Genomic DNA, 56036 nt, shown 5'->3' on the forward strand with positions numbered 1-56036 from the left:
GTTCCTCTGCCGCCAGTGTACCGGGTTTTGGTTTGGGTGTCATACGTCCAGTAAGGAATGTACACACCTTGCATTTTGCGCCCTTTACGTGCGTAAGCGGCAAGCCCGTTTGGAGCGAACCAAAGCCTGCCAAGCCATTTTTCCATATGATCGTGCGCTTCTCGCTCAGGAATAGCAAAAGGGAGAACCGCTTTCGGCTTTATCACGCGATGCAAGCCGGTATCAGTCACGACCGGTGTGGCACAAAATGGGCATTCGTCCGCGTGGACCTGCTCATCGAAGGTGATTTGAGCGCCGCAATTTGTACAATTGGTTACCCTTCGCTCTTCTAACTGTTCTTCGGACAGCGAATTACTTAACGCGTCTTGAAAATCCATCTCTAGAATTTCAGGGGACGTGGGGTTCTCAGGTGTTTCGGTATACCCGCAATGATCGCAAGTTAAGACGCCGGTTTCGGGCGAAAACCTAAGATCCGCACCACATTGCTCACAGGGGAAACGGTGTTCCTCGTGGGGGCTGTTCATATCTGAATGTCCTCAAATCCCATACCCAAAAGGCTCGTTCTTAAGGTAGCGGGGGCGGTGGAGGTAGCACCGTAAACAAGGTTGCGAGGTCTGAAACGTCTTCTGCTTTCTTCCACCCATCGAGCCCAGCGGTCCAAACTAAGCTTTCGCGCGTCAGGCGCCCGTCGGTCGCCATTTGCCCCATAGTTGCCCTGGAGAATGGGCCTGTTGTTTTACCATTTTTTGCGATGTGCCATACTTTTTCGACCGGTGGCGGCGGAGGTGCGCTGGAAGGGGAGGCGGGTCTTGGTCCCCACGGTCCAGCGAGTTGGCCCGCCATGGCAAGCCCCATTCCGGCGCCTATGCCCGCCGCCATTCCGCCGCCTGCTGGGTTTTGTGCAGCTGCTGTCATGGCTTCAGCAGCGGAGAACTGGGTGTAGGTTGCCATGTCGCCAACAATTCCGACCGATGTCCTTTTGTCGAGGGCTGCTTCTACTGCTGGGGGTAGGCTTATATTTTCGATGTATAATTCAGGTAAAACCAGTCCATACTCTGCGACTTGGGCGCTGATCTGACTGGCTATGAGTTTACTCAAGTCAGCGGTGTTTGCCGCCATGTCCAAGACTGGAATGCCGCTTCCGGCAATCGAACGGCTAAACTCTTGAACGATGATATTTCGTATCTGGAAGCTTATCTCATCCATCGTGAATTCACCATCGGTCCCGACAATCTCGCGCAGGAAAACCGCCGGGTCGGACACACGCACACTATAGGTGCCATAAGCCCGTAAGCGCACCGGACCAAACTCAGGATCGCGGCAAATGATCGGATTCTTCGTCCCCCACTTAAGGTCGTTGAACCGAGTGGTGTTCACAAAATAAATTTCGGATTTGAAGGGGCTTTTGAAGCCATGGTCCCAGTGCTGCAGCGTTGTCAGTACGGGCATATTGTTGGTTTCAAGAAGGTAGAGTCCGGGCGTGAAGACATCCGCCAGTTGCCCCTCGTGGATGAAAACTGCGGCCTGCCCTTCACGGACAGTCAGCTTTGCACCGTATTTAATCTCGTGTCCTTCACGCTCAAATCGCCAAACCATGGTATCGCGCGTGTCGTCGGTCCAATGAATGACATCAATGAACTCACCGGTAAGAAAATCAAAAATTCCCATTTCTACCTCCCTGATTGGGCTATCTTTTCGCCACCCATCAATTCTGTGGCAATTTCATTGACGATCGGGCGGGCCGTACTCGCATCCATTCCAGCGGAAAGCCGAGAGTCATATAAAATTCGAAGCAGTTGCTCGTCATGTGTCGTTAGCAAAGCGAACTCCTCGTCATCGTTGAAAATCGATGGTCGCGCGGCATCGCTGTCGTTTGATAGTCCTAGGCTTTGCGCAATTTCTTCGTGAATGCAGCTTTGGCGAAGCAAGTCTGGATGCTCTTCTCGAATGATAACAACCGCGCTTCCTATGACGTTGGGGTTGCCGCTTTCGCTGTGGGATTGAGTGATGCACAGGTCATTTTTCGTGATGTTTATCAGTGCGTTGACTTCTCTTTGAGCAATGCCGGGTACGTACTCTTGCAAGAGAGGTGCTATTTCGCGCCGTTCATCCTCGTTCAAAATCAGTACGTGAAGATTAGCGTTTCTAGCCGATCCAGTTGAAACAGGATGCTTTGTTGCCGATGCCAGCCTGCGCGCAAATCTCTCGACTTCGGATGTATCTTTGCGGCGGCTTTCCGGTGAAACAGACTCTCCGAACTCGACGCTGATAACAACGGGTCTTTCCCAACGACGTAGGGGCGTTGCCATTTCCTGCGCGATGAGGCGGTCGTTAAGCGGCGAAAACTCCGCAAAGAATGCGATTTTCATAAAATTCTGCGTGAGGTCGTTTGCGTCAAATGGAACGTCAACGCCGCCTCCATCCGTGCGCAGCAAACCGCGAACAAGATAGTCTTCTTGGAGGCTAGCGAAATGCTGAATATAGAACTCACTCAGTTCCGAGCGCGTCGGCGCAGGGACTTCTGGGCGCGGTTTCGGCATCGGCATTGGTGGCGGCGCGCTCTGACAGGCAGCGAGCAAAAGAATGCTCGCCGCTCCAACAGTTTTTAATGCGCGCCGGAATGTGCTCATTAGTTCACGGACGTCCCGATTTCACTTCCGGTCTTGTCTCCGCGCGCCTTTGCTGATGCGAGAGTTTCTTTAAGCTCGTGCTCGAGACGGACAAGCTCTTCTTCTGCTTCGGCGCGTCGGCGTTTGCCTTCGTCAGCGATGGCAAGGCTATCGTTGATTGTACCGATCAGAGTTTCATTCGCTGCTTTCACGGCCTCAATATCGAATACACCACGCTCCATTTCTTCTCTGACAACTTTGTTGGCTTGGCGAAGGTTATCGGCGTTGGCCGTTAGCAATTCGTTTGTCAAATCATTTGCATCTCTGACGGCATGTGCTGCTTCGGAGCTGCGTTGAATTGTGACGGCTTGGGCCAATTGGGTTTCCCAAAGCGGAACGGTGTTGACCAAAGTAGAGTTGATTTTCGTAACGAGAGATTTGTCGTTCTCTTGTACGAGACGAATGGACGGCAAGCTCTGCATTGTAACTTGCCGTGTAAGCTTTAGGTCGTGAACGCGACGCTCAAGATCATCACGTGCTGCGCGAATGTCACGAAGCTCTTGGGCCGCCATCACAGCGTCGTTCTCGGCGGCTTTGTTAACTGCAGCCTCTTTCTCCGGAATGGTCTTTGTGTCGAGTTCTTCGATTTTTTCTTCGCCCGCTGTGATGTACAGCCCGAGTTCATCATAGAAGCTCAGGGTCTTGTCATACAGGTTATCAAGCGACTTAATATCCTTCAGCAGCTTGTGCTCATGTGTGAGGAGGCTGTCAGTAATCTTGTCGATTTGCCCCTGAACGTCCTCGAACTTTGCAAGAAATTTTGCAAAAGGAGCGGCGCGTCCGGTGAGGCGTTCCCACCAACTGCGCTTCCGCCGAACGTCTAGCTCAGAAACACTAAAGCCGCGTATCGTCGAAACAATGCTTCTCAGGCTGTCACCAGCAGGGCCGACATCCTTATTCTTCACATCGCTCAGCATAGCTTGCGAAATGGTTTGCAACTCTGCTTGTGCGGATGAGCCGAAGTTCACAATTGATCCTGTATCAGTCAGATCTAACTCATCCATACGTTTTTGGATTTCTTCCGCGATGGGCGGTTCGGCTTCCTTGAGTGTGACAAGGCTGTTTGTGGGCTCTGCAAGCTCTACTTTTGCGACCTCTTCAACCAATTCGGTTGCTTTCTCGGCTTGTTTGCGAATGTTTTCGTCCATAATTCCCCCTATACACCTTCGCGCGCTAAGCGCTCTCGAAGGACTTCGATTTCAACATCAAGATCGCCTTTGTCCGCCTCAAGAAGTGAACGCGTGCGGGCTGCGAAATTTGTTTCAAGGTCAGTAAGTAAATTCTCGTAATCTAGTCTGGCTTGCTGGTTCTGGGTGCGGCTGTAAATGTCGGCAAATTTGGTTGTCGCGTCTCGAGCACCCATTAGGTAGACGCCCATGTAGCGACGCGCGGCGGAAAGGTCGCGCGGATCTTCCTCAACGGTCCGAAAGAGATCGCGCGCAACAGTCTGGAATTGTTCCACGCGAGCGATAAGCTGTCGGTCTTCCGCACGCCGGATCGCCTTTGACATGTACTCAAGGTGCTTTTCCGCTTCTGCAACCGCGCGGGCAACCCGATCTTGTTGAAATTCGTCAGCGCCTTCGGTCCCTTTGGATTTCAAAGGATCGGGGCCGAACGAAATCAAATGAAGTGCGGACCCCAAAACAAAATAGAGGCCCGCTTCAAAAGCTCCGCCGCCGCCAGCAAGTCCGGCAACACTAAGCCCACAACCAGTTAGAACTGAGCCGAATATCTTGCGTGGAAACGCGGGTTTTCGGGCAACGCGCCTTGCATCATAGGCTTCGTGAGCAAGCACACCTTCACGGGTAAGCCACGCTGCTGCCAACAGCAGCGCAACTGCGAGGAGAGAGAGAGCCATTTGAGCGGGCTCGCGAAAGAATGCGAGCAGGGCAAGTGGCAGCGGAGTAAAGAAAAGGATGTTCAGTCGCGCGGCCGCGCGCGCCGGTTTCTTGCCGCGAAACGGGTGCGAAGGGGGCTGCGATTGCCCCTCTGTTGTGCCATTCGGGCTGTATTTCCCTCCGAAACGCTGGGCCATTATGCCCCTCCGGAGATTGAAACATATAGCGTCAATACCACCAAAAGAATGAACGCAAGTTTTTGAATACCTGTCCCAGCCATGAATTCCCCCATGCGGGTGCTTTAAAATTACTTTAAGATATAGGGCAGTACACCGATTCATGCTAGCGCATGGCCCGAATTTTTAAGGGGGAAATTTCGGATGAGCGAAGCACGACTGGATGCGCCGCCGCATCCGAAGCTGGCGCGAATAAAATTTTTGCCTCTCGTTCAAGAAGCTAACAGTCGCGAAATCGCCTAGGATTTATTGCGCTTATGCGGTGGCCGGGCGTTTGTTGTCTTGCGTGGTTTCTTCGCCGATCTTGCGCCGGAAGCGCCTGATTTCGCCGCTCCCTTGAAACCTGCTGCCTTGCCTTTTGCTGCGGGTTCTTTGCGTTTTCGCACTGGCATCGGCTTTGAAGGTTTCCCTTCATCCTGCGCGAGGCCGAGTTGGTCGCGTAGGACGCGCTGCTTCACTTCTTCGACTTCACCTGGCTTAAGTTCGCCAAGCCTGAAAGGACCATAAGATACACGCAACAAGCGGTTCACAGTTAGCCCAATCGCCGCCATTGCGCGCCGGATCTCGCGGTTCTTGCCTTCGCGGATAGAGACCGTCAGCCACGCGTTTGCGCCTTGTTGGCGATCCAAGGATACGATCATGGGCTGGAATGTCTCGCCATCCACGCTGATCCCTTTGCGCAACGGTTCGAGGGTTGTTTCATCGGGGCGGCCATTCACACGAACGCGATAGCGGCGCAGCCATCCGGTAGAAGGCAACTCAAGCTTGCGTTTAATGCCGCCGTCATTCGTTAGAAGCAGGAGCCCCTCCGAATTGATGTCCAGCCGGCCAACGCTCAAAACGCGCCCCAACTCTTCTGGCAGGGCGTCAAATACTGTCTCTCGGCCTTTTTCGTCGCTTTCTGTCGTCACGAGACCGAGCGGCTTATAGTAAAGCCACATACGTGCGTGCTCTGGTTCGGCAAGCGGCTTCCCGTCGACTTCGATCTTGTCCTTTTCAGTAACGTTCAAAGCGGGGCTGTCTATCACCTTGCCATTGACCGATACCCGACCGGCTTCAATCATCCGCTCGGCCTCGCGGCGCGACGCAACGCCCGCTCGGGCTAGAACTTTGGCGATCCGGTCGCCTGATTTTGTGGTCGGTGTATTGGCTGATTTTTCCATAGGCTCGCTCTATAGCAGTTCTTGGAGAATAGAAAGCAGCTTGGCATAGAACCCAGAACGAGGCAAAACGATGCCATGACACGCTTCAACAGCTATATGAAACATGCGCTTATCCAAGCAAAGGACGCCGCAGAGCGTGGGGAAGTGCCTGTCGGCGCGGTGCTGGTCTCTGGAGCTGGGGAAATGCTTGCGGAGAATGGCAATCGGACACGTGAACTTAATGACCCCACCGCGCACGCAGAGGTTCTTGTCATAAGAGAAGCATGTTCAAAGCTTCAGACCGAGCGACTTACCGATTGCGATCTTTACGTCACGCTAGAGCCTTGTCCGATGTGTGCAATGGCCATTTCAGCGGCGCGTATCCGGCGTGTTTATTATGGGGCGGCCGATCCGAAGTCCGGCGGTATTGCGCAGGGGCCGCGAATTTTCGCACACCCGCAGGCACATCATGTTCCTGAAGTATATGATGGCATTTCGGCGCAAGAGTCAGAAGAACTGCTAAAAAGCTTCTTCAAATCTCGCCGCTAAACGGCTTTGCCCCAAAGGTCGTATTCACTTGCCTCATCTACTTTAACCGTAAGCATATCGCCCGGTTTCAGGGTCTCAAACCCTTCGTCGATAAACAGGTTCCCGTCGATTTCGGGCGCATCGGCTTTGGTACGGCATGTGGCGGCTTCGTCGTCCACCTCGTCAACAATGACGTCCTGAAGCGTTCCGACCTTGCGCTCAAGTTTCGCGGCCGAGATGGATTGTGAAACTTCCATAAATCGGTGCCAACGCTCTTCTTTTACTTCGGCAGGAACGTGATCGGGGAGGGCATTGCTTCGCGCGCCTTCGACGTTTTCGTATTGGAAGCAGCCCACGCGATCGAGTTGCGCCTCTTGCAGCCAGTCGAGCAGATGCTGAAACTCTTCTTCGGTTTCACCAGGATAGCCGACGATAAAAGTGCTGCGCAGCGTTATATCGGGGCAAATCTCGCGCCACGCATTGATTTCGTCCAGCGTTTTGGCGCCAGCCGCGGGGCGTGCCATACGACGCAGAACATCTGGGTGGCTGTGTTGAAACGGGATGTCGAGATAAGGGAGAATGTGTCCGTCCGCCATCAACGGAATGAGATCACGTACATGGGGATAAGGATAAACATAGTGCAGCCGAACCCAAGCGCCCAAACTCCCCAGTTCGCGAGCGAGATCAGTGATATGGCTCCGCACTTCGCCATCTTTCCAAGGGTTTACATCATACTTGCGGTCAAGGCCGTAGGCGCTGGTGTCTTGGGAAATGACCAAGAGTTCCTTTACGCCCGCATCAACAAGCTTTTCAGCCTCGCGCAAAACTGCGTGTGCAGGGCGCGACTGAAGTTTGCCGCGCATGTCGGGGATAATGCAGAACTTGCATTTGTGGTTACAGCCCTCGGAAATTTTGAGATAGCTGAAGTGGCGCGGCGTAAGCGAAACTCCACGGGCGGGAAGAAGGTCAACAAACGGATCGGGGCTTGGCGGCACAGCTTGGTGAACCGCATCAAGCACTTGTTCGTATTGGTGTGGGCCAGTTACAGCCAAAACGCTTGGATGAGCGCCGGTAATGTATTCAGGTTCTGCGCCCAAACATCCCGTTACAATGACGCGGCCGTTTTCGTTGATCGCTTCGCCAATCGCCTCAAGGCTCTCTGCCTTCGCACTATCCAGAAAACCGCAGGTATTGACGATCACAGCCTCTGCTCCGCCATAGTCCGGAGAGATAGCATACCCTTCGGCGCGCAGACGTGTAAGGATGCGCTCGCTATCCACCAATGCTTTCGGGCACCCAAGGCTCACCATACCGATTTTCGGCTGGCCCTCTCGAATGGGGTCAGAGATTTGCGCGCGTGGTGCAAGGTCGGGGCGGAGTTCTGGCGGATTCTGGCTCATGGCGTGGCTATACACTGGCGTTTGATGCGGAGCAAAGACAAACATAAGCGAAGTCACACTGAGGTGAGGGCCATTGTGGGCAGTTGAAATGGCGCTTACACAGGAAAGAAAATAATTGAGGTGAGCTATGCGTTGGATTTATCGGGGTGTCGCATTCCTATTTACCCTCGGCTTTCTTGCACTTGTCGCACTCGCGCTTATTCCTGGTCAAAAGCTCGCGGACCTCGCGAGCGAGCGGTTGAAAATTGTAACCGGACGAGATGTTCAGATAGAAGGCGATGTAACAACAAGCTTGTTTCCGCATCTGTCGATTACAACCGGACCTGTTAAGCTGGCAAATGCAGATTGGTCAGAATCTGGCCCGATGATCACTGCTGAAGGTTTGAAGGTTGGTGTCTCCTTCTTTTCGTTGCTGAGCGGCGATGTCGTGATCAAGACGGTTGAGTTTAATCAACCAAAAATTCTGCTCGAAATTACTGAGGATGGCCGCGAAAACTGGTCATTTGACGAGAAGACCATTCAAGTCGTGAAGGCACCATCCTCAAATGAAGGGGGCAGCGAAAAAGTTGCAACCTCAAGGTCCTACAGCGTTGACGAGGCTGCGGTGAAGGGGGCGGACATCCGTTTCATTGACCATCAGAATGGACGGCAGGAGCGGTTTCAAAATGTGGACTTCACGCTTCGGATGCCAGATGCAGATGGTGCGATTAAGGTTGTCGGATCGGGTGAGTATTCCGGCGCTGTCGTGAAAATGGGAGCGACCGTTACCAACGCTCGAAACTTCATTGATGGGCTCGTGACACCGCTTGAAATTTCGGCCGAATATGGCGGTGTTAAAGCGAGCTTCGATGGTAAGCTGGGCCTCGGCAATTTCGAGTTTGACGGGCAACTATCAGCACATGCCAATGACCTGCCGGCTTTCTCGGCGCGTTTTGGTGGCGCAGGGGGCGTATTCGACGGTGCGTTCGCGCTTTCAGGAAAAGCAACACGTACAGACGACGGCGCGCTCTTTTTACGCTCTGGGCGCATCGCGATTGGTGAAAATGAAGTGCGCGGGGATGTCGACCTCCTTCCGGGAAAGGATCGGCCGAAATTGAAAGCAGCGTTGACGGCGGACGTCTTGGACTTTTCCGAAACTTCAAAATCGCGAAATTCACAAGGCAAGCCGCAGTCCGCTCGGCCAAAGAAACCCAAAACACAAACGGGTTGGCCCAAAGATCAAATCAGCACTGATTTTCTATTTCTGACCGATGCTGAAGTTTCCCTTCGGGCAAACAAGCTTGTTCTTGGCGGTTTGAAGCTTGGCAAAAGTCAGATTCTAACGCGGGTCGAAGCGGGTAGGGCTGTGTTCGCGCTTGAACAAACCGCTGCCTATGACGGTGCGCTTTCGGGGCAGTTTGTTATGAATGGGCGAGGTGGGCTTTCTGTTGGCGGAAATCTTGCAGCAGCAAACGTTGATGTGGAGCCGCTTCTCATCGACCTTGTTGATCTAGAACGTTTTTCCGGAAAGGGAGATTTTTCGATCGAGTTCCTTGGCGTCGGAGAATCCGTTGATGAAATCATGCATAACTTCTCTGGTTCTGCTCAACTTGCTATGCGCAAAGGCGCGCTTAAGGGTGTCGATCTGAAGCGGATGATTGCGAATACAGACCCGGATCAGCAAGGTGATGGCAAGCGGACGATTTTTGACAGCCTGACGGCATCTTTCGATATCGAGAATGGAATTGCGCGTACGGATGATCTTGATGTTCGGGCAAATGGGCTGACCGCTGTTGGTACAGGTGAAGTCGACCTCGGCGAGCAGATGCTTGACTTCCGCGTCGTCCCGACCGCGCTTGTAAAAGAAGACGGTACTGGCGGCGTAAAGGTTCCTGTTCGGATCAAAGGCCCGTGGGCGGGGCCGCGCTATTTCCTCGATGTTGAGGCGCTAAACGCCAAGGATTTGGATATTGATCAAGAAGATCTTGAAAAGAAGGTGAAAAAGGCGAGGAAGAAAGTAAAGAACGACATCGCCAAGAAGCTTGGGATCAAACAGAAAAAGGGCGAGAGCTTGGAAGATGCCGCGCGCCGAACGATTGAGGAGACCGCGACCAAGGAGCTTATGAAGATTCTGGGCGGTGGCAACTAGACGGAAATAAAAAGGGCGCCCGATGAGGCGCCCTTAATGTTTGAATGTTTCGAAGCCTTAGCGGCGACGGTCCCGGCGGCTACTCATTGGCTGGAATGCAACGCCGACATGCGCTTCGCAGTAAGGTTTTCCAGTCTGAACATTGAGGCCGCAAAACCAGAATTCGTCTGTGGCGGGGTCACCAATAGGCCATTTGCATGTGCGCTCGGTCAACTCCATCAGTGAAAGCTTCTTGGCCGTCTTTTCAACTTCACGAACCGATGCCAGCGCTTCAGGGCTGATTTCATTGGCCGAGGGTTGTGGAGGCAATGGCTGTCCCGCAGGAATGATCGCTTTGCGCGCAGGTGTCGCTGGGCGTGCTGGGGCTTCCGCAGGGGCGGCAGCTTTTTCCGCTGCCGGAGCGGCCTTTGGTGTGGCCGGCTTAGCGCGCGCGGCTGGCTTTGCCGCTGCGGGCTTTTCTTTGGCTTTTGGCTTGGCGCTGCTGGTCGTGCGGTTGGAAAGGCCAAGACGGTGCACCTTGCCGATAACGGCGTTTCTGGTAACGCCGCCAAGTTCCTTGGCAATCTGGCTCGCGGACTGGCCTTCGCCCCACATTTTTTTCAGGGTTTCGACGCGCTCATCTGTCCAGGACATATAACTTCCTTTGGTTCGGTTCGCGGGATAAAGACCGCACAAAACAGTCTCGCAGGCCGCAACCTGAAAGAATTCAACTGACCCCCTATTTTAATCACCCCGCAACGGGATACAAGGCACAGGAGTCGATTCAGGTTGAATCCGGGAAATTAGTTGAGGAAGTATGAGCATGCAGGCGGAATATTCGGAGCAGAAACGCAAGTTTGGCCGGATCAACTGGCTTGGAACCTATACGCTCGCCCAACGCGAGATACGCCGTTTCGTCGTCGTCTGGACGCAAACGCTTCTGGCTCCGTTGGTTACTGCTGCATTGTTCCTTGCAATATTCACCGTTGCAATCGGGCCGACCCGTGGCGACGTAAACGGGGTGCCGTTCCTGCATTTCATCGCGCCGGGTATTCTAATGATGACCGTTATTCAGAACGCGTTTGCGAATACTTCATCTTCCATCACCGTTGCGAAGGTTCAGGGCAATATCGTCGATACATTGATGCCGCCGCTTTCCCCTATTGAACTCGTCGCCGGATACCTAGCGGGTGCGATAGGGCGCGGGATGCTTGTTGCCGTTGTTATCGGCCTTGGTATGAGCTTGATCTTGGGCATCGAGATTCATCATCCGATCTGGGCTCTGGTCTTTGCGTTTCTTGGCAGCGCGATGCTTGGGGGGCTTGGAATTCTTGCTGGCGTCTATTCCAATAAGTTCGATCAGGTTGCGGCGATCACCAACTTCATCGTGACCCCTTTGGCGTTCTTGTCCGGAACCTTTTACTCCATAGATGCGCTGCCGCCACTTATCCAAACTCTCACACGTGCCAATCCGATTTACTACCTGATTGATGGTGTGCGCTATGGAGTGCTTGGAGGAGCGGAGACAGGCCCATGGCTTGGGTTGCTGATCTGTGTCGCGACGACCGGTTGCATTATTGCAATATGTTGGGCGTGGTTCCGCAAGGGCTATCGGCTCAAACCATAAAAAGCTTGTCAGCTCCGGCCGCTCCCGTCTATACGAGCCGCATGATCAACGCTGCGAACATATCTTTCCGACGCCGACGCTAAGTATAGCTGCGGCCAATTCGCTATTGATTTCGCGCAATATTGCGCAACACTCCTCAAAATCTTGACACACGGCTGCCCTTACGGCACCAAAGCCCCTTCTTATAAGGACAATACCCATGATTTCTACCGTTCTGCCGACGTACAACCGCGCTCCACTTTCCTTTGAAAAAGGTGAAGGTGCTTGGCTTGTAGAGGCAGACGGCCGCCGATTTTTGGATCTTGGTGCTGGGATAGCCGTTTCGGCACTCGGGCATGCGCATCCGGCATTGGTAAAGGCGCTGACAGAACAGGCAGAGAAACTCTGGCATGTCTCCAACCTCTATCAAATTCCACAGCAACAAAAACTTGCGGATCAACTCGTCGATGCGACATTCGCGGACACGGTATTCTTTACCAATTCCGGTACAGAGGCCTGTGAACTTGCCGTTAAGATGGCGCGGAAATACTGGTTTGAAAAAGGCCAGCCCGAACGTGTTGAAATCTTGACGTTTGAAGGTTCATTCCACGGGCGTTCTGCGGCAGGTATTGCGGCGGCGGGTAGCGAAAAGATGGTCAAAGGGTTTGGCCCGATTGTCGGTGGGTTCACACACTTGCCATTCAACGACCTCGACGCAGTGAAGGCCGCCGCGAGCGAAAAGACAGCCGCGATCATGATTGAGCCAATTCAGGGTGAGGGCGGTATTCGCGCACTTCCTGACAGCACACTCAAAGCCCTTCGTGAAATATGCGACGACTGCGGCGCTCTGCTCATTCTGGACGAAGTGCAGTGTGGCATGGGCCGAACAGGTAAATTGTTTGCATATGAATTCGCAGGTATCGAGCCAGATATTATGATGGTTGCCAAAGGTATCGGCGGTGGCTTCCCGCTCGGTGCGGTGCTTGCCAAAGAAGAGGCCGCAAGCGGAATGACTGCGGGCACGCATGGCTCTACGTATGGCGGTAACCCACTGGCCTGTGCTGTAGGCTCCGCGGTGATGTCTGAAGTCTCTACCCCTGAGTTTCTGGCTGAAGTTTCGCGCAAATCTGCGCTGCTGCGCCAAGGTCTAGAAGGATTGGTTGCAACATATCCGAATGTATTCGCCGAGGTGCGTGGAAGCGGCCTGATGTTGGGGCTGAAATGCGTTCCGGCCTGTGCGGATATCGTTGCAAAGGGCTATGACGAATGCCTGATCACTGTGCCCGCTGCTGATAACGTTATCCGTTTGCTACCGCCACTAAACCTCACGGACGATGACATTGCCGAAGGGCTGGCGCGGCTCGAGGCTGTTGCGAAAAAGGCGAGCGGGTGATGCCACAAACGTATCAATTCAAACGTGCAACACGGGAGGATTTCCCGTTGTTGTACGGATGGCTTTCGCAAGCCGCGGTGCGCGAGTTTTGGGGAGATCCGGATCGCGAACTGGCCTTAATCGAAGAAGAAGTCGATGGCGGCGACTGCAATATGCATATCGTTTGGGGCATTGCCGATGGGCGCGAGGCGGCCCAGCCCTTCGCGTTCATTCAGGATTGGGGTCCAGAAACGGTCGATATTCCGCATATGGATGATGTGCCAACAGGGACGCGCGCTATTGACGTGTTTCTGGGGGACGCGGCGTTTCTGGGGCAGGGCCATGCAAAAGCATTTGTTCGGCAGTATGCCGAGCTGCTGTTGGCAAATGGCGCCGCACGCGTTGTATCAGACCCAGAATGCCGAAACGCACGAAGCATCGCCATGTTCAAGGGCGCCGGGTTCGAGCAAGGCCCGAGGCGCATCTGTGAAACGGGCGACCCAGTATACATCATGACATTCAAGGGCGGCGATAGCATTGCCAAGCCCCAACAAACACCCGAAACGGATAAAACATGAACCATTTCCTAGATATCAACAAAACCGCGCCTGATGATCTGCGGGCAATGATTGAACTCTCGAAGTCAATGAAAACTGCGCGGAATGATCGGCCGAAAGGTATGAAGGACGACGATCAGCCTCTCGCTGGGCGGATGGTTGCGCTGATCTTTGAGAAACCCTCAACCCGGACGCGCGTTTCCTTTGACGTTGGTGTGCGCCAGATGGGCGGGGAAACGATGGTTCTTTCTGGCAGCGACATGCAGCTTGGTCACGGTGAAAGCATTGCCGATACCGCTCGGGTGCTGAGCCGGTACGTTGATCTCATCATGATCCGCACATTCGAAGAGTCGACTCTATTGGAGATGGCAGAATATGCCTCCGTTCCCGTAATTAACGGTCTGACCAATAGAACGCATCCGTGCCAAATCATGGCGGACATTCAGACATTCGAAGAGCACAACGGACCAATTGCGGGCAAGAAAGTCGTGTGGACCGGTGATGGTAACAATGTTGCAGCGTCATTTGTACATGCTGCTGGTCAATTTGGCTTTGATTTCACCTTCGCTGGCCCAGAGGAGTTTGATCCTGAGCATGTCTTCATGGACGAAGCCCGCGCCAAAGGCGTGAAAGTCGAAGTAGAACGCGATGCCGCCAAGGCGGTACAGGGCGCGGACCTTGTAGTTGCTGATACATGGGTGTCGATGCACGACCCGCAATCGGCGCGTCAACGGCGGCACAATCTGCTCTATCCATATCAGGTTAATCAAGCCTTGATGGAGCAGGCAAACTCCGACGCATTGTTCATGCATTGTCTCCCCGCGCATCGCGAAGAAGAGGTGACCAATCAGGTAATGGACGGGCCGCAGTCGGTTGTGTTTGACGAGGCTGAAAATCGCCTTCACGCACAAAAAGCGATCATGCGCTGGTGTCTCGGCCTATAAGGTCGTATTTGTCGCGAAGTTTTACGCTAACGGACCAAGGATGGGATGAATATGAGTGACAGTGGGAATAAGGCCGCAATTGGCTTGATTGGCCTTGGAACGATGGGGAGCGCACTGGCGCTGAACATTGCAGACAATGGCTACAAGATCGCTGTGACCAACCGAACTGTTTCGCGTGTGAGCGAGTTTATAAATGATGCGGGCGAGTTGTCTGAATATCTGATCGGTTGCGATGATATCGAAAGCTTTGTCGCTTCACTGCAAACTCCGCGCGCTATTATTGTGATGGTTCCCGCAGGGAAGCCGTTTGACGACCAGATCGAAGCGCTAAAGCCTTATCTTGATGAGGGTGACACGCTCATCGACGCGGGAAACACGAATTTCCACGATACCCGACGCCGTGATGCAGAGCTCGCGGCGGATGGTTTCCGGTTTGTTGGCATGGGCGTATCTGGTGGTGAAGAAGGCGCGCGTTTCGGTCCGTCCATCATGGTTGGGGGCCCCGAAGAAAGCTTCATGCCGATTGAGCCAATCATCAATGCGATTGCTGCTAAGTATGAAGGCGATCCTTGCGCTGCTCATCTTGGCCCTGATGGCGCTGGGCATTTCGTTAAGACGGTTCACAACGGCATTGAATATGCCGATATGCAATTGATTGCCGAGGTCTGGGGCATCCTTCGTGACGGGCAGGGGAAATCCGCCGCAGAAGTGGGCGCTCTATTCGACCGTTGGAACGAAGGCGAGCTTAAGAGCTATCTGGTTGAGATAACCGGTAAAGCGCTTGGCGCGATGGATGAAGCGACTGGCAAACCGGTTGTAGACATTATCCTTGATCGCGCTGGCCAAAAAGGCACAGGCCGCTGGACTGTGATTGAAGCGCTTGGCCTTGGTCAATCTGCATCAACTATTGAAGCAGCGGTCGGTGCACGAAGCTGGTCTGCAGCTAAGGACGTTCGCGAAGCGGGCGCTGAGATATTGGCAGTTCAGCCAGAGGGTGGCCCTCAGGTATCCGAAGAAGACCTTGCCGATGCGTTGCTTGCAGCCCGTATCCTTGCCTATGCACAGGGCTTTGACATCCTGACCGCGGCATCAGAGACCTATGGTTGGGATTTGGATATGGCCCGCGTTGCCGAGATTTGGCGTGCCGGTTGTATTATTCGGTCTGCACTTCTTGATGATATTTCGGCCGCGTTCCGTGGCGAGTTGCCAAAAGGCCGCCTAATATTGGCGCCTGCGTTCGCGAAGCGGCTTGTGAACGGCTCTGCGGCTTTGCGCCGCGTTGTTGCCTCCGCAGCAATGAACGGTCAAGCGACACCAGCATTCTCTGCCGCACTCGCCTATTTTGACACAATGCGTACTGCGCGCGGAACAACGGACCTTGTGCAAGCGCAACGTGATTTCTTTGGAGCGCATGGATTTGAGCGTGTTGATCAAGAGGGTGGTGGCTTCCACGGTCCATGGGCGCTAAGCGCAGAAGACATGAACGTATCGCGTTAACTTACGTGAGCACGAAAATAAAAGGGCCGCTGATTGAGCGGCCCTTTTTTGTTGGGATTAGCCAACCAATAGGTTCAGGATCATAAAGATCACAGCTGACATAATCGCTGCAGCGGGGACTGTGATCACCCATGCTGCGATGATGGTCATAAAGTGCGAGCGACGCACAAGCTTTCTGCGGCGGCGCTCTTCGGGTGCTATCCGAAGCTCGGGCGGGCGTTTTGCGCGGCTTTGCTTCAGGCGCTTTTCAGTATGCCATTCGCGGTAAAATCCAACGCCGAACACACCGCCCACAGCGATATGAGTCGAGCTTACAGGTAGGCCGAGCCAGCTTGCCACGATGACCGTAATCGCTGCAGAAAGCGAAACACAGTAGGCACGCATCGGGTTGAGTTTTGTAATCTGGCTTCCGACCATGCGGATAAGCTTTGGCCCGAATAGTACGAGACCGAACGAGATGCCCAAAGCGCCAATCACCATGACCCACGACGGAATAGAAACTTTCGCAGCAAAATCACCAAACTCTGCGGCGTGCACAATCGCAGCCAATGGTCCTACGGCATTGGCAACGTCGTTCGCACCATGTGCGAACGAGAGAAGCGCAGCAGAAATGACCAGCGGAGCGGCAAACAGGATCTTTAGCGATTTGTTGCGGTTCTCTAGGCCTTCTGCCTTCTTGTTGATCAGCGGCGCAGAGACGACGTAGCAGACTGCGCCGATTACGAGACCGATCAGAAGCGCAGTTCCGATATCGATCTTCATAATTCTCTTGAGGCCCTTCATCGCGAGGTAAGTCGCGAATACGCCAGCCATGATGCCGATCAGCACAGGGACCCACTTCTTCGCGGCGGCAATCTTGTCGTCTTGATAGATGATTTTGGCCTTGATGAAGGCAAGGAACAAGGCGGCGATCACACCACCCAAAACCGGCGATATCACCCAACTTGCGGCGATAGCGCCCATTGTTGGCCAATTTACAGCGGTCAGGCCAGCGGCGGCGATGCCAGCGCCCATAACACCACCAACAACAGAGTGCGTCGTAGAAACAGGTGCACCGACAAAAGTGGCAAGGTTCACCCAAAGCGCCGAACTAATTAGCGCGGCCATCATAGCCCAGATAAAGACACGGGTTTCGGTGAACCCGGCAGGATCAACAATACCCTTCGAGATGGTCGAAACCACATCGCCCCCCGCGATGAGCGCTCCGGCGCTTTCGAACAAGGCGGCAATGACAATCGCCGCGCCCATCGTAAGCGCATTCGCCCCGACGGCGGGCCCCATGTTGTTCGCAACGTCGTTTGCACCGATGTTGATCGCCATATACGCGCCGAAACCGGCTGCGGCGATAACAACAAAATTGGTAGGCGTCGCGTCAAAAAAGATCGCAGCCATCAAAACTGTCAGCACTATGAAGGCGAGCGCAATGCCCGGCGCAATCAGCGGCCGAGAGATATACGCGGTCGCTGATTCAATTTGGCTGATTTTGTTGAGGTCTTTGTCCAGTGTCTGCCACTGGTTGCTCTTGGGTTTGTCTGACATTTCATCCCCCGGAATCGGCTTTGGTGATCGCTAACGGGCGAGGCCCTTTCGATCAAGGAAAATGTCGCACTTCCTTTACAATTCTTCGAGAATTGCCTGCAACTCTGGTTCTTGAACCATGTTTGCAGCTTCGGTCGGAGTCACCCATTTGCGTTCCCGTTCCGCAGCTTCGGGAAATGAATCCTCGAGCTTTTTCACGTTGACCGCAAAGATAGATGTTTCGCAAATTTCAATGCCGCCTGTGTCCATCTTCTTTTCATAGGAAAACTGGCCGATGGCTTTACGGGAGACTTCACCCTCGGAGACTCCGGCTTCTTCCCATGCTTCCTGCATGGCTGCACTCGGAGCATCTTTGCCGTCAATCGGCCAACCCTTGGGTAGAATCCAACGGCCCGTGTCCCGACTGGTCACCAGCAGAACTTTTTTATCGCTTCCGTTACCTTTGTAACAAAGCGCTGCAACCTGCACGCGAGCAGGGCGCTTTATCAGGGGCGATACGTAATCTTCCCATGCTTTCTTAAGAGCATTGCCCATTGTTTTGCCTCATCGTTTCTTTGTTTTGTATAATATAGGCTATTTTTTAATAGTTTACAAATAGTTGACTATTGGCGCCGCTTTGCACGCAGAGTTGGCGCCTCTTTGGTCGGGTCTTCGGGCCATGGATGCTTTGGATACTGCCCGCGCATATCTTTGCGAACATCAGCATATGAATTGGCCCAGAAGCCGGGAAGGTCGGCGGTTGTTTGCAAGGGCCGACGAGCAGGTGACAGCAATGTTATGCGCAGCGGAGTCCTGTTTTTTCCAACTGTTGGGTGCTCTGTAACCCCGAACATCTCCTGTAGCCTTACGGAAATTTCGGGAGCTTCTCCGCTATAATCAATCGGCGTTTTATGACCAAGTGGCGTAACAAAACTTGCCGGTGCGAGTTGGTCCAATAGTTTGGTTTGCTCCCAGTTAAGACGTTGCTTCAGAGCAGGGAGTGGATCAAAGGCGCGCAATTGGTTTTCAGTTTTGAGGCCCGCGATATGAGGAAGTAACCACTCCTCTGCATCGTCGAGTATCTTATCAATGCTCATATCAGGCAGGTCGTCTGGGAACAGTGCGACGCGCGACAGAAAGCGCGCCGTTGCTGCAGACACTGGCAAGCCAATGTCGCGGAAGCCGTCAAGCGCTGCATTGGCAATGGATTCATCTGGCGCATCTTTCCAGTTTGTATCGCTTAGAGTAAGCGCGCCAAGTTTCTGCTGTTTGCGCGCCAGAACTTTGCGCTCTCGGCGTGACCATTCACAGGACTCTACCCAAATGAGTTGATCGGAAAACAAGCGTTCTACACTGCTTTGGTCAATTTGAACCGCTTGACGAATTCGCGCTTCCTTCGCGTCTCCGTCGAGATCGCTGACCACAAGCATGCGCGCGCCAGCAAGGGGATCATCGTCGGCCAAAAAGGCGCCTTTTCCGCCGGATAGAATATACCTTGGCTGCCCGCCCGGACGTCGCATTGCAATCCTGTCTGGATAGGCAAGTGCAATCATTTCAGCCTCAGAATAGTCAACTTCGGGGGGCCTGATCCCTTTCAGTGATTTTGTGAGCGACTTCATTTCATCTTTTATTGAGTGAAATGCCGCGTGGTTAAGCTCTGCGCCAAAGTTTTTTGGAGAAGGCGCGCGGATTAATTCGAGCCGCTTGCGTATGTCGCATCCTTGGTCGCGAATTGGATCGCGACCGTTAATTAGCGCGGCGAGGGGAATAGCATTGTCACCAGCCTGTAGCAGCATATGCGCCAATCTAGGATGCAGCGGAAGGCGCGCGATTTGTTTGCCATGGGAGGAAATGCGCCCTTCATCGTCGAGCGCACCGAGAGACTGCAATAGCCGACGGGCCTCGATCATTGCACCATTGCTTGGTGGAGTGAGAAAGGCGAGTTCATCTGCGCTTACTGCGCCCCAAAGCGCGAGCTCCAGAACAAGAGATGCCAGATCAGTTGATTCAATTTCAGCAGGAGGAAAGGCCGAAAGTGCGCCTTCCTCTCCTTTTGTCCACATTCGATAACACGTGCCTTCGGCAACGCGGCCCGCGCGACCGCGGCGCTGCTCTGCCTCTGCTCGGGACACCGGTTCGGTCACGAGCCGCGACATGCCTGATGATGGATCAAAACGTGCGCGTCGCGCTCGTCCGCAATCCACAACAACGCGCACGTCCTCAATTGTCAGAGAAGTTTCTGCGATTGCGGTGGCGAGTACGATCTTGCGGCCAGACTTGGCGGGGGCAATCGCTGCGCGCTGACTTTTGAAGTTCATAGCGCCGAAAAGTGTGTGGATATGACAATCCGAGGGAACGCGGCCTTTTAGTCGCGTTTCCACGCGCCGGATTTCACCCTCTCCAGGCAGAAACACCAAAACGCCGCCCTCTGTTTCGTTCACGGCTGTTTCGATCAAGCTTGCGGCGGCGTCTTCAAACCACCCGCGTTTCTTGGCGGTTCTTGCGATTGGTTTTGGCAGGTGTCGGGTCTCTACCGGAAAGCTGCGGCCTTCTGATGTTATAATTGGGCAATCATCAAGCAAGGCTGCAACTGGAGCAGCATCAAGTGTTGCCGACATTACGACAATCTGGAGATCGTCACGCAGCGCACTCTTGATCTCCCAACAGAGAGCCAAGCCCAAATCGGCATTGAGGCTTCGCTCGTGGAATTCGTCAAATATGATCGTGTCGACGCCCGATAGTTCGGGGTCGGATTGGATCATTCGCGTCAAGATACCTTCGGTTACAACCTCAATACGTGTATTCTTGCCTGATTTGACTTCGCCCTTAATTCGATAGCCAACTGTTTCGCCGACGTTTTCGCCAAGCGTTCTGGCCATTCGCTCCGCGGCGGCGCGCGCCGCGAGCCGTCTTGGTTCAAGCATGAGAATGCGGCCAGTGGTCTTGCTGCTCTCTCTTATCGCTAGAGGGATACGTGTTGTTTTGCCTGCGCCTGGAGGCGCTTGCAATACGACGCGGCCATGCCGGTGCAGCGCGTCACAGAACGTGCCGACAACTTCGTCAATAGGAAGAGAAAACTGGTTTGGGTTCACTGTCGTATCAGGCTGGCGCGTCCGAAAAGGGTGTCGGTGAAGATTTTGGTTACATGAAACTGCCCCGTAGGCAATTTCGAGTAAACGACCTTGAACTCGAAATTAACGCGCTCGCGCATCTCACGAGGCGAAAAACCTTCGATACGCCGGTAAACGCCATTACAAGTGATTTCGTTTCCGTTCACGATTGGCTTTGACAGGCGCGTTTCGCTTCGCCTGCGGCCATCAAATGTTTGAACATTGAGTGTACATACGTCCTTCTGATCAACCTTGCGCAGCAGCGTGTACATCGATGTGAGAGTATCCAATGTGCCCTTTTGTTTTGATGGGTCGGCATCGTATTTCTTGGGTTTGCGTTTTGGCTTAACTTCCAAGACTTGCGGTACGCCATTCTTGTAATTGAGCGAGCTACTTTGTTTGCGCCGGCCGGTGTTTGCCTGTTCGGAGTATCGCGTTGGGATCAGCTTGTCGCCGCGCACAAGTCCTGCGGATTGCGCGTCATAGCTAACTTTAACCACTGAACCAACGAGGCCTGTGCTCGCAAGCTTCCCGCCGATGCGGTAAGTATTCCCGTCGTTCACAGCATTGAACGCAAGTACGCCCGCGGGTATCCCGCTTAGATACAGTTTGTATTGCCCTTGATCTTTGAGTGTTTCGGCCAACAGCGGCGTCGAAATTACGAGACAAAGTGTTGCGGCCATGCTGGTGATAGCGACGCGCAGAATGGATATGAACATATAGACAGGATTCCTGTGTGGATTCGGCTCTTGGTATGGCAAATACTTGGTGGAAATGGCAATGTTATCCAATATCACGCGCAAAGTCGTGACACTATCAGGCGAAAGGCTGCCCATTGAGCGCACCAGAAAAACCAATATCTGAGGTCGCCGATCTTGCTGAGGGATTGGTTGGCGGGCAGCGACGCGCCCTGGCGCGGGCGATCACACTTATCGAAAGTGTTAAGCCAAGCCATCGCAAAGATGCGCTCGAGCTTTTGTCGCGGGTCCGGCTGGAGACTGGTGGCAACTCTAAACAAGCGCTTCGGATTGGATTGTCCGGCACGCCGGGAGTCGGGAAATCAACATTTATCGAGTCATTCGGTATGATGCTCGTCAATAAGGGCTTACGCGTTGCGGTTCTTGCGGTTGATCCAAGTTCTGCGCGGTCAGGCGGCTCTATCCTTGGTGATAAAACGCGCATGAGCTTACTGTCGCGCGCGCCCAACGCGTTCATTCGTCCGTCGCCAAGCTCCAACACCCTTGGTGGCGTTGCACGGCGAACGCGCGAGGCGGTTACCCTGTGTGAAGCGGCTGGATATGATGTAATCCTGATCGAGACCGTGGGAGTCGGGCAGAGCGAAACCATGGTAGCTGGTGTTTCCGACATCTTTCTATTGCTTATGGCTCCAGCCGGAGGCGACGAGCTTCAGGGTGTAAAACGCGGCATTATGGAAATTGCCGATATCATCGTTGTGAACAAAGCGGATGGGGACCTCAAGCAGGCGGCCACGCGAACCTGTGCAGATTATGCTGGTGCGCTTCGACTGCTTCGAAAGCGCGCGCGCGATCCGGAAGGGTTTCCAAAGGCGATGCTTGCCTCTGCACTAGAGGAGGAGGGGATTGCCGATGTTTGGGCAGAAATTGAAACTCTTGCCAATTGGCGTAAAGAGAGCGGGGTTTGGGATAAGGCCCGCGCAAATCAGGCAGCGGACTGGTTTCAACAAGAGGTCGAAGCGGGGCTGCTCGCGCGGCTCACGGAAAGCGAAACGATTCGGAATTTAATGCAAAACTACCGCTCCAACGTGAGTGATGGCACAGTGAGCCCCTCGGTTGCCGCGGAAAACTTGCTGAAAGCGTTAAAAACCACCGGATGAATCGCTTGACGTCCCCTCATATCGGACGTAATAACCGCGAACGGAATTCAGGGCGTCACTGTGTTGGCGCCCATTTATGTTATCGAGTTGTGTGAGGGATCCGCTCTTGCATGGCCACGACAAAGGAAGATCATCATGGCACGTCGTTGCGAATTGACCGGAAAAGGCCCTATGGTTGGCAACAATGTCAGCCATGCGAAAAACCGTACACGTCGTCGGTTCCTCCCGAACCTGAATGACGTTTCCCTGCAGTCCGAAACACTGGGCCGCACATTCAAGCTCAAAATCTCTGCTGCTGCTCTACGCTCTGTAGATCACCGTGGTGGTCTGGACGCGTATCTTGCAAAAGCAAAAGACGCTGAGCTTTCGGAAAACGCGCTTAAAATCAAAAAAGACATCCTGAAAGCCCAAGCAACCGCTTAATCGGCATTCAGATTTCTTAAAGGCCTCGCCCTAACCGGCGGGGCTTTTCTCGTTTACGTCGGTTGGTTCGAAGCGCGCAAGTGAAGCTACAATTTGTCACTGGCGGAGCATTTCAGGCGGCCATATAGTCGCGCCATGAACCGCCGGATTTTTCCAGAAATGAGCAAGTTGCTCGCCTTCGCGTTGGTTGCCTTGATTGGGCTGACCAATGTTGCAATGGCTGTAGGACAGATGCGCGCCGATGCTTCGGGCGAGATGGTTCTATGTGTCGGCAATGGCCATATCACCGTTCAGGTCGATGCCGACGGCCAGCCGGTTCAGCAGAAGACAGTTTGCCCCGAATGTATGGCGACGGTTGCTTTGGGCGCGCCGCAGCAAACACATGCGGCCCCAAGTTCGATCGTTTATTCGGATGCAATATTCCAAAGCGAGGGTGAAATCCGCCGCGCTGTTAATAGTGCGGTTGCGCCGCCATCACGTGCGCCCCCTGCAGTTGCCTAAGCAACCTATGGCGGATTCCGCCAACTCTTAACTAACAATCAATGACCATAAGAAAGGACTCGAAATGTCTTTTGTAAAATCCCTTGCCGTTTCCGTATTCATGGGCGCTCTTGCTGCGCCTGCTTTTGCCGCAGATATCGAAATCCACGATGCATATGCCCGTACATCCACACCAACCGCAAAAGCGGGTGGTGCGTTCTTCCACATCATGAATAAGTCTGATCAGGACGATCGTCTTGTGGCGGTTTCTTCCGACGTTTCGCCTCGTACCGAGCTGCATACTCATAAAGACATGGGTGACGGCGTAATGAAGATGATGGAAGTCGAAGAGGGCTTTGTCATTCCTGCGGGTGGTATGCACGCGCTTGAGCGCGGTGGCGATCACGTCATGTTCATGGGCCTGAGCGAAGGCTTCAAAGAGGGCGAGACAGTTTCTGTGACCCTGACATTTGAAAACGCCGGTGACATTACCGTCGACATTCCTGTCGATCTTGAACGTGGCGCAGATCACAAGATGGATCACGGCGACATGGATCATTCCAAAATGGACCATGGCGACATGAAGCATGACGATAAATCGAACTAAATCGTTATCGTACTAAATAGGAAAGGCCGGAGAATTCTCCGGCCTTTTTGCGTTTTAGCTAGAGCAGAATGTTTCTGCTGTTTGGCCAAACTCTTTGTAACGAAGCCAGAAGCGTTCATCACTTGCCTTGCTGGATTGGCGAATAACTTGTGCTTGATGCGGATCTTTAAAGAACTTCGCTGCTTTGCGTTGGTCGCTGCGCGTCAGGATCATATCTGCTGCATCTTGAATGCACCCGCAAAGCGCACGGTTTGCGGCTTTGCGACCCGAGCTGTTGCAGGCGTTTTCGATCGCGCTTGCATTAAGAGGTTGAGGGGCTGTTAGAGAAAGGCTGGCCGCCATCGCCAGCATAAGGATGCCTGTCGTTTTCATATGTCTACCTATTCTACCGATGTTCGCACGCGCTCTTTGCGAGTCTCTGTGCGAATTGCCTGAGCGGAGAATGACTCAAATCAGGGAAAAAATCAATTTGTTGATAAAAATTCCTCTTTTCCTGATGCGAAAAGGCAATTCAAATACACCCCGAGCGCCACTGGCGATGGGTTGCGCCATTTTTATTGCAAAAACCCGCAATTGAGACGATGCCAAGCGTCAACCCCGCTTGACCAGCACGCGAATCCACCTCATATCCAATTCCATGACAGATCTCGCCAAAATTCGTAACTTCTCCATCGTGGCGCATATTGACCACGGTAAATCCACGCTCGCTGACCGTCTCATCCAAGAGACCGGCACCGTTGAGACGCGGGAGATGAAAGATCAATTGCTCGACTCGATGGATATCGAGCGAGAGCGCGGTATTACGATCAAGGCCAACACGGTGCGTATTGATTACCTTGCCGATGATGGCGAGCAGTATGTGCTGAACCTGATCGACACGCCGGGCCACGTCGACTTTGCCTATGAGGTGAGTCGCAGTATGCGTGCGGTCGAGGGAAGCTTGCTTGTCGTGGACTCCTCGCAAGGCGTAGAGGCCCAGACGCTGGCAAACGTTTACCACGCGATTGAGGCGAACCACGAGATCGTGCCCGTTCTCAACAAGATTGATTTGCCTGCATCGGATTGCGATCGCGTCGCAGAGCAGATCGAGGACGTGATCGGAATTGACGCCACCGGTGCAATTCAAGTGTCGGCCAAAACAGGGCAGGGCATCCACGAAACGCTTGAAGCGATTGTGAAGGAGCTTCCCGCGCCCGAAGGCAATCGTGATGCGCCGCTCAAGGCAATGCTTGTTGACAGCTGGTATGACGCCTACCTCGGTGTGATTGTTCTTGTGCGTGTGATTGACGGAGTTCTTCGCAAGGGTGACCGCATTAAGATGATGCAGAACGGTTCTGTTCATCCGGTTGATCGTATTGGCGTGTTTAAGCCAGAGATGACCATGATTGATGAGCTTGGGCCGGGCGAGATCGGCTTTCTGACAGCGTCGATCAAACAAGTGCGAGACACCCGTGTTGGTGACACGATCACTCACGAGAAGAAAGGTTGCGCGGAGCCACTGCCGGGCTTCAAACCAGCACAGCCAGTTGTGTTCTGTGGGCTCTTCCCCGTTGATAATGCCGAGTTCGAAGACCTGCGCGATTCAATTGAGAAGCTCGCTCTGAACGACGCCAGCTTCTCTTACGAAATGGAAACCTCGGCAGCGCTTGGTTTTGGCTTTCGCTGTGGCTTCCTCGGGCTGTTGCACCTTGAGGTGATCCGCGATCGGATTGAGCGTGAATACAACATCGAGCTGATCACAACTGCGCCGTCGGTGATTTATCATGTGCATATGCGTGACGGCACAATGCTGGAGCTTCACAACCCCGCTGACATGCCTGATCTGACCCATGTGGACCACATCGAAGAGCCGCGGATTAAAGCGACAATCCTTGTGCCGGATGAATACCTCGGTGACGTGCTTAAGCTTTGCCAAGACCGCCGCGGCATCCAGCTTGACCTGACTTATGCGGGTTCGCGGGCGATGGTGGTTTATGATTTGCCGCTCAACGAGGTCGTCTTTGACTTTTATGATCGCCTTAAGTCGGTGACTAAGGGCTATGCCTCGTTTGACTATCAACTTACTGGTTATCGCGAGGATTTCTTGGTCAAAATGACCGTTCTCGTGAACGAAGACCCTGTCGACGCGCTTTCGACTATGGTGCACCGTGACCGCGCAGAGCAACGCGGGCGCGCGCTCGTTGAAAAGCTCAAGGAGCTTATTCCGCGTCATATGTTCAAGATTCCAATTCAGGCAGCTATTGGTGGCCGTGTGGTGGCGCGCGAAACGCTTTCGGCCATGCGCAAAGACGTAACTGCCAAATGTTACGGCGGCGATGTTTCTCGTAAGAAAAAACTCTTGGAGAAACAAAAGGCCGGTAAGAAAAAGATGCGCCAATTCGGCAAGGTGGAAATCCCACAGCAGGCCTTTATCAACGCGCTCAAGATGGACGACTAGGCGCGACCATCTGCGCGGGTTGGCATCGTTTCGGTGCGGGAGTAGACTTCGTGTATGCGAAGCTCAACATAAAGGTCCGCCATGCCTCTTTCCGCACTGTCCGCCCGCTCAAACGATCAATGCGAGCTTTGCGGCTCAAGCGACCATCTTGCGCAATATGATGTCGGGCCAAACGCCGACAATACGGTGCATATGTCTGCGTTTCTTTGCCAGAAGTGCATCGAGCAGATCGATGGCGAGCTTGATCCACACCATTGGCGCTGTCTCACATCTTCCATGTGGAGTGAACATGCGCCCGTAAAGGTTTTGGTCTGGCGTTTACTTGATCGTCTGAAAGACGAGGCATGGGCCCATGATCTATTTGATATGCTCTATCTTGAAGCGGATGAACTGGAGTGGGCCAAGGCCGGCGCCGCAGTGCCCAAACTCGAGCACAAAGACGCAAACGGAACTGTTCTGGTTGCTGGCGATGCTGTGACGCTTGTGAAGGACCTGCCAGTAAAAGGTGCGGGCTTTACCGCGAAGCGCGGGACTGCTGTTCGTAACATTTCCCTCGTCGAAGACAACGCGGGCCAGATTGAAGGCCGTGTAGAAGGGCAGAGGATCGTGATCTTAACAGAGTTCGTTAAGAAACGATGAAACGCATTTAATTGAAGAATGTCTGTAGTGCGGCTTCAAATTCACGCGGTTTTTCTGCATGAAGCCAATGGGCCGCTCCTGGAATTTTCGCAAATTTTGCATTCGGGAACAGCGATTTAATTTTTGGGCGATGCTCTGGCTGAACATAATCAGAGTTCGCGCCCGAGAGGAAAAGAGTCGGCTTGTCATACTGACCTGTCACATCGGGAAAGCCGACAATCTTTTCCATTTCGGCCTCCAGAACATCCAAATTCAAACGCCAGCGCTTTTCCTTTACATCGAGAGACTGAAGCAGGAACGCTCGAACACCCGCATCCTCGATTTGCGATACAAGCTGCCTATCGGCTTCGCTACGCCGCTCAATGGCTGACAAGTCGAGCGACTTCATTGCGTGAACCAGCGGTGTTTGCGTGTGTGAATAGCCAACTGGCGCGATGTCAGCGACAAGTAAGCGATTGACCAAATCAGGCTGCTGCAATGCCAGAACCATCGCGGCTTTCCCGCCCATGGAGTGACCGACGACGTCGACATTGCCTTGAATGCTTTGCAACACTTCCGCGAGGTCATCCGCCATATCTGCATAGCTTTGGGTTTCCGCGCGTGGGCTTTCTCCGTGATTGCGCATATCAACCGTATAAACCATACGTGTAGCCGACATGCGCTTTGCTACAACATTCCAGTTACGAGCAGAGCCAAACAAGCCATGAACAATTAGCAACGACGGGAGGTTCGTCTGAGAACCTTGGGAAACAACTCTAAGCATGTTGCTCATGTAACCTGTATAGAGTTTGTGTTCCACCCGCTTGAGCCGAATCTGTTTGCGACGTATCTTGGCGCGCGGAGTATTTTATGAAAATCGTTTCAGTAGATAGCTATGCCGACGACGTCGCGGCACTGCTTACCAAACAGTTTTCTGTTAAGGGTAAGTCACTTGAGAAAAGGATTAAGCGTAGCGGGCGGTTGCTTCCGGGCTATGTCCGCAAGGACGCGCAGTACATCGCTGAATCCCAGAAGCTCTCACAGCATCCGAAACTTGCGCGCATGCTTGATGAGAAGAAGCTGGCAAAGTCCCACAAGACCTGCGTGAGCTATCTTAAATCGGTCGATCCGAACGAGCGCCGCAAAGGGCTGTTCATGTCGATCTTGGGTAGTGTTGCCTTTGCTATCTTTGTGAGTGGCGCGCTTTTTATCGCGTTTCTTGTCTGGCGCGATCTGGTTTAGCAACGAAAAAGGGGCCCGCAACGCGGAGCCCCATGAAACTTTGTCCTAAACTTAAAGATTCGGATAGATCGGGAACTTGGCACAGAGGTCAGCGACCTTTGCCTTGACTGTTTCCTCAACTTCCGCGTTGCCTTCAGGGCCATTGGTTGCAAGACCGTCAACGACCTCAACAATCATATCGGCAATTTGGCGGAACTCTTCTTCGCCAAATCCACGTGTGGTGCCCGCAGGGGTACCAAGGCGGATACCGGATGTCACAAACGGCTTTTCGGGGTCAAACGGAATACCGTTTTTGTTCGTCGTGATGTTTGCGCGTCCGAGCGCTTTTTCAGTCGCGTTGCCCTTCACGCCTTTGGGGCGCAAATCAACGAGCATCACGTGTGTGTCCGTACCGCCAGTTACGATATCAAGGCCACCTTTCATCAGCTGATCAGCCAGAGCCACTGCATTGGCTCGAACCTGCTTTTGATAGGCTTTGAACTCTGGACGCAGTGCTTCGCCAAATGCAACGGCCTTGCCGGCGATCACATGCATGAGCGGGCCGCCCTGAATACCAGGGAAGATCGCAGAGTTGACCTTTTTGGCGATATCTTCGTTGTTGGTGAGGATCATGCCGCCGCGCGGTCCGCGCAGAGTTTTGTGGGTTGTTGTTGTCACAACATCGGCGTGCGGGAAGGGCGATGGGTGTTCACCAGCGGCAACAAGACCAGCAAAATGCGCCATATCGACCATGAGGTAAGCGCCCACGGAATCGGCGATTTCACGGAACTTCGCAAAGTCGATCTGACGAGGGATTGCAGAACCGCCGGCAATGATCAGCTTGGGCTTATGCTCGTTTGCAAGCTCTTGGATTGCGTCATAGTCGATCTGGCTGTCTTGTTTGCGCACCCCGTATTGAACGGCGTTGAACCATTTGCCCGATTGGTTTGGCGCCGCACCGTGGGTGAGGTGGCCACCGGATGCGAGGTTCATGCCAAGAATTGTGTCGCCCGGTTTGATGAGCGCGTTAAAGGCACCTTGGTTCGCTTGTGAGCCGGAGTTGGGCTGAACGTTTGCGAACTCACAGCCAAAAAGCTCTTTCGCACGGGAAATCGCGAGATCTTCGGCAATATCCACATACTGACAGCCACCATAGTAGCGCTTGCCCGGATATCCTTCGGCGTATTTGTTGGTCAGCACAGTGCCCTGCGCTTCCATAACGGCGGCGGAAACGATGTTCTCGCTGGCGATCAGCTCGATCTCGTCTCGTTGGCGTCCGAGCTCTTGCCGTGTAACGGCAAAAATTTCCGGATCACGGCTTTCAAGGCTTTCTGTGAAAAAGCCGTTATCGCTTGTGGTGGCGGTCATCGGGGTCTCCCTGTCGCGAAAAATGATGTGGCCTTTTACCCAAAGCGTGCCGTTCGCAAAAGCCCGATTTGATTGCATTCCATGACTTTTTGCGCATGGATCATGAAATTCCGTTATGGTTTATTTCCAATCGGGCCTTGTGTTTCCGATTGGCTCGGGCAAACTGTTGGAAAGGCAAGGATAAGGCAGGCTATGACCGCGCGGTTTCACTTCAGGGCAAGCAATAGCGAGATTGCGCAATTTGCGCTGAAACGGCTTGAGGATTTGCACGGAAATGCCGAAGCCGATTTGGCCGAGGTGATTGTCGCGCTCGGTGGGGACGGCTTTATGCTGCAAACGCTCCACGGAACGCAGCATCTTGATACCCCCGTCTACGGCATGAATTGCGGCACTATCGGTTTCCTGATGAACGAATTTTCGGAAGAGGAACTTGAAGAGCGGCTCGACGCGGCAGAAGAAGAAATCCTCAACCCGCTCGCCATGCACGCCGTTAGCGCGGACGGCAGCACCCATGATGAGCTTGCCATTAACGAGGTCTCTCTGCTTCGTGCGGGGCCGCAAGCCGCGAAGCTACAGATCACAGTGGATGATAAAGTCCGGATGCCAGAGCTTTTTTGCGACGGCGCGCTTCTGTCTACGCCAGCAGGTTCAACAGCTTATAACTATTCTGCGCATGGGCCGATCTTGCCGATTGGCGCGGATGTACTCGCGCTTACGGCGATGTCTGCGTTCCGACCACGGCGCTGGCGCGGGGCGCTGCTGCCGAAAATGGCCAAAGTTCGCTTTGATGTGCTGGAGCCGGAAAAACGCCCTGTAATGGTTGCCGCAGATAGCCGTTCGGAAAAGAATGTTCTGTCTGTTGAAATTCGAAGCGAGCCAAGCATCGCGCACCGGATATTGTTTGATCCAGGGCATGGGTTGGAAGAGCGCCTAATCCGAGAACAATTCGTTTAGGGCGCGTTGGAAGGCAGCAACTACTGCCTTCCTGAATACGCTTAGGCTGCTGAAGGAAACCCGATTTCGCCAAGAGCTTCTCGGATTTCATCAAGGATAGCAGGGTCATCAATCGTCGCGGGCGCTTTGAAATCCTCGCCGTCCGCGATTTTGACCATTGTGCCACGCAGGATTTTGCCTGACCGCGTTTTGGGGAGCCGATCTACAACAAGAACCAGTTTGAAGGCTGCAACGGGGCCGATCTTTTCGCGCACCAGTTTGACGATTTCGGCCTTGATCTCGTCATGAGGCCGCTCAAGCCCTGCGTTAAGACAGACAAACCCGAGCGGAACTTGCCCCTTGAGCGAGTCTTTCGGCCCGATCACCGCGCATTCTGCAACATCGGGGTGACTTGCCAAAACCTCTTCCATAGCGCCCGTTGAAAGCCGATGGCCCGCCACATTGATCACGTCATCGGTGCGCGCCATGATGTAGACATATCCGTCCTCATCGATGTAACCCGCATCGCCTGTTTCGTAGTAACCAGGGAAGTGCGAGAGATAGCTTTTGACAAATCGCTCCTCGGCATTCCAGAGGTTGGGAAGTGTGCCTGGCGGTAAGGGTAGTTTGATCGCAATTGCGCCGAGCTCTCCGGCGGGAAGTGGATGTCCGCCTTCATCTAGTGCTTCGACTTGATAACCGGGTAGGGCAACGGAGGGCGAACCGAGCTTGACGGGCAGTTCCTCAATGCCAAGCGGGTTTGCAGCAATGGCCCAGCCCGTTTCAGTTTGCCACCAGTGGTCGATCACCGGAACGTTAAGCTTTTCTTGCGCCCAAACAATCGTGTCTGGGTCTGCGCGCTCTCCCGCGAGATACACCGCCTTGAGCGAAGACATATCGTATTTCTTGACAAAATCTCCGTTAGGATCCTCGCGTTTTACAGCGCGAAACGCCGTAGGCGCCGTAAAGAAGCTCTTTACATTATGTTCCGAAATCACGCGCCAGAATGTGCCGGCATCGGGTGTGCCGATGGGCTTTCCTTCAAACACAATAGAGGTATTGCCGTGGATTAATGGCCCATAGCAAATATAGCTGTGCCCAACGACCCAGCCAACATCAGATGCCGCCCAAAAGACCTCGCCGGGATCGACGTTATAGACGTTCTTCATGCTCCAATTCAGCGCAACGAGATGCCCGCCAGTAGAGCGGATTACGCCTTTTGGTGCGCCTGTGGTGCCTGATGTATATAGGATATACGCGGGGTGATCGCCCGATACCGGAACGCATTCAGCAGGCTCAACACCGTATTGAAATCCGTGCCAGTTAAAATCGCGCCCTTCAACAAGCTCGGCAACCTCTTGTTCCCGCTGAAAGATAACGCAGAAGTCGGGCTTGTGCGTAGCGAGGTCAATTGCGCCATCAAGCAGCGGTTTGTAATGCACAACACGTCCGGGTTCCAATCCACACGAAGCTGCAATAATCGCTTTTGGCTTTGCGTCGTCAATCCGCACTGCGAGTTCATTTGAGGCGAAGCCGCCGAAAACAACCGAGTGAACGGCTCCAAGCCGCGCACAGGCGAGCATGGCCTCTATTGCTTCAGGGATCATCGGCATATAGATGACAACACGGTCACCTTTCTCAACGCCTTTGGCCCGTAGCGCGCCAGCAAGATTGGCAACGCGATTGCGAAGCTCGACATAGCTGATTTCGCGTTTTGTGTGGGTTATCGGGCTGTCATAGATCAGTGCGGTCTGCTCGCCGCGGCCATTTTCGACGTGCCGATCAACGGCATTGTAGCACGCGTTGACCTGTCCGTCTTTAAACCATTCGTAAAGAGGCGCGCGTTCGTCAAACAGCGCCTTTGATGGGGGGGTGACCCAATCAATACCCTGTGCGGCGTCCATCCAGAATTTTTCGGGGTCTTGTTTCCACGCGTCATAAACCTGGGAATAACCCATGGTTCGTCCTCCTCAGAATCGCGCTCTCGTGAGGTAAGTCATAGCGGGGCAAGAGAATTGCGGCAAGAGGCACGCCTGCGCCCGATTGCCGCCCTACTAGCCGTAGTATTCAACAGGCGTCCCGGCGATCGCGCTCATGTTCAGAAGGCCTCGTGCTGTAATGGAAGGCGTGACGATATGCGCGCGGTTGCCCATACCCATCAAGATAGGCCCAACTTCTAGGCCATTTGCTTTCATTTTCAATACGTTGCGAACGCCAGAGGCCGCGTCGGTATTGGCAAACACGAGGATATTCGCGGCGCCTTCAAGGCGGCAATCCGGGAAGATACGCGAGCGAAGTTCAGGATCGAGAGCGGAATCGATGTGCATTTCGCCTTCGTAGATGAAATCACGTGGCTCGCTGTCGAGTATCTCAAGTGCAGCGCGGGAACGGCGCCCTGTATCGCAATCAAGGTTGCCGAACTGCGAGTAGCTACAAATCGCAATTCGTGGCTCAACACCAAAGCGGCGCACGTGGCGGGCCGCTCCAACAACACTCTCGGCTATTTGTGCTGGAGTGGGTTCGGGGTGAACGTGGGTGTCGGCAATAAATAGCGGTCCGTCCTCAAGTATCATCATCGAGAGTGCACCAACAGGGTGCAGCCCTGCGCGGCCATCTTCGCGTGGCCCTGTCCCAAGGATGTTTTGGACATAGTTCAGATGCCATAGGTACTGGCCAAAAGTGCCGCAAATCAGGCTGTCTGCATCCCCGCGTGCAACGGCCACAGCAGCAATCGCTGTGGTGTTCGTACGCATGATTGCTTTGGCAAGATCTGGTGAAACACCTTTTCGGGCCATCAACTGGTGATACGTACCCCAATAGTCCCGATAGCGCGGGTCGTTTTCTGGGTTTACCAGATCGAAATCGCGGCCTGGTCGAATAGAGAGACCGGCGCGTTCGCACCGCATTTCGATAACTTCGGGGCGTCCGATCAGGATCGGTTTGTCCGTTGTTTCTTCAAGCATTGCGCTAGCGGTGCGCAAAACGCGTTCGTCTTCTCCCTCGGCAAATACAATCTTGCGCTCGGCGGTTGCCGCAGCTTCGAAAACCGGGCGCATGATGAGCGCCGATTTAAAGACCGAACCATCAAGATTTGCCTTATACGCCTTGAGGTCTTCGATTGGGCGCTTGGCAACGCCACTTTTCATTGCAGCTTTTACAACTGCGCTGGCAACAACACCCATAAGGCGCGGATCGAACGGTTTAGGGATGAGATAGTCTGCGCCAAATGTCATTTGCTCGCCTTTATAGGCGGCAGCGGCTTCTGCGCTCGTGGTTGCACGGGCTAGGGCGGCGATCCCTTCGATACAGGCAAGCTGCATCTCGTCGTTGATCTCTGTTGCGCCAGCATCTAGCGCGCCTCGGAAGATAAACGGGAAACAGAGAACATTGTTCACCTGATTAGGGTAGTCGCTGCGACCGGTGGCGATAATCGCATCGGGAGCCACTTCTCGGACCAATTCCGGCAGGATTTCTGGTGTCGGGTTCGCAAGGGCGAAGATGATTGGCTTTTCCGCCATCTTGGAAACCATTTCGGGCTTCAGAACGCCTGGCCCTGACAAGCCAAGGAACAAGTCTGCGCCATCGATGACATCATCAAGAGTTCGCAAATCGCTGTCTTGGGCGAATTCCGCTTTCTGCGGAGTCATTTCGCTCTCGCGGCCCTTGTAGACGAGGCCGTCGATATCACAGAGCCAAACGTTTTCGCGTTTGATGCCAAGCTTGAGAAGCATGTTCAAACACGCGATCCCCGCCGCTCCGCCACCGGTCGAGACAACTTTGATGTCTTCGAATTTTTTGCCAGCCACACGAAGCGCGTTTGTTGCGGCGGCCCCCACAACAATCGCTGTTCCGTGCTGATCATCGTGGAACACAGGGATATTCATCCGTTCGCGACAGATTTTCTCCACGATAAAGCAGTCTGGCGCTTTGATGTCCTCAAGATTGATCGCTCCGAACGTCGGGCCAAGTGCGCAAACGATATCTGCAAGCTTTTCTGGGTCTGTTTCATCAACTTCGATGTCAAAGCAGTCGATATTGGCGAATTTCTTGAAAAGAACCGCTTTGCCTTCCATCACAGGTTTGGAGGCCAACGCGCCGATGTTGCCAAGTCCAAGAACAGCAGAACCATTGCTGACCACCGCCACGAGATTGCCGCGTGAAGTGTATCGACTGGCTGTCGAGGCATCGGCTTTGATCTCTAAGCAGGCTTCGGCAACACCGGGGCTATAGGCGCGCGAAAGGTCACGTCCGTTAGCGAGAGGCTTGGTTGCGCGCACTTCAAGTTTCCCCGGTTTGGGGTACTCGTGGTAGTATAGCGCAGCTTGGCGGTTCGAGTCGTTTACTGTGTCATTCATGGTGGGCCTCCATGTATAGTTTAGCGTTAAACTATTTCGCGACATGCCTAACGCATTGCCTTGCGTTGCGTCAATACGGGCTATCAAGAAACACTTTATTGCCGATTGGTAACACTTGCATCATTCAGCAGGGCAAGGCAAAGTTGACCGATAGGTAAAAAATGGGGGCTCATATGTCTTTGCTAGATGCCGCAACCGAAATCCGAGAGCGCGCATATGCGCCCTATTCAAATTTCAAAGTAGGAGCCGCGATCCGAGCAACCTCTGGCAATGTGTATCAGGGCTGCAATGTCGAGAACGTCGCTTATCCTGAGGGAACTTGCGCAGAGGCGGGCGCTATCGCAGCGATGATTGCTGCGGGTGATAGTGAAATCGAAGAGGTCGTCGTGATCGCGGATTCGCCTTTGCCCGTTAGCCCGTGTGGCGGGTGCCGGCAAAAATTGTCTGAGTTTGGCAAAGGCGACGTCAAGGTCACGATGACAACGCTCGAAGGAAACGCTCAAACTATGACGCTGGCAGAGCTGTTGCCCGGTGTGTTCACGCAGGCGCACATGGATAACGCCTGATGGATGCGCGCGCCGTCATTGCGGAGTTGCGGCAGGGGGAAACGCCTTCACGCGAAGACCTGCGCGACTTTGCCAATGGGCTTGCTAGCGGAGATATTTCTGACGCGCAGGCAGGTGCATTCGCGATGGCGGTTTGTCTCAATGGACTTGGCGAAGAAGGGCGGGTTGCGCTCACCGAAGCTATGCGCGACAGCGGCGAAATACTGAATTGGGATGTGCCCGGCCCGGTAGTGGATAAGCATTCAACCGGTGGCGTTGGTGATTGTGTCTCATTACTGCTCGCTCCGGCATTGGCCTCTTGTGGTGTCTATGTTCCGATGATTTCAGGCCGTGGCCTTGGCCATACAGGGGGCACATTGGATAAGCTTGAGGCAATCCCGGGTGTGTCCACAGAGGTTGGAAAACAAGAGTTTCGCGAGATTGTCGAGGATATCGGCTTTGCCATTGTAAGTGCGAGCGCTGATATCGCACCCGCAGACAAACGCCTCTATGCGGTGCGGGATGTAACGGCAACTGTGGAAAGCGTTGATCTCATAACTGCTTCGATCCTTTCCAAGAAACTTGCAAGCGGCCTCGAGGCGTTGGTTCTTGATATCAAATGTGGCTCTGGCGCATTTATGGAAACGGTCGAAGACGCCCGAGCGCTTGCGCAATCCTTGGTGAATACGGGTAATGGTGCGGGCTGCAAGACTGCGGGCCTCATAACCGATATGAATCAACCTTTGGCAAGCAGTCTCGGCAACGCGCTTGAAATCATGGAGATCATGAAAGCCCTAACGGAGCCACACCAAACACCGCTCCAAGACCTTACTGTTGAATTGGGCGGAACGCTTCTCGCTTTGAGTGGGCAGGCCGGCACAGAGGCGAAGGGTCAAACGATGATCCGCCAATCGATTGAGGGCGGGTATGCGGCCGAAGGGTTTGGCAAAATGATTGCCCGAATGGGCGGCCCAAAAGATTTCATTGAACGCTGGCGCGATCGGCTGCCGGCGGCGCGTTTTGTCATTGATATTCCAGCGCGAGAGAATGGCCGCGTGATTGCGATTGACGGGCAAGCCTTGGGGCAGGCCGTTGTTCATCTTGGCGGTGGAAGGCTGGTTGGCGGCGCTCGGATTGATCCCTCTGTTGGTTTGTCTCATGTTATTCGCCTTGGTGCTGTGGTTCAGCAGGGTGACGTTATCGCGCGTGTTCATGCAGCCAACGAGGTTGATGCGCGGATTGCGGTAAAGTCGGTCACGGATGCAATCCAGATCGGCAGCGCTACACCAGAGCAAAGACCACTTGTAAAAGAAAGGGTGACGTGATGGCTCGTGCATTTCTGGTTGTTCTGGATTCCGTTGGATGCGGCGGCGCACCTGATGCTGCTCAGTTTGGCGACGAAGGCGCAAACACGCTGCTTCACATCGCGCAGGCTTGTGCCGAGGGTCATGCAGAGGAGGGGCGCAGCGGGCCACTGAAATTGCCAAACCTTGATGCGCTCGGTCTTGCAGATGCGATTACTTTAGCATCGGGTAAGAAAGCCCCTGGCCTTACAGGCGGAAGAGAGGGGCGCTGGGCGGCCGCAACTGAAGTCTCTATCGGGAAGGATACGCCATCGGGCCATTGGGAATTGTCTGGTTTGCCGGTGCCGTGGGATTGGCACTATTTTCCAGAGGAGAACACCTTTGGCGATGACCTTCTGAAACTGGTTTGTAAATCGGCGCAAGTTTCCGGAACACTCGGAAACTGCCATGCGTCAGGAACGGCAATCATCGAGAAGCACGGTGCAGAGCATGTCAAAACAGGGTGGCCGATTTGTTATACCTCCGCAGACAGCGTGTTTCAGATAGCCGCGCATGAAGAAAGCTTCGGGCTGCAAAAATTGCTCGACCTTTGTGAGACGCTCGCGCCAATTCTTCACGAAATGAAAGTTGGACGTGTGATTGCACGGCCTTTTGTAGGCACCGTGGCAGACGGGTTCACGCGCACAACAAATCGCAAGGACTATGCAATCCTGCCACCAGCACCCGCGCTGTGTGATTGGGTTCAAAGTGCAGGGCGTAAGGTCTATGCGGTTGGCAAGATTGGTGACATTTTCTCTATGCGTGGCATAGATGAGGTCCGCAAAGGCGCGGATGAAAAGTTGATGCAGCACCTTGCAGATTATGCCGCAAGCGCAGAGGACGGCAGCCTGATTTTTGCGAACTTCGTGGAATTTGACAGCTTGTATGGCCACCGCCGCGATGTCTCTGGGTATGCCAGAGCGCTTGAATGGTTTGACTCTGCTCTCCCAGCATTCTACGCGAACCTCAAAGAAGATGATCTTGTGATTTTCACCGCTGATCACGGCAATGACCCCACATGGCATGGAACCGATCATACGCGTGAGCGTGTTCCAGTTCTCATAAAGGGCGCTGGAACAGGTGAGATCGGGATTTGCCAATTTACGGATGTTGCCGCCACAATCGCGGCACATCTAGACGTGCCTTCGCAGGGGCCGGGAAAGAATTTGCTATGAGCATACTAGAGCTACCAAAAGTCGAGCTTCACCTTCATCTGGAGGGCGCAGCTCCCCCCACATTTATACGCGGCTTGGCACAGGAAAAAGGCGTGCCGCTTGAAGGCGTTTTTGATGACGACGGCCACTACCAATACAAGGATTTTTGGGATTTCCTGAAAGTCTATGAAGCCGCAACCGCCTGCCTGCAAACACCGCAGGATTTCGCGCGCCTTACCACCGCCGTTCTCGAGGAGTGTGCCGCGAACGGAGTCGTTTATGCCGAAACATTCCTCGCGCCGGACTTCTGCGGTGGAGGTGATGTGGCCGCGTGGAAAGAGTATCTGCATGCAATTAAGGAAGCTGCGGATGCCGCCGAGCGCGATCTTGGGGTAACTCTGCGGGGTATCGTAACCGCTGTTCGGCACTTTGGCGCCGACCAATCCCGCAAAACCGCACTCTGCGCAGCAGAGACCGCGGGCGATTGGGTTGTTGGTTTTGGCATGGGCGGAGACGAAAAATACGGAGAGCCCAAGGATTATGCCTATGCCTTTGATATGGCTCGAGAAGCCAAGTTGCAGCTCACGTCGCACGCAGGCGAATGGAATGGACCGGACGAAGTTCGCGCGTCCATCCGCGATCTTGGCATCAAGCGAGTTGGTCATGGCGTAAGAGCGATAGAGGACGCAGACCTGATCCGCGAGATAAAAGACAAGGGGGTTTCGCTTGAAGTTTGCCCTGGTTCTAACGTCGCGCTGGGCGTCTATTCATCGTGGGATAAGCATCCTATTGATCTGTTGCGAAAATCAGGTGTCAAAGTCTCTGTTTCCACCGATGATCCACCCTTCTTTCACACAACGATGAAAAATGAATATGATATGCTCAACAAAACATTCGGTTGGGACGAAAGCATATTCCGTGAATTGAACAAAAGCGCGATCTCCTCGGCGTTCTGCTCCGAAGAAACGCGAAGTGAAATCGAAAAGAAATTGGAGGCCGCATGAGCCAGCATCTCACAGTCGTCGAACACCCCCTCGTGCAACATAAGCTGACGCTCATGCGCGAAGAGAAAACCTCGACCGCAGTTTTCCGCCAGTTGCTCCGCGAAATCAGCCAGTTGCTTGCCTATGAGGTGACCAGCGGGTTGGCGATGACCACCAAAACGATCACAACGCCGATGCAAGACATGGAGGCACCAGTTCTTGACGGGAAGAAGCTGGCGCTTATTTCGATCTTGCGTGCGGGCAACGGATTGCTTGATGGGGTTCTGGAACTCATCCCATCTGCGCGTGTGGGGTTTGTTGGCCTCTATCGTGATGAAGAAACGCTCGAGCCGGTTCAGTATTATTTCAAGGTTCCGACAGAGCTTGAAGATCGACTTGTCATCGCCGTAGATCCGATGCTCGCCACTGGTAATTCCTCGGTAGCCGCGATTGATCTGCTAAAGAAAGCGGGCGCCAAAAATATCCGCTTCTTGTGTCTTCTGGCCGCGCCGGAGGGCGTGGAGCGCATGAAAGAAGCGCATCCTGATGTCCCGATTGTTACGGCGTCTCTGGACGAACGCCTGAACGATAAAGGCTATATCGTTCCTGGCTTGGGGGATGCCGGTGATCGGATGTTCGGCACTAAATAGAGCGTTAACCCTGACAGATTTCCTGTAGCGCGACCCATTCTCCGTCGCTTAGGATCGGTACATAAGCCGTCATCGCGACTGGGTCCGCTTCAATCAGGTGCAGGGTTGTTTCGCCAGAGATATCAAGCGCATAGGCATAGGGCGTTGCTGGGATGTTGGCTGTACGGAACCGATCCAGCAACGGTTCGATGTGCGGCTCTTCCATCGGAAGTGTCAGAAGCGTCTCGGAGTAATCTGTGAGCGCTTCAACGGGTATCTGACCGGAAGTCAGGAAGCGCGCGGTGCTCGTGACGCCAGCGTCTGAAAACAACGCTACGAGCGGATCGTCTTGAGCGGCGCGCTGTTGCTCCGCGATAATATATCCCGCGACGACGTTCGGGTCTTCGGTGTCTTCAACAAGGCTGCTGTTCAAGAGGATAAATCCGCCAGGTAGGTGCTTTGTCGTCGCGACGCCGGAACGCACAACAATAAGTCGTTCGGTTTCTATTCCGAGACGGGCTGCTATTTGTGCCAAGGCCCGATTCGCTTCGGGTTGCGAACATACAGGCCCTGTAACGCGACGGATTTGCGTGAGAAGGCTTTCTCCGATCTCTGCACGTTTGATTTCCGGCGTTATGCGCGCAGCATACCCGACCAACGCCTGCGGAAGCCAAAACACGCTGAGCGCAATGACGGCGGTAAGTGAGGCGACTGTCAGAATTAACCGCAACCGCCCAGGCTGCGAGCGGCGGCGATCAATGGCGCGCTTCACACGTTCAATTGCGGTAACAACAAGCTCTTCGTCGATCTCAAGCGTTTCATCGCCATCGGCGCTCGGGGAAAAGACAGCAGGGTGTTCACCTGGATTCAGTCTGACAATTGCAGGAAGCGACCAATGCGCCAATGGTGTGTCTGCGTTTCCAGTTAGTACAAGCGTGGTGTCCCCAACGCTTACAATGACGCGCCTGAGTTGGGCATCTGGCGTTTCGCGCCACAGCCCTTCTGTTTCCAACCGTTCGTACTCGGAAAGTGCGGTCATTAATTTACTGCTCGGTTCTTATGAATATGGAGTGAGATTAGCGGAGCGCCCCTTCCGCAACAAGAACCAGTTCACATATGCGCCAATCGGCAATTGTGGTCGCGCAACTTTGCCTCAAGTTTACCCTACGTAGGGTTTTGCCATATTTGGTCAAAAAATTGGGTCAACCTACCGAAAAGGACAGGTCTTCTCATACAGATTCGCTCCAAATTGGCTCTTTCGGATAGAGTGCACCTGCCTAAAAGGACATGTCCGGACGGATAACGAACGAAATTCCACAAAATTTTCACCCAAAAAAGCCCGCTAAATGAACGAAAAATGTGCATTTTTTCCATTTCTCGGAGTCAATAACTCCTGTCTGCTCCTTTTGTCTTCTCACGGGAAACTCTGACAAATTTTTGCCCAAATCTCGACGCGATCTGAACGAAAGAATCAATCTAATTGGTTAAGTCGACGGCAAAAGCTGCCCGCACACAGCAGCAACGCCCGATGTAATGAAAACGGAGAACCCGAATGCTCGGACTTGGAAACGCAGTAATGAACAGAGTTAGGAAGGCTGCTGGTGCAGTTTCCGGCGCTAGTGATGCTGATCTGTGTTCCGTGAACAATCCGGGGATCATGTCAGGCACCAAAGTTGCGACGAGCCGGGGATGGAGCCCAGTTCAGAATATCACTGTTGGTGACAAGGTTCTGACGTTTGATGGTGGTTTGCAGGAAGTGCTTGCGATTACCCGCCAGAAATTCTCCGTTGATGAAAACTCATTCTTGTTGCGCGTTCCGGCAGAGGCGCTAGGCAACCGAGAAGAGATTTTTCTACTGCCATCGCAACATGTGATGGTCGAAAGCGATACAGCCGAAAATCTGTATGGCGACCCGTTCGTTTTGTTGCCCGCCTTGGCTCTCGAAGGCATTCGTGGCATCGAACGGTCCGCTCCGGAGCTTTGCCCCGAAGTGGTAACCTTGGAATTTGCGCGTGACGAAGTGGTTTTTGCCAATGTCGGCGCATTGTTTTTTTGCCCCAAAAGGCAAAAAGTGGACATCGTTCAGGTGGCAGGTGCAGATCAGCCTGCCTACGAGGCCCTGCCCATGTCTGAAGCCAAGAAATTGGCAAGTGCAATTGCTATGGAAGACGCCGCGGACCTGGTTGATGGGGGCCGTTTCGCCGCTTGAGCGCTCTAAAGCGATTTGATCTATTTAAGAACGGCGCGTTGATGCAGGGCAACGCGCCGTTTCTTCGTTTTTAAGCGGCTTTCTGGGAGCCAAAACGGCCATAGAATGTTTCGCCGTTTTTCGCCATTTCGCGCAGGAGTGCTGGTGTTGTGAACCGATCGCCGTGCTTTTCGGTAAGTGCATCACAAATCTCAACAGCGCGCTCAGCGCCGATGATATCGAGCCAGCTAAATGGACCACCGGACCAAGGCGCAAAGCCCCAGCCGAGGATCGCGCCCACGTCACCCTCGCGAATATCCATCAACACATTCTCCTCAAGCGCGCGAACGGCCTCAAGCACCTGTGTCATCAAAAGGCGATGCTGAACTTCGGTGAGTTCCGGCTGTGTTTCCGCATGCGGGTGTTTCTCTGCAAGCCCTTCCCAGAATCCTTGGCGTTTGCCTTTTTCGTCGTAGTTGTAGAACCCAGCCTTGGCTTTGCGACCAAGACGGCCCTCGTCAGCAAGCCAGAACAGCAAGTCTGAGGATGCGTGGTCGGTATAGTCGTCACCCATTGCTGCCATCGTAGCCTTGGCAATTTTTACGCCGAGGTCGATCGATGTTTCATCTGCAAGTTGGAGCGGACCAAGTGGCATGCCAACCAGCTTTGCGGCATTCTCAACCAGCGCCGGAGCAACACCCTCCGAAACCATCCGAATACCTTCGTTGAGGTAAGGGATAATGCAACGGTTGGCATAGAAGAACCGCGCGTCATTCACAACAATTGGCGTCTTGCGGATTTGACGCGTGTAGTCGAGCGCTTTCGCTACTGCGCGATCACCGGTTTCTGCGCCTTTGATGATTTCAACCAACAGCATTTTCTCGACTGGAGAGAAGAAGTGGATGCCGATAAAGCGATCTTGCGCCTTGCTGGCTTTGGCCAATTCGGTGATCGGCAGGGTAGACGTGTTGGTTGCGAAGATGCAGTCCTCAGAGATCACAGCTTCGACCTTTGCAGTCACATCGGCCTTAACCTTTGTGTCCTCGAAAACGGCTTCAATAATCAGATCACAGTCAGCAAGCGCGTTGTAGTCCGTGGTTGCTGTGATGCGCGATAGAAGGGCTTCTTTCTGCTCTTCTGTGGCTTTGCGACGGGAAATGCCTTTGTCCATGTAGGTTTCGGAATAGGCTTTGCCACGATCCGCAGCGGATTGGTCCTGATCGAGCAAGACAACTTCGATCCCTGCTTTGGCGGACACAAGCGCAATACCCGCGCCCATCATGCCAGCACCAAGAACGCCAACTTTCTTCACACGCTGGTCCGCCACATCTGCAGGGCGTACCGCGCCTTTTTCGAGCGCTTCTTTGTTGACGAAAAGGCTGCGGATCATTGCGCTGGAGCTTGGGTTCATCAGAACCGAAGTAAACCAGCGAGCCTCGATCTTGAGGGCGGTGTCAAACGGAACCAATGCACCTTCGTAAACAGCAGAGAGCAGAGCCTTGGCTGCTGGGTAAACGCCTTTGGTTTTGCTGTTTACCATGGCGGATGCACCAACGAACGTCATAAAGCCCGCAGGGTGGTAGGGCGCGCCACCTGGCATTTTGTATCCCTTGGCATCCCATGGTTTGAGAATATCGGCGTCAGTCGCCGAAAGAACCCACGCTTTGGCTTTCTCAAGCAATTCATCTGCAGGAACAACCTCGTCGATAATTCCGCCTGCTTTGGCCTTCTGCGGATCAGAGAGCTTGCCTTCGAGGAGGAAAGGACTTGCCGCCATCGCGCCGAGCTTGCGGGCAAGGCGTGTTGTACCGCCCGCACCAGGAAAAATACCGACCATGATTTCCGGCAAGCCAATTTTGGCCTTTGAATTGTCGGCCGCGAAAATGCGGTGGCACGAAAGAGGTAGTTCAAGACCGATGCCAAGTGCGGTGCCGGGGAGGGCTGCAGCGATTGGTTTGCCGCCTTTGTTTGTTTTCGGGTCCATGCCGGCGCGCTCGATTTTGCGCAGCACTTTGTGCATGTTCATTAGGCCGTCAAACAGGCCCTTGGCTGGATTGTCGCCGGCGTTGTCCTTCATGGATGCGATCACGTTGAGGTCCATGCCGCCTGCGAAGTCTGGCTTGCCCGAAGTGATAACGATACCTTTCACGGTGTCATCAGCAAGGGCTGCGTCTACGGCCTCGTCAAGTTCTTTGAACCCTTCAAGGTTCAATACGTTCATGGATTTTTCAGGAACGTCCCATGTGATGACGGCAACGCCGTTCTTGTCGGTTTTTGATGTGAAATCAGTCATTTATAGTCTCCCAAATCTGTGGAGTAGATCGGTGTTACGTGCGTTAGATATCGTCGGGCAGGGGGCTGCCGTCTTTGCGGGTGAAGCTGTTTTGGCCGTTCTTCCGCGTGTATTTCATGTCGATATCCGCGTAGAAGGCGGTTTCTTCGGGGGCAGATGTGCCAACAACAAGAAAGCGGGCTTCGGAGCCGGAGCGGTTGATGAAGCAATGCCCATTTGGGACGTTGGCGGGAAATGCGGCACAGTCACCTGCGCCCATCTCGGTTTCGCCTTCGTCCGTGACAAGCTGCACCACCCCTTCGGTTACCATTACGAATTCATCCTCGTTTACATGCCAATGGCGTAGCGAGGATTTCGCGCCCGGTTGAAGGATAATGAGGTTTGCGCCGAATTGTGTGAGGCCACCCGCCGCGCCAATCCGCAGCGAGGAACGTCCCTTCATTTCGCCCGCATGCCGACCGGGATAGATAGAGCCTGTGCGCTCTGGAATGTTATCAAGGTCGATTTTGCTCATAGTACCCTCCCGTTGTTGTGACTTTGCTCCCGCTTACATCCGCTCAATGATTGTGGCCGCGCCCATACCAGAGGCGATACAGAGCGTTGCAAGGCCAACCTCTTTGTCCTGACGCTCAAGCTCGTCGAGTAGGGTGCCGATGATAATCGCGCCGGTTGCACCGAGCGGGTGACCCATCGCGATTGAGCCGCCATTCGGGTTTACCACGGCTGGGTCAACGTCGAACCGTTGCATGAAGCGCAGAACCACAGAGGCAAAGGCTTCGTTCACTTCGAAGAGGTCAATGTCACTGATGTCCATGCCATTGTCGGCAAGGATTTTCTCGGTCACAGGGACTGGGCCGGTGAGCATAATGGTCGGATCAGTGCCGATTTTTGCGGTTGCACGGATACGCGCGCGCGGCTTGAGGCCGTATTTCTCGCCAAATTCCTTGTTGCCGATCAGTACAGCGGCTGCACCATCCACAATACCAGAAGAGTTCCCTGCGTGGTGGATGTGGTTGATCCGCTCAAGGTGCGGGTATTTCATCAGCGCGACGTTATCAAAGCCGGGCATCACTTCGCCCATTGCCTGAAAACTTGCGTTGAGCGCGCCGAGAGCCTGCATATCGGTACCAGGGCGCATGTATTCATCGTGGTCAAGAATGGTTAGGCCATTCTGGTCTTTGATCTCGACGATCGACTTTGCGAAGCGCTTGTCTTCCCACGCTTTTGCTGCGCGGCGCTGACTTTCAACGGCAAGCGCGTCGGCCTGATCGCGTGTGAAGCCGTATTCAGTCGCGATGATGTCCGCCGAAATGCCTTGCGGAACAAAATAGGTATTCATTGCAACAGATGGATCAACGGCAATCGCTGCGCCATCGCTGCCCATGGCAACGCGGCCCATCATTTCCACACCACCTGCGACATAGGCCATGCCTGAGCCACCTTTGATTTGGTTGGCCGCGAGATTCACGGCCTCCATGCCCGAAGCACAGAAGCGGTTGATCGAAAGGCCAGGAACCTGTTCGTCAAAATCGCTTGCCAAGACAGCAGTCCGCGCAAGACAGCCGCCTTGCTCTTTTACTTGGGTAACGTTGCCCCAGATCACATCTTCAATGGCCTTCGTATCAAGATCGTTCCGCTCTTTGACAGCGTTCAGAATCTGAGCCGAAAGGCGCACCGATGTAACCTCGTGCAAAGAGCCGTCCTTGCGGCCTTTGCCCCGTGGCGATCGCACTGCGTCATAGATATATGCTTCGGTCATGGGTTTGTCCTTTTCTTAGGCACGATCTGCCGGCGAACCGGGCATTAGATCGTAAGGGATTTTGTAGCCGGGCAGCGCCTCGATACGAGCGAGCCAGGCGTCAATGTTTGGCCAATCCGAGCGGGTAAAACCGAACGGCTCGGGATAGAAGAGATAGCTACAGCAGCTCAAGTCAGCAGCTGTGATTTCGTCGCCAACCAGCCAGTCTTTGCCTTCAAGGGCTGATTCCAACGTTTTCAACGCGGCTTGGGTACGGCCGGTTAGGAACGCGATCACCTCAGGGTTGCGCTTCTCTTCTGGTAGGAAGTTCATCATGAAACGCAGCGGGCCAAGCTGCGCACTAAGTTTATGGTTGTCCCATAGAACCCAGCGGAGAACTTCGCGTTTTTCTTCGGGCGTCTTGCCGCCGAATTTTCCTGTTTTTTCTGTTATATAATCAATGATGACGCCGGATTGAGAAAGCGAGAGATCGCCATCCACGATTGCGGGGCATTCCCCCATCGCATTGATTTTGAGGTATTCTGGGCTGCGCGCCTCTCCGTTGAAAAAATCAACGTATTTCGGCTCCCATTCTAGGCCAGACAACTCGAGTGCGAGTGCCGCTTTATAGGAGTGTCCGCTTTCACCGAAACAATAGAGTTGGATGGTCATTTTTTCTTATCCTTTAGTCATATGTCGTCGAGGCAACCTAACGCTTCCGCGCGTCAAGCTCCGAGTTGAACAGCCGCAACCGATGCGTCAGGTTGTCCTCGTCGATGACCGAGGTGAAATTCTCGAACAAGAAGCTCAGTGCCTCGCCTTCGTCTAATCCAGCCTCCGCTGCGAACCTTTTGAGGCGGCGATAACCATCCTCGGTCATTGCGCAGGGAAAGCGACGTGTCAGGCGAAAGCGTTTGGGCATGAGATCCTCCGAAAATTTCGGTCTAAAACTCCTCTGCGTCCAAAGCCATGACCGGAGCTCCACCGGTTTCAATGCGGGCAAGGTGCAGACGAGTGGCGGGCAGTTGCCGCGCCATGTAGTAGCGACCGGTTGCGATTTTCGCAGTGTAGAACTCTTTGTTGGAAGCGCCACCCTCAAGTGCGTCATGCGCAGCCTTTGCCATACGCGCCCACATCAGGCCGAGGCAAACATGGCCGAACATATGCATGAAGTCATAAGAGCCCGAGAGCGCATCATTCGGGTTCTTCATCCCGTTTTGCATAAAGAACATGCCAGCGGCCTGAAGGTCTTTTGACGCTTGCTTGAGTTGCGGGATGAAATCATCCTTAAGGGCAGGGTGCTCGGCGTTTTCCTTAAGGAAAGCTTTCACCATTTCAAAGAAGGCCATGACATGCTTGCCGCCATCTGTCGCGAGTTTGCGTCCTACAAGGTCGAGCGCCTGAACGCCGTTTGCACCTTCGTAGATCATGGTGATCCGAGCGTCGCGGGCAAACTGCGACATGCCCCATTCTTCGATATAGCCGTGGCCGCCATAGACTTGTTGTGCGTTTACAGCATTCTCAAAGCCCTTATCGGTGAGGAACCCTTTGATCACAGGGATCATCAGGCTTACGAGGCCTTCGGCGTCTTTGTCGTTAAGTTTGTGCCCTTGGTCGATGAGGGATGAACCCCAAAGAACAAATGCGCGTGCGCCTTCAACAAAAGACTTCTGGTCCATCAAGTTGCGGCGGATGTCTGGGTGTACGATCAGCGGATCAGCAGGGCCATCCGGATTTTTCGTTCCAGTCACGTCGCGGCCTTGCAAACGGTCCTTCGCATAAGCAAGCGCGTTTTCATAAGCGACTGCGGCTTGTGCATAGCCTTGAAGCCCAACGCCAAGTCGTGCTTCGTTCATCATGGTGAACATTGCGCGCATACCTTTGTGCATGTCGCCAAGCAGGTATCCGGTTGCGCCGTCGTAATCCATCACACAAGTCGAGTTGCCGTGGATGCCCATTTTTTCTTCGATCTTACCAACCGAGAGGCTGTTACGATCGCCAAGCGAGCCGTCTTCGTTCACGATGAATTTCGGTACGATAAAGAGCGAGATGCCCTTAACACCTTCGGGGCCACCAGGGATTTTGGCCAGAACGAGATGAATGATGTTCTCGCTCATGTCGTGGTCACCAGCCGAGATAAAGATCTTTTGGCCAGTGATTTTGTAGCTGCCGTCGTCCTGTGGCTCTGCTTTGGTGCGCATGAGACCCAGATCGGTGCCGCAATGCGGCTCTGTCAGGTTCATCGTGCCGGTCCAGTCGCAGCTTACCATTTTCGGCAAGTATGTTTGTTTCTGCTCGTCTGTACCGTGCGCATGGATCGCAGAATATGCGCCGTGTGTTAGGCCGGCGTACATGTTAAACGCCATGTTCGAGGAAACGAAGATTTCACCCACTGCTGTGCCGAGGATATAAGGCATGCCTTGGCCGCCATATTCCGGGTCGCAATCAAGCGCGGTCCAGCCGCCTTCCTTGAGCTGTTCGAAAGCTTCTTTGAAGCCGGTCGGCGTATACACAACACCGTTTTCAAGACGGCAGCCTTCAGTGTCACCAACTGCATTCAGCGGTGCAAGCACATCGCTTGCGATTTTGCCCGCTTCTTCAAGCACGGCGTTGGTGAGGTCTGATTCAAGCTCGTCATACCCCGGGATGTTGCTTTCGCTGACTTTGAGAACTTCGTGGAGGACAAAGTTCATATCCTGGATTGGGGCTGTGTATGTGGGCATTTCGTTGTCTCCCTTATTCGGCGGCGTGCCGTTTAAGCTCTGCGAGGCGCTCTTCGCCCCACTTTAGTTGCTGCCGTAAATCTTCGATTGCACCGGTAAGCTCGTCGCGTTGGCTGATCATGTCAGCAAGGCGCTCCTGAGCGAGCTCGTATGTGCGGTTTAGCTGGGTAAATTGCTGATCCCCCATGTCGTACAAATCAAGCAACTGGCGGATGTCTTCGAGGCTGAATCCAAAGCGTTTGCCTTGCAATATCAGCTTGAGGCGGGCGCGATCACGCTTGGTGAACAAGCGGCGTTGCCCTTCTCGGATCGGAAACAACAGTTCCTTGGCTTCGTAGAATCGCAATGTGCGTGGGGTCACATCAAAGGCGTCACACATTTCGCGGATGGTCATCACTTTAGACATTGTGGTGCTCTCCTTTTTGAATACGAATTGAGTGTGTTTGCCTTCCTGCTACTTTACAAGGAAAGTTGACGTTGACGTAAACGGAACGCTGCGTCATTTCTAAGTTGACGAAAGGTCAAGAAAGGTGACGCTAGGTCATACGCAATAAAAGTTCGCGAAATTTGCGTAAGCGCTGGCAGTGGACGCGGCGAAATCTGCTACTTTATGATCTTGGCAGCGTCCTCGCGGAGCTTTTCAAGATCTTCGATCGACTCAGCCAGTTCGTTCATCTGTTTGCGCAGTTCAACGAGTTGTCGATCTGCCATGTCGATCCATGCTTCAAGCTGCGGGCGTGTGCCCTTTTCTTCGTAGATCTGCAGCCATTGCCGGATTTCTTCAAGACTGAAGCCAAAGCGACGGCCACGAAGAATAAGAACCATCCGCGCAACTTCGCGTGGCGTGTAGAAACGGCTGCGGCCCTCTTTTTCTGGCTGCAGCAATTCAATGTACTCGTAATACCGCAGGGTTCGCGGCGTGACATCGAATTTCGCGCACATCTCTTTAAAACTGAGGCGTGTTTCTGACATATTGGTTCTCCTGATTTGGAGCTTAGGCATATCTGCGAATAGGTTCAATCAAAGGGTTGTGACGCCGTCGAAAAAAATGTTTGCTGATCAAAACGCCTGCTGCACCCTGCTGTCATGCAAGAGAGGGACCACCATGGATCAAGATCGCCAAAACCTCGCTCGCCAATTTATTGAGGCCATTCCATATGCAAAGGCGCTGGATTTGAGTCTTGAATCGATTGACGACGGTGTCGCTGTGATTTCGATGCCGTATGACGAGCGAATGGTGGGCGACCCCTCAACTGGAGTTATTCATGGGGGAGCGGTTTCAGCGCTTATGGATACATGTAGTGGGGCGGCAGTGATGTCGCATCCGACTATGGCGATTGCGACGGCAACAATTGATCTCAGGATCGACTATATGCGCAGCGCCACACCTGGACAGCGGATCAAAACGCGCGCGGAGTGCTATCATGTAACACGCAATGTTGCATTTGTTCGCGCAACAGCTTTTGACGATGACGAATCCAATCCGGTGGCGGCAGCAACCGGCGCCTTTACCGTTGAGCGCGCGAAGGAGGGCAAATCATGAGACGCCCTGCACCAGAACCAGTACAAGTCGTTAAACAGCGGCGTGACGCAGCCCTTGGCGCTTTGGTCAAAGGTTTGCCCTTTATCCAATTTCTCGGCGTCGAGTTTGATCGGCGCGGAGACGAACTTACGGCTATTCTGCCCTATTCCGAGAAATTGATTGGCAATCCGCTACTGCCCGCGCTGCATGGTGGGGCGACAGCTGGATTTCTTGAAATAACGGCGATTATTGGTCTGTCGTGGTCTTACATCTGGGATGATATCGAAAGTGGTAAAATCGATCCTACAACGGTAACGCCCGAGCGCCTGCCACGTATGCCGAAAACGATTGATTTCACGGTTGATTACTTACGCACCGGATTGCCGCGCGATGCTTACGCGCGGGCGCGGGTTAACCGCTCTGGGCGGCGATATGCGAGTGTTCATGTCGAAGCATGGCAAGATAATCGCGCGCGACTATTCGCTCAGGCTACAGGACACTTTTTGATGCCAGCCCGCGATGAATGAAGCCTCTCCAGAGATCACGCATCGTCGTGTTCTGAATATTTCAATTCCGATTGTTATCTCGAATGCCACTGTGCCGTTGCTCGGCATCGTCGATACGGGTGTTGTTGGCCAAATGGGCGAAGCCGCTCCGATCGGTGCTGTGGGGATCGGCGCAGTTATCCTTACGGCGATCTATTGGATTTTCGGGTTCCTGCGTATGGGAACAACCGGCTTGGCCGGACAGGCTATGGGCGCAAAGGACACCGAGGAAACAGTCGCGATATTAATCCGTGCGCTTCTTATCGCTTTGACTGCGGGCGTTGCGATTATCCTGTTCCAGATGCCGCTTTTTGCGGGGGCGTTCCTTGTGTCTCCTGCATCACCCGAGGTCGAAAGCCTCGCTCGGGAGTATATGCAGATACGGGTTTTCTCGGCGCCAGCCATGATTGCTCTTTATGGGCTTACCGGGTGGCTGATTGCGGCAGAGCGCACACGTGCGGTCTTGGCCATTCAGGTCGTTATGAACGGGCTGAATATTGTGCTCGATTTCGTTTTTGTTCTTGGATTTGACTGGGGAGTTCAGGGCGTAGCCTTCGCAACCTTCATCGCGGAGTGGAGCGGTTGTGCTCTTGCGCTTTGGTTTTGTCGCGCTGGCTTCAAAGGGACGGCGTGGCGCACCAAATCCAATATATTCGACCCGCAGAAACTCAAGCGGATGATGAGCGTCAATATAGATATCATGATCCGTTCTGTTCTCCTCCAAATGGTGTTTCTATCATTTATGTTCTTCGCGGCCGGACTCGGAGATGTGCCGCTTGCCGCAAATCAAATCTTGATGCAGTTTCTTATGGTTACAGCCTATGCGCTGGACGGGTTTGCCTTCGCGGTAGAGGCGCTTGTCGCGCAAGCGCTGGGTGCCAAATCGCGCGCGAATTTGCGTCGTGCGGTCGTTTTATGTTCGGGGTGGTCATTTGCGGTTTGCGTACTTCTAACACTCGCCTTTGCCATTTTCGGGACAACAATCATCGACCTAATGACGACGGCGGAACCTGTCCGTGCCGAAGCGCGGGTTTATCTGATCTATATGATCCTCGCGCCGCTAACCGGCCTTGGGTCTTGGATTTTGGATGGCGTATTTATTGGCGCGACCCGTACACGCGACATGCGCAACAAGATGTTTCAGTCAGCGATTGTTTATGTGCTCGCCGCGGCGATCCTTGTGCCAGTCTTTGGGAACCACGGGCTCTGGATGTCGCTCTTGATATCTTTTGTTGCCCGCGCGCTTACATTGGCCACGCGCTATCCCGCTCTAGAGCGCGGAGCGGAAGAAGCCGCCTAAAGCCAAGCGTCCCGATTGCTGCCAATTGCTTCCGCTACGGTCGCAAATCCGTTCTGTTCAAGAAGTTGGTCAAGTCCCTTGGCGATATCGGATACGAGCGAAAACCCTTGATAAACCAACGCGGAGTATAGTTGCACTGCCGAGCCGCCCGCTTGGATTTTTGCGAAAGCGTCTTGAGCGGACGATATCCCACCAACACCAACGAGTGGTATTTCACCGTTAGTGATCTTGGAGAGTTGAGCGAGAATACGTGTGCTTTTTTCAAACAGCGGCGCGCCAGATAATCCGCCGGCTTCATCCTGCCACTTGCTTGGAATACCGTCGCGCGACAGCGTTGTGTTGGTTGCGATGATAGCATCGATCCCAACAGATTTCGCAACCTCCGCAATTTCTGGGAGCTCGCTTTCACTAAGGTCAGGAGCAATTTTGAGCAGGACTTTTGCATTCGGGGCATGTTCGCCGCGCGCCGCAATGACACCGCTTAAAAGGCTATTCAGCGCCTCAGCCCCTTGAAGATCACGCAACTTCTCTGTGTTCGGTGAAGAAACGTTCACGGTAGCAAAATCCACATGTGGTCCACATGACCGCATCACCTGCACAAAATCATCCGCGCGGTTTTCACTGTCTTTGTTCGCACCAAGGTTGATGCCAACCGGCGTTATCGGACGCGCTGCGGCAAGCCGTTCAGCGATCGCATCTTGGCCTTGATTGTTGAAGCCGAAGCGGTTGATTACCGCTTTCTGTTCTGTCAGCCGAAACAGCCGTGGCTTTGGATTGCCAGCTTGGGCGCGCGGGGTGGCGGCGCCCACTTCGATGAAACCGAAGCCAGCCTTCGATAACGCGTTGACTACCTCAGCGTTTTTATCAAAACCCGCCGCGAGGCCAATCGGGTTAGCCATTTCCATACCGCAAAGATTTGTTGCGAGGCGCGTACCGCCAACGGGGGCACCGGGAAGTGGAACCAGTCCTTTTTTGAGCGCCGTAATGGAAAGGCCATGGGCCGTTTCGGGATCAAAGGAGTGAAGGGCTTTAAGCCCGACGCGCTCAAGTATGTTCATGGGATCTCATCCGGAAAAAGATGCACGCCATCCAGCTCTTTTAAGGGCGCATGGTGGACGACTTCAGAGAGTTTCAGCTTACGATAAAGATGGGGGAATTTGTCTCCACCCCGGCTCACTTCCCACTTCAGATCATCGCCTAAAGATTCAGTGTCCACGGCCGCAAGGACGAGGCCGGGGATATCGGCAAAATGCTTGGCCACGGTTTCGCGGAGCTGCTCGGCGGTAGAGAAGTGAATAAACCCATCAGAGCGGTCAATCGGCGCGCCCACTGTTTCGCCGGTACCGGCAAGTGCGTTCCATTCTCGAACGCGGAAAACTTTGTAAATCAGCATAGCGAAGGGTTTGCCCTCTGCCAAAGATATGGTCAAGCCCCGCACGTCATTTGAGCATTACAAATGAACTCTATCTCCAGAGCGCGGAACCTTTGACTCTTTGGTCGAATTTCTCCAAGCTGCTTTAATAAAACAACAATGGGAGTGTTTAGATGTTTGCCCGATATTTCACGTCCGCCGCCGTACTGGCTTTGTCTGCTGGTGCAGCAATCGCGGATTACTCACTGACAATTCTTCATACCAACGATTTCCACGCGCGTTTCGAGCCGATCAGCAAATATGATTCCGGCTGCTCCGCTGAGGATAACACCGAAGGAAAATGTTTTGGTGGTTCTGCTCGTCTGGTAACTGCCGTAAATGACGCACGCGCACGTTCGGACAACAGCATCCTTGTAGATGGCGGCGACCAATTCCAAGGCACGCTGTTCTATACCTATTATAAAGGGAAACTCGCTGCCGAGATGATGAACAAACTCGGTTACGACGCAATGACAGTCGGCAACCATGAGTTCGACGACGGCCCTGAAGTTCTGGCCGGATTCATGGATGCTGTGGAATTTCCTGTTTTGATGTCGAACGCCGATGTTTCTCAGGAACCAGCACTTGCCGGTAAATTGCCGAAATCGACTGTGATCGAGAAAAATGGCGAGAAGATCGGCCTCATCGGCCTGACGCCGCTTGATACGTCGGAGCTTTCAAGCCCCGGTGACAACGTGATTTTCACCGATCCGGTAGACGCCGTACAGGGCGAAGTTGACAAGCTGACCGAAGAGGGCGTGAACAAGATCATCGTTCTCTCGCACTCCGGTTATAACATTGACCAAAAAGTTGCCGCCGAAACCACTGGCGTTGACGTGATTGTTGGTGGCCACACAAATACGCTGCTGTCCAATACGAATGATCGCGCCGAAGGGCCATATCCGACAATGGTTGGCAATACGGCAATCGTCTCGGCTTATGCCTACGGCAAGTTCCTTGGCGAATTGAACGTGACATTCAACGACGCTGGCGAGATTGTTGAAGCAGTGGGCGAGCCGCTGTTGAACGATGCATCCGTATCTGAGGATTCCGACACTGTTGCGCGGATCATGGAAGCGGCGAAACCGCTTGATGAAATCCGCAACAAGGTCGTTGCAGAAGCCGCAGAAGCGATTGACGGTGCGCGTGAAAACTGCCGAACACAGGAATGCCAGATGGGTAATCTCGTTGCCGATGCGATGCTTGCCCGCGTGAAGGATCAAGGCATTCAGGTTGCTCTTGCTAACGGTGGTGGTCTCCGTGCCAGCATTGATGCCGGTGAAGTTACAATGGGAGAGGTTTATACCGTGCTTCCATTCCAGAATACTCTAGCGACATTCCAGGTTACTGGCGCTGTGCTTAAAGAGGCTCTGGAAAATGCCGTGTTGCAATATGACGACGAGTCCAAAGACGGCCGGTTTGCACAGGTGTCGGGCATGAAATTCACAATCACTGGTTCGGAATCAACTGGGAACCGGATTAGTGACGTGATGATCGATATGGGCTCCGGTTTTGAGCCGCTTGATCCTGAGAAAACTTATGGCGTCGTTTCAAACAACTTTGTTCGCAGCGGAGGAGATGGCTATAGCATGTTCCGCGACGCAATGAACGCCTATGACTTTGGGCCTGACCTTGCCGAAGTGGTTGCAGAATACCTTGCGGCGGCAGGGCCATATAAGCCTTATCTCGACGGTCGCATCACAGTAAAATAAGCGTCTCTGGCGCAGCGATTTGCAAAACATGAGATGGGGCGCTTCCTTGGTGGAGCGCCCTTTCTGTTTCGGGCCAATTTAAGTTTCGGAGGATACGACATGTGTGGGCGGCTGGCTGTTACTTTGCCGAATGATGCAATGGCGCAAATCTTTGCCGCGTCACCTGCGAATAATCTTCCTGCTGTTCCAAATTTTAATGTCTGTCCGACCGTGAACATTCATGCGGTATTTAACGAGGGCGAAGGGCGAAAGCTTGTGCCGATGCGCTGGGGTTTCCTTCCTCACTGGTACAAAAAGCTGAATGATGGCCCGCTATTAATCAACGCTCGCGCCGAGACCATTGCGGAGAAGCCAGCATTTCGAGCGGCCTGTCGCGAGCGGCGTTGCTTAATTCCAGCGACAGGGTTTTATGAATGGACCAAAACCGAAGAGGGCGCGCGGCTGCCTTGGTACATCACGCCGAAGGATGGCGAACCCTGTGTGTTTGCCGGAATTTGGCAAGATTGGGAGAAAGAGGGCGAGCGAATAAGGTCAGTTGCGATTGTTACAACAGGCGCCAACGAAATGATGTCAAACATACACAAACGGATGCCGGTTTCTCTCGCACCTAACGAGTGGGGTCTTTGGCTCGGTGAAGACGGTAAAGGTGCTGCGCAGCTAATGGTTCCTGCACCAGAAGACAGATTTCAAGCCCACCGCGTTGACCCGAAAGTAAACTCAAACAGAGCAAGCGGCCCTGAGTTGATCGAACCCATCGAGGACTAAACGTTGGGTCATGCGCCATTTTTTGCCCATCGCTGCGATGTTTTGGGCGAAAAACCGTTCTTTCACTGTGCGGTAAATGACTACCCTTCCGTTCTTCGCGCAATTGAGATGAGAGTATCCTTGTAAAATGGATATTTCGTATGGGCACTCACGAACGGCACCTGAAAGTTGAAGAAACAAAGGCTAATGGGCAGGTTAGCTTTGAAAACGAGATTCCTGCAATCTCGCGGTTCCTCAAGTCTATCAGTCATGAAGGGCGGCTTCAGATTTTGTGCCACTTGTCTTCGGGCGAGAAAACCGTGGGCGAACTTGAAGCTCTACTCGGAGTGCGACAGGCGGCGGTATCGCAGCAGCTTTCGCGGCT

The 56036-nt window shown here is 53.7% G+C and carries 55 protein-coding genes (2 of these 55 cut by a window edge); 27 read left to right on the forward strand and 28 right to left on the reverse strand.

The genetic code is table 11. The features are described 5' to 3' along the window. From OU789_RS02250 to OU789_RS02275, 6 genes are all read right to left on the reverse strand, one after another. Window positions 1-524, reverse strand: the 5' portion of a protein-coding gene (locus tag OU789_RS02250; protein WP_274652893.1) for a TFIIB-type zinc finger domain-containing protein. The gene continues 556 nt to the left of window position 1, outside the view; the window shows 524 of its 1080 coding nt (coding positions 1-524); the start codon lies at window positions 522-524; the stop codon falls past the left edge of the window. A gap of 40 nt (window positions 525-564) precedes the next feature. Continuing rightward, the gene (locus OU789_RS02255) at window positions 565-1668 is read right to left on the reverse strand and encodes an SPFH domain-containing protein (protein ID WP_274652895.1); all 1104 of its coding nucleotides are present in this window, start codon (window positions 1666-1668) and stop codon (window positions 565-567) included. Between the two features lie 2 nt (window positions 1669-1670). Beyond that, window positions 1671-2630, reverse strand: a complete 960-nt coding sequence (locus OU789_RS02260) for a DUF2927 domain-containing protein (protein ID WP_274652897.1) — start codon at window positions 2628-2630, stop codon at window positions 1671-1673. Beyond that, window positions 2630-3817, reverse strand: a complete 1188-nt coding sequence (locus tag OU789_RS02265) for a toxic anion resistance protein (protein ID WP_274652899.1) — start codon at window positions 3815-3817, stop codon at window positions 2630-2632. The genes OU789_RS02260 and OU789_RS02265 overlap by 1 nt, the downstream gene beginning before the upstream one ends. A gap of 8 nt (window positions 3818-3825) precedes the next feature. Further along, window positions 3826-4704: a 5-bromo-4-chloroindolyl phosphate hydrolysis family protein gene (locus OU789_RS02270; RefSeq protein ID WP_274652901.1), complete on the reverse strand. Its 879-nt coding sequence runs from the start codon at window positions 4702-4704 to the stop codon at window positions 3826-3828. Window positions 4705-4982: 278 nt separating this feature from the next. Then, window positions 4983-5906: a pseudouridine synthase gene (locus OU789_RS02275; RefSeq protein WP_274652903.1), complete on the reverse strand. Its 924-nt coding sequence runs from the start codon at window positions 5904-5906 to the stop codon at window positions 4983-4985. A gap of 75 nt (window positions 5907-5981) precedes the next feature. Between OU789_RS02275 and OU789_RS02280 the strand changes: the two genes are divergently transcribed. Continuing rightward, on the forward strand, window positions 5982-6434 hold the full coding sequence (locus OU789_RS02280; RefSeq protein ID WP_274652905.1) for a nucleoside deaminase: 453 nt from the start codon (window positions 5982-5984) through the stop codon (window positions 6432-6434). On the opposite strand, the gene rimO is transcribed toward OU789_RS02280, so the two are convergent. Continuing rightward, window positions 6431-7813, reverse strand: coding sequence for a 30S ribosomal protein S12 methylthiotransferase RimO (gene rimO / locus OU789_RS02285; RefSeq protein ID WP_274652907.1), 1383 nt, complete (start codon window positions 7811-7813; stop codon window positions 6431-6433). The genes OU789_RS02280 and rimO overlap by 4 nt on opposite strands. Window positions 7814-7940: 127 nt before the next feature. On the opposite strand from rimO, the gene OU789_RS02290 reads away from it, so the two are divergent. Next, window positions 7941-9941 (forward strand): AsmA family protein, encoded by a 2001-nt coding sequence (locus OU789_RS02290; protein ID WP_274652909.1) that lies wholly within the window; start codon window positions 7941-7943, stop codon window positions 9939-9941. 57 nt (window positions 9942-9998) lie between these two features. On the opposite strand, the gene OU789_RS02295 is transcribed toward OU789_RS02290, so the two are convergent. After that, window positions 9999-10574, reverse strand: coding sequence for a GcrA family cell cycle regulator (locus tag OU789_RS02295; RefSeq protein ID WP_263954076.1), 576 nt, complete (start codon window positions 10572-10574; stop codon window positions 9999-10001). Window positions 10575-10743: 169 nt separating this feature from the next. Here OU789_RS02295 and OU789_RS02300 point away from each other — a divergent pair, with 169 nt between their 5' ends. From OU789_RS02300 to gndA, 5 genes are all read left to right on the forward strand, one after another. Beyond that, window positions 10744-11547, forward strand: a complete 804-nt coding sequence (locus OU789_RS02300) for an ABC transporter permease (RefSeq protein WP_274652912.1) — start codon at window positions 10744-10746, stop codon at window positions 11545-11547. Window positions 11548-11746: 199 nt separating this feature from the next. Beyond that, window positions 11747-12919 (forward strand): aspartate aminotransferase family protein, encoded by a 1173-nt coding sequence (locus OU789_RS02305; RefSeq protein ID WP_274652914.1) that lies wholly within the window; start codon window positions 11747-11749, stop codon window positions 12917-12919. Then, window positions 12919-13476 (forward strand): GNAT family N-acetyltransferase, encoded by a 558-nt coding sequence (locus OU789_RS02310; RefSeq protein WP_274652916.1) that lies wholly within the window; start codon window positions 12919-12921, stop codon window positions 13474-13476. The genes OU789_RS02305 and OU789_RS02310 overlap by 1 nt, the downstream gene beginning before the upstream one ends. Beyond that, window positions 13473-14399 (forward strand): ornithine carbamoyltransferase, encoded by a 927-nt coding sequence (gene argF, locus OU789_RS02315; RefSeq protein ID WP_274652918.1) that lies wholly within the window; start codon window positions 13473-13475, stop codon window positions 14397-14399. Before OU789_RS02310 ends, argF begins: the two co-directional genes overlap by 4 nt. 51 nt (window positions 14400-14450) lie before the next feature. Beyond that, a complete protein-coding gene (gene gndA, locus OU789_RS02320; protein WP_274652919.1) occupies window positions 14451-15896 on the forward strand; it encodes an NADP-dependent phosphogluconate dehydrogenase in 1446 nt (481 codons plus the stop codon). A gap of 57 nt (window positions 15897-15953) precedes the next feature. Here gndA and OU789_RS02325 read toward each other — a convergent pair whose 3' ends face one another. The 4 genes from OU789_RS02325 to OU789_RS02340 all read right to left on the reverse strand — a co-directional run bounded on the left by OU789_RS02325 (window position 15954) and on the right by OU789_RS02340 (window position 21360). Next, window positions 15954-17435, reverse strand: coding sequence for an inorganic phosphate transporter (locus OU789_RS02325; protein ID WP_274652921.1), 1482 nt, complete (start codon window positions 17433-17435; stop codon window positions 15954-15956). 75 nt (window positions 17436-17510) lie between these two features. Beyond that, window positions 17511-17969 carry an NUDIX hydrolase gene (locus OU789_RS02330; RefSeq protein ID WP_274652923.1) on the reverse strand — a complete coding sequence of 153 codons (459 nt, stop codon included), beginning with the start codon at window positions 17967-17969 and terminating at the stop codon, window positions 17511-17513. Window positions 17970-18037: 68 nt separating this feature from the next. Further along, a complete protein-coding gene (hrpB, locus tag OU789_RS02335; protein ID WP_274652925.1) occupies window positions 18038-20506 on the reverse strand; it encodes an ATP-dependent helicase HrpB in 2469 nt (822 codons plus the stop codon). Then, window positions 20503-21360, reverse strand: a complete 858-nt coding sequence (locus tag OU789_RS02340) for a DUF3108 domain-containing protein (protein WP_274652927.1) — start codon at window positions 21358-21360, stop codon at window positions 20503-20505. The genes hrpB and OU789_RS02340 overlap by 4 nt, the downstream gene beginning before the upstream one ends. On the opposite strand from OU789_RS02340, the gene meaB reads away from it, so the two are divergent. The 4 genes from meaB to OU789_RS02360 all read left to right on the forward strand — a co-directional run bounded on the left by meaB (window position 21360) and on the right by OU789_RS02360 (window position 23889). Next, window positions 21360-22379 carry a methylmalonyl Co-A mutase-associated GTPase MeaB gene (gene meaB, locus OU789_RS02345; RefSeq protein WP_274652929.1) on the forward strand — a complete coding sequence of 340 codons (1020 nt, stop codon included), beginning with the start codon at window positions 21360-21362 and terminating at the stop codon, window positions 22377-22379. The genes OU789_RS02340 and meaB overlap by 1 nt on opposite strands. A 135-nt stretch (window positions 22380-22514) precedes the next feature. Next, window positions 22515-22802 carry a 50S ribosomal protein L28 gene (gene rpmB, locus OU789_RS02350; protein ID WP_263954061.1) on the forward strand — a complete coding sequence of 96 codons (288 nt, stop codon included), beginning with the start codon at window positions 22515-22517 and terminating at the stop codon, window positions 22800-22802. Between the two features lie 159 nt (window positions 22803-22961). Continuing rightward, window positions 22962-23303: a hypothetical protein gene (locus OU789_RS02355; protein WP_274652933.1), complete on the forward strand. Its 342-nt coding sequence runs from the start codon at window positions 22962-22964 to the stop codon at window positions 23301-23303. A 64-nt stretch (window positions 23304-23367) separates the two neighbouring features. Further along, window positions 23368-23889: a copper chaperone PCu(A)C gene (locus OU789_RS02360; RefSeq protein WP_274652935.1), complete on the forward strand. Its 522-nt coding sequence runs from the start codon at window positions 23368-23370 to the stop codon at window positions 23887-23889. 54 nt (window positions 23890-23943) lie between these two features. Here OU789_RS02360 and OU789_RS02365 read toward each other — a convergent pair whose 3' ends face one another. Beyond that, a complete protein-coding gene (locus OU789_RS02365) occupies window positions 23944-24261 on the reverse strand; it encodes a hypothetical protein (protein WP_263954058.1) in 318 nt (105 codons plus the stop codon). A 265-nt stretch (window positions 24262-24526) separates the two neighbouring features. On the opposite strand from OU789_RS02365, the gene lepA reads away from it, so the two are divergent. Together lepA and OU789_RS02375 are read left to right on the forward strand one after the other, a co-directional pair. Beyond that, window positions 24527-26326 (forward strand): translation elongation factor 4, encoded by a 1800-nt coding sequence (gene lepA, locus OU789_RS02370; protein WP_274652937.1) that lies wholly within the window; start codon window positions 24527-24529, stop codon window positions 26324-26326. A gap of 81 nt (window positions 26327-26407) precedes the next feature. Next, a complete protein-coding gene (locus OU789_RS02375; protein WP_274652939.1) occupies window positions 26408-26965 on the forward strand; it encodes a PhnA domain-containing protein in 558 nt (185 codons plus the stop codon). A 7-nt stretch (window positions 26966-26972) separates the two neighbouring features. Here the strand turns inward: OU789_RS02375 and OU789_RS02380 are convergent, their stop codons facing one another. Further along, the gene (locus tag OU789_RS02380; protein ID WP_274652941.1) at window positions 26973-27728 is read right to left on the reverse strand and encodes an alpha/beta fold hydrolase; all 756 of its coding nucleotides are present in this window, start codon (window positions 27726-27728) and stop codon (window positions 26973-26975) included. Between the two features lie 86 nt (window positions 27729-27814). Here OU789_RS02380 and OU789_RS02385 point away from each other — a divergent pair, with 86 nt between their 5' ends. Beyond that, on the forward strand, window positions 27815-28186 hold the full coding sequence (locus tag OU789_RS02385; RefSeq protein ID WP_274652943.1) for a hypothetical protein: 372 nt from the start codon (window positions 27815-27817) through the stop codon (window positions 28184-28186). Window positions 28187-28237: 51 nt separating this feature from the next. Here the strand turns inward: OU789_RS02385 and glyA are convergent, their stop codons facing one another. Further along, entirely contained in the window at window positions 28238-29533 is a 1296-nt protein-coding gene (glyA, locus tag OU789_RS02390; RefSeq protein WP_274652945.1) for a serine hydroxymethyltransferase, read from the reverse strand. A 192-nt stretch (window positions 29534-29725) separates the two neighbouring features. Here glyA and OU789_RS02395 point away from each other — a divergent pair, with 192 nt between their 5' ends. After that, the gene (locus OU789_RS02395) at window positions 29726-30487 is read left to right on the forward strand and encodes an NAD kinase (protein WP_263954052.1); all 762 of its coding nucleotides are present in this window, start codon (window positions 29726-29728) and stop codon (window positions 30485-30487) included. Window positions 30488-30528: 41 nt separating this feature from the next. Here OU789_RS02395 and prpE read toward each other — a convergent pair whose 3' ends face one another. Beyond that, window positions 30529-32424 carry a propionate-CoA ligase PrpE gene (gene prpE / locus OU789_RS02400; RefSeq protein WP_274652948.1) on the reverse strand — a complete coding sequence of 632 codons (1896 nt, stop codon included), beginning with the start codon at window positions 32422-32424 and terminating at the stop codon, window positions 30529-30531. Window positions 32425-32520: 96 nt separating this feature from the next. Continuing rightward, entirely contained in the window at window positions 32521-34821 is a 2301-nt protein-coding gene (locus tag OU789_RS02405) for an NADP-dependent malic enzyme (protein WP_274652950.1), read from the reverse strand. Between the two features lie 173 nt (window positions 34822-34994). On the opposite strand from OU789_RS02405, the gene OU789_RS02410 reads away from it, so the two are divergent. Genes OU789_RS02410 through upp form a run of 5 tightly spaced genes read left to right on the forward strand, consistent with a single transcriptional unit; the run spans window position 34995 to window position 39496 of the window. Continuing rightward, complete coding sequence (locus tag OU789_RS02410) at window positions 34995-35387, forward strand: cytidine deaminase (protein ID WP_274652952.1); 393 nt, start codon at window positions 34995-34997, stop codon at window positions 35385-35387. Next, on the forward strand, window positions 35387-36691 hold the full coding sequence (locus tag OU789_RS02415) for a thymidine phosphorylase (protein WP_274652954.1): 1305 nt from the start codon (window positions 35387-35389) through the stop codon (window positions 36689-36691). Before OU789_RS02410 ends, OU789_RS02415 begins: the two co-directional genes overlap by 1 nt. Next, entirely contained in the window at window positions 36691-37884 is a 1194-nt protein-coding gene (locus OU789_RS02420) for a phosphopentomutase (protein ID WP_274652956.1), read from the forward strand. Before OU789_RS02415 ends, OU789_RS02420 begins: the two co-directional genes overlap by 1 nt. Beyond that, window positions 37881-38867 (forward strand): adenosine deaminase, encoded by a 987-nt coding sequence (locus OU789_RS02425; RefSeq protein ID WP_274652958.1) that lies wholly within the window; start codon window positions 37881-37883, stop codon window positions 38865-38867. The genes OU789_RS02420 and OU789_RS02425 overlap by 4 nt, the downstream gene beginning before the upstream one ends. Then, a complete protein-coding gene (upp, locus tag OU789_RS02430; protein WP_263954044.1) occupies window positions 38864-39496 on the forward strand; it encodes a uracil phosphoribosyltransferase in 633 nt (210 codons plus the stop codon). The genes OU789_RS02425 and upp overlap by 4 nt, the downstream gene beginning before the upstream one ends. A gap of 4 nt (window positions 39497-39500) precedes the next feature. Here the strand turns inward: upp and OU789_RS02435 are convergent, their stop codons facing one another. Then, complete coding sequence (locus OU789_RS02435) at window positions 39501-40514, reverse strand: hypothetical protein (RefSeq protein ID WP_274652961.1); 1014 nt, start codon at window positions 40512-40514, stop codon at window positions 39501-39503. Window positions 40515-41051: 537 nt separating this feature from the next. Between OU789_RS02435 and OU789_RS02440 the strand changes: the two genes are divergently transcribed. Beyond that, window positions 41052-41684, forward strand: coding sequence for a Hint domain-containing protein (locus OU789_RS02440; protein ID WP_274652963.1), 633 nt, complete (start codon window positions 41052-41054; stop codon window positions 41682-41684). A gap of 70 nt (window positions 41685-41754) precedes the next feature. Here OU789_RS02440 and OU789_RS02445 read toward each other — a convergent pair whose 3' ends face one another. The 8 genes from OU789_RS02445 to OU789_RS02480 form a co-directional block, all read right to left on the reverse strand. Then, window positions 41755-43956: a 3-hydroxyacyl-CoA dehydrogenase NAD-binding domain-containing protein gene (locus OU789_RS02445; RefSeq protein ID WP_274652965.1), complete on the reverse strand. Its 2202-nt coding sequence runs from the start codon at window positions 43954-43956 to the stop codon at window positions 41755-41757. A gap of 43 nt (window positions 43957-43999) precedes the next feature. Continuing rightward, on the reverse strand, window positions 44000-44470 hold the full coding sequence (locus OU789_RS02450) for a cupin domain-containing protein (protein WP_274652967.1): 471 nt from the start codon (window positions 44468-44470) through the stop codon (window positions 44000-44002). Window positions 44471-44503: 33 nt separating this feature from the next. Further along, complete coding sequence (locus tag OU789_RS02455; protein WP_274652969.1) at window positions 44504-45715, reverse strand: acetyl-CoA C-acetyltransferase; 1212 nt, start codon at window positions 45713-45715, stop codon at window positions 44504-44506. Window positions 45716-45730: 15 nt separating this feature from the next. Continuing rightward, entirely contained in the window at window positions 45731-46366 is a 636-nt protein-coding gene (locus OU789_RS02460) for a glutathione S-transferase family protein (RefSeq protein ID WP_274652971.1), read from the reverse strand. Between the two features lie 37 nt (window positions 46367-46403). Further along, entirely contained in the window at window positions 46404-46616 is a 213-nt protein-coding gene (locus OU789_RS02465) for a hypothetical protein (protein WP_263954034.1), read from the reverse strand. A gap of 22 nt (window positions 46617-46638) precedes the next feature. Continuing rightward, window positions 46639-48417, reverse strand: coding sequence for an acyl-CoA dehydrogenase C-terminal domain-containing protein (locus OU789_RS02470; RefSeq protein ID WP_274652974.1), 1779 nt, complete (start codon window positions 48415-48417; stop codon window positions 46639-46641). Between the two features lie 13 nt (window positions 48418-48430). After that, a complete protein-coding gene (locus OU789_RS02475) occupies window positions 48431-48823 on the reverse strand; it encodes a MerR family transcriptional regulator (RefSeq protein ID WP_263954032.1) in 393 nt (130 codons plus the stop codon). 197 nt (window positions 48824-49020) lie between these two features. Beyond that, window positions 49021-49389 carry a MerR family transcriptional regulator gene (locus OU789_RS02480; RefSeq protein ID WP_274652977.1) on the reverse strand — a complete coding sequence of 123 codons (369 nt, stop codon included), beginning with the start codon at window positions 49387-49389 and terminating at the stop codon, window positions 49021-49023. A gap of 133 nt (window positions 49390-49522) precedes the next feature. On the opposite strand from OU789_RS02480, the gene OU789_RS02485 reads away from it, so the two are divergent. The 3 genes from OU789_RS02485 to OU789_RS02495 are packed head-to-tail and all read left to right on the forward strand — an operon-like array spanning window position 49523 to window position 51784. After that, entirely contained in the window at window positions 49523-49960 is a 438-nt protein-coding gene (locus tag OU789_RS02485; protein ID WP_274652979.1) for a PaaI family thioesterase, read from the forward strand. Next, on the forward strand, window positions 49957-50466 hold the full coding sequence (locus tag OU789_RS02490) for a PaaI family thioesterase (protein ID WP_274652981.1): 510 nt from the start codon (window positions 49957-49959) through the stop codon (window positions 50464-50466). Before OU789_RS02485 ends, OU789_RS02490 begins: the two co-directional genes overlap by 4 nt. Next, the gene (locus tag OU789_RS02495; RefSeq protein ID WP_274652983.1) at window positions 50459-51784 is read left to right on the forward strand and encodes an MATE family efflux transporter; all 1326 of its coding nucleotides are present in this window, start codon (window positions 50459-50461) and stop codon (window positions 51782-51784) included. The genes OU789_RS02490 and OU789_RS02495 overlap by 8 nt, the downstream gene beginning before the upstream one ends. On the opposite strand, the gene OU789_RS02500 is transcribed toward OU789_RS02495, so the two are convergent. Together OU789_RS02500 and OU789_RS02505 are read right to left on the reverse strand one after the other, a co-directional pair. Next, on the reverse strand, window positions 51781-52842 hold the full coding sequence (locus tag OU789_RS02500; protein WP_274652985.1) for a quinone-dependent dihydroorotate dehydrogenase: 1062 nt from the start codon (window positions 52840-52842) through the stop codon (window positions 51781-51783). The genes OU789_RS02495 and OU789_RS02500 overlap by 4 nt on opposite strands. Continuing rightward, complete coding sequence (locus tag OU789_RS02505; protein ID WP_274652987.1) at window positions 52839-53177, reverse strand: DUF952 domain-containing protein; 339 nt, start codon at window positions 53175-53177, stop codon at window positions 52839-52841. The genes OU789_RS02500 and OU789_RS02505 overlap by 4 nt, the downstream gene beginning before the upstream one ends. 152 nt (window positions 53178-53329) lie before the next feature. On the opposite strand from OU789_RS02505, the gene OU789_RS02510 reads away from it, so the two are divergent. The 3 genes from OU789_RS02510 to OU789_RS02520 form a co-directional block, all read left to right on the forward strand. Then, window positions 53330-54907, forward strand: a complete 1578-nt coding sequence (locus tag OU789_RS02510; protein WP_274652989.1) for a bifunctional metallophosphatase/5'-nucleotidase — start codon at window positions 53330-53332, stop codon at window positions 54905-54907. A 99-nt stretch (window positions 54908-55006) separates the two neighbouring features. Beyond that, the gene (locus OU789_RS02515) at window positions 55007-55672 is read left to right on the forward strand and encodes an SOS response-associated peptidase (RefSeq protein WP_274652991.1); all 666 of its coding nucleotides are present in this window, start codon (window positions 55007-55009) and stop codon (window positions 55670-55672) included. A 140-nt stretch (window positions 55673-55812) separates the two neighbouring features. Beyond that, window positions 55813-56036, forward strand: the 5' portion of a protein-coding gene (locus OU789_RS02520; protein WP_274652992.1) for an ArsR/SmtB family transcription factor. Its footprint extends 124 nt past the window's final position; 224 of the gene's 348 nt are visible here — the first part of the coding sequence; it begins with the start codon at window positions 55813-55815; its stop codon lies off the right edge, out of view.

This window comes from Halocynthiibacter sp. C4, from assembly GCF_028823805.1.
Taxonomy (GTDB): domain Bacteria; phylum Pseudomonadota; class Alphaproteobacteria; order Rhodobacterales; family Rhodobacteraceae; genus Falsihalocynthiibacter; species Falsihalocynthiibacter halioticoli.

Excerpts from the sequence above, each read along its gene's own strand:
- OU789_RS02255 (WP_274652895.1), bottom strand. The coding sequence starts at position 1,668 with ATGGGAATTTTTGATTTTCTTACCGGTGAGTTCATTGATGTCATTCAT.
- OU789_RS02260 (WP_274652897.1), bottom strand. The coding sequence starts at position 2,630 with ATGAGCACATTCCGGCGCGCATTAAAAACTGTTGGAGCGGCGAGCATT.
- OU789_RS02265 (WP_274652899.1), bottom strand. The coding sequence starts at position 3,817 with ATGGACGAAAACATTCGCAAACAAGCCGAGAAAGCAACCGAATTGGTT.
- OU789_RS02270 (WP_274652901.1), bottom strand. The coding sequence starts at position 4,704 with ATGGCCCAGCGTTTCGGAGGGAAATACAGCCCGAATGGCACAACAGAG.
- OU789_RS02275 (WP_274652903.1), bottom strand. The coding sequence starts at position 5,906 with ATGGAAAAATCAGCCAATACACCGACCACAAAATCAGGCGACCGGATC.
- OU789_RS02280 (WP_274652905.1), top strand. The coding sequence starts at position 5,982 with ATGACACGCTTCAACAGCTATATGAAACATGCGCTTATCCAAGCAAAG.
- rimO (WP_274652907.1), bottom strand. The coding sequence starts at position 7,813 with ATGAGCCAGAATCCGCCAGAACTCCGCCCCGACCTTGCACCACGCGCG.
- OU789_RS02290 (WP_274652909.1), top strand. The coding sequence starts at position 7,941 with ATGCGTTGGATTTATCGGGGTGTCGCATTCCTATTTACCCTCGGCTTT.
- OU789_RS02295 (WP_263954076.1), bottom strand. The coding sequence starts at position 10,574 with ATGTCCTGGACAGATGAGCGCGTCGAAACCCTGAAAAAAATGTGGGGC.
- OU789_RS02300 (WP_274652912.1), top strand. The coding sequence starts at position 10,744 with ATGCAGGCGGAATATTCGGAGCAGAAACGCAAGTTTGGCCGGATCAAC.
- OU789_RS02305 (WP_274652914.1), top strand. The coding sequence starts at position 11,747 with ATGATTTCTACCGTTCTGCCGACGTACAACCGCGCTCCACTTTCCTTT.
- OU789_RS02310 (WP_274652916.1), top strand. The coding sequence starts at position 12,919 with ATGCCACAAACGTATCAATTCAAACGTGCAACACGGGAGGATTTCCCG.
- argF (WP_274652918.1), top strand. The coding sequence starts at position 13,473 with ATGAACCATTTCCTAGATATCAACAAAACCGCGCCTGATGATCTGCGG.
- gndA (WP_274652919.1), top strand. The coding sequence starts at position 14,451 with ATGAGTGACAGTGGGAATAAGGCCGCAATTGGCTTGATTGGCCTTGGA.
- OU789_RS02325 (WP_274652921.1), bottom strand. The coding sequence starts at position 17,435 with ATGTCAGACAAACCCAAGAGCAACCAGTGGCAGACACTGGACAAAGAC.
- OU789_RS02330 (WP_274652923.1), bottom strand. The coding sequence starts at position 17,969 with ATGGGCAATGCTCTTAAGAAAGCATGGGAAGATTACGTATCGCCCCTG.
- OU789_RS02340 (WP_274652927.1), bottom strand. The coding sequence starts at position 21,360 with ATGGGCAGCCTTTCGCCTGATAGTGTCACGACTTTGCGCGTGATATTG.
- rpmB (WP_263954061.1), top strand. The coding sequence starts at position 22,515 with ATGGCACGTCGTTGCGAATTGACCGGAAAAGGCCCTATGGTTGGCAAC.
- OU789_RS02355 (WP_274652933.1), top strand. The coding sequence starts at position 22,962 with ATGAGCAAGTTGCTCGCCTTCGCGTTGGTTGCCTTGATTGGGCTGACC.
- OU789_RS02360 (WP_274652935.1), top strand. The coding sequence starts at position 23,368 with ATGTCTTTTGTAAAATCCCTTGCCGTTTCCGTATTCATGGGCGCTCTT.
- OU789_RS02365 (WP_263954058.1), bottom strand. The coding sequence starts at position 24,261 with ATGAAAACGACAGGCATCCTTATGCTGGCGATGGCGGCCAGCCTTTCT.
- lepA (WP_274652937.1), top strand. The coding sequence starts at position 24,527 with ATGACAGATCTCGCCAAAATTCGTAACTTCTCCATCGTGGCGCATATT.
- OU789_RS02375 (WP_274652939.1), top strand. The coding sequence starts at position 26,408 with ATGCCTCTTTCCGCACTGTCCGCCCGCTCAAACGATCAATGCGAGCTT.
- OU789_RS02380 (WP_274652941.1), bottom strand. The coding sequence starts at position 27,728 with ATGCTTAGAGTTGTTTCCCAAGGTTCTCAGACGAACCTCCCGTCGTTG.
- OU789_RS02385 (WP_274652943.1), top strand. The coding sequence starts at position 27,815 with ATGAAAATCGTTTCAGTAGATAGCTATGCCGACGACGTCGCGGCACTG.
- glyA (WP_274652945.1), bottom strand. The coding sequence starts at position 29,533 with ATGACCGCCACCACAAGCGATAACGGCTTTTTCACAGAAAGCCTTGAA.
- OU789_RS02395 (WP_263954052.1), top strand. The coding sequence starts at position 29,726 with ATGACCGCGCGGTTTCACTTCAGGGCAAGCAATAGCGAGATTGCGCAA.
- prpE (WP_274652948.1), bottom strand. The coding sequence starts at position 32,424 with ATGGGTTATTCCCAGGTTTATGACGCGTGGAAACAAGACCCCGAAAAA.
- OU789_RS02405 (WP_274652950.1), bottom strand. The coding sequence starts at position 34,821 with ATGAATGACACAGTAAACGACTCGAACCGCCAAGCTGCGCTATACTAC.
- OU789_RS02410 (WP_274652952.1), top strand. The coding sequence starts at position 34,995 with ATGTCTTTGCTAGATGCCGCAACCGAAATCCGAGAGCGCGCATATGCG.
- OU789_RS02415 (WP_274652954.1), top strand. The coding sequence starts at position 35,387 with ATGGATGCGCGCGCCGTCATTGCGGAGTTGCGGCAGGGGGAAACGCCT.
- OU789_RS02420 (WP_274652956.1), top strand. The coding sequence starts at position 36,691 with ATGGCTCGTGCATTTCTGGTTGTTCTGGATTCCGTTGGATGCGGCGGC.
- OU789_RS02425 (WP_274652958.1), top strand. The coding sequence starts at position 37,881 with ATGAGCATACTAGAGCTACCAAAAGTCGAGCTTCACCTTCATCTGGAG.
- upp (WP_263954044.1), top strand. The coding sequence starts at position 38,864 with ATGAGCCAGCATCTCACAGTCGTCGAACACCCCCTCGTGCAACATAAG.
- OU789_RS02435 (WP_274652961.1), bottom strand. The coding sequence starts at position 40,514 with ATGACCGCACTTTCCGAGTACGAACGGTTGGAAACAGAAGGGCTGTGG.
- OU789_RS02440 (WP_274652963.1), top strand. The coding sequence starts at position 41,052 with ATGAACAGAGTTAGGAAGGCTGCTGGTGCAGTTTCCGGCGCTAGTGAT.
- OU789_RS02445 (WP_274652965.1), bottom strand. The coding sequence starts at position 43,956 with ATGACTGATTTCACATCAAAAACCGACAAGAACGGCGTTGCCGTCATC.
- OU789_RS02450 (WP_274652967.1), bottom strand. The coding sequence starts at position 44,470 with ATGAGCAAAATCGACCTTGATAACATTCCAGAGCGCACAGGCTCTATC.
- OU789_RS02455 (WP_274652969.1), bottom strand. The coding sequence starts at position 45,715 with ATGACCGAAGCATATATCTATGACGCAGTGCGATCGCCACGGGGCAAA.
- OU789_RS02460 (WP_274652971.1), bottom strand. The coding sequence starts at position 46,366 with ATGACCATCCAACTCTATTGTTTCGGTGAAAGCGGACACTCCTATAAA.
- OU789_RS02465 (WP_263954034.1), bottom strand. The coding sequence starts at position 46,616 with ATGCCCAAACGCTTTCGCCTGACACGTCGCTTTCCCTGCGCAATGACC.
- OU789_RS02470 (WP_274652974.1), bottom strand. The coding sequence starts at position 48,417 with ATGCCCACATACACAGCCCCAATCCAGGATATGAACTTTGTCCTCCAC.
- OU789_RS02475 (WP_263954032.1), bottom strand. The coding sequence starts at position 48,823 with ATGTCTAAAGTGATGACCATCCGCGAAATGTGTGACGCCTTTGATGTG.
- OU789_RS02480 (WP_274652977.1), bottom strand. The coding sequence starts at position 49,389 with ATGTCAGAAACACGCCTCAGTTTTAAAGAGATGTGCGCGAAATTCGAT.
- OU789_RS02485 (WP_274652979.1), top strand. The coding sequence starts at position 49,523 with ATGGATCAAGATCGCCAAAACCTCGCTCGCCAATTTATTGAGGCCATT.
- OU789_RS02490 (WP_274652981.1), top strand. The coding sequence starts at position 49,957 with ATGAGACGCCCTGCACCAGAACCAGTACAAGTCGTTAAACAGCGGCGT.
- OU789_RS02495 (WP_274652983.1), top strand. The coding sequence starts at position 50,459 with ATGAATGAAGCCTCTCCAGAGATCACGCATCGTCGTGTTCTGAATATT.
- OU789_RS02500 (WP_274652985.1), bottom strand. The coding sequence starts at position 52,842 with ATGAACATACTTGAGCGCGTCGGGCTTAAAGCCCTTCACTCCTTTGAT.
- OU789_RS02505 (WP_274652987.1), bottom strand. The coding sequence starts at position 53,177 with ATGCTGATTTACAAAGTTTTCCGCGTTCGAGAATGGAACGCACTTGCC.
- OU789_RS02510 (WP_274652989.1), top strand. The coding sequence starts at position 53,330 with ATGTTTGCCCGATATTTCACGTCCGCCGCCGTACTGGCTTTGTCTGCT.
- OU789_RS02515 (WP_274652991.1), top strand. The coding sequence starts at position 55,007 with ATGTGTGGGCGGCTGGCTGTTACTTTGCCGAATGATGCAATGGCGCAA.